The sequence below is a fragment of the Rhodococcus sp. IEGM 27 genome, from assembly GCF_033142305.1.
Taxonomy (GTDB): Bacteria; Actinomycetota; Actinomycetes; order Mycobacteriales; family Mycobacteriaceae; genus Rhodococcus_F; species Rhodococcus_F oxybenzonivorans.
This window is the reverse complement of the sequence record NZ_JAWLSG010000005.1, coordinates 110,171-167,841: the sequence shown is the minus strand read 5'-3', so window position 1 is coordinate 167,841 and position 57,671 is coordinate 110,171. Positions and strand designations below refer to the sequence as shown.

49 protein-coding genes, 3 tRNA genes and 1 pseudogene (2 of these 53 running past the window's edge) are annotated in these 57,671 nt (G+C 64.8%); 27 read left to right on the top strand and 26 right to left on the bottom strand.

The genetic code is table 11. The features are described from left to right. The 5 genes from pcaB to R4P95_RS18735 form a co-directional block, all read left to right on the top strand. On the top strand, positions 1 to 1,273 hold the 3' portion of the coding sequence (pcaB, locus tag R4P95_RS18755) for a 3-carboxy-cis,cis-muconate cycloisomerase (protein WP_213572584.1). The gene continues 74 nt to the left of window position 1, outside the view; only the last 1,273 of its 1,347 coding nucleotides appear in the window; the start codon falls outside the window, past its left edge; the stop codon is at positions 1,271 to 1,273. Continuing rightward, positions 1,270 to 2,463 carry a 3-oxoadipate enol-lactonase gene (pcaD, locus tag R4P95_RS18750; protein ID WP_317746293.1) on the top strand — a complete coding sequence of 398 codons (1,194 nt, stop codon included), beginning with the start codon at positions 1,270 to 1,272 and terminating at the stop codon, positions 2,461 to 2,463. Before pcaB ends, pcaD begins: the two co-directional genes overlap by 4 nt. After that, positions 2,460 to 3,257: an IclR family transcriptional regulator gene (locus R4P95_RS18745; RefSeq protein WP_109328878.1), complete on the top strand. Its 798-nt coding sequence runs from the start codon at positions 2,460 to 2,462 to the stop codon at positions 3,255 to 3,257. Before pcaD ends, R4P95_RS18745 begins: the two co-directional genes overlap by 4 nt. A 36-nt stretch (positions 3,258 to 3,293) precedes the next feature. Then, a complete protein-coding gene (locus R4P95_RS18740; protein ID WP_213572586.1) occupies positions 3,294 to 4,505 on the top strand; it encodes an acetyl-CoA C-acetyltransferase in 1,212 nt (403 codons plus the stop codon). A gap of 982 nt (positions 4,506 to 5,487) precedes the next feature. Then, positions 5,488 to 6,813 carry an HNH endonuclease signature motif containing protein gene (locus R4P95_RS18735; protein WP_317746294.1) on the top strand — a complete coding sequence of 442 codons (1,326 nt, stop codon included), beginning with the start codon at positions 5,488 to 5,490 and terminating at the stop codon, positions 6,811 to 6,813. A gap of 298 nt (positions 6,814 to 7,111) precedes the next feature. On the opposite strand, the gene R4P95_RS18730 is transcribed toward R4P95_RS18735, so the two are convergent. Next, positions 7,112 to 8,035 (bottom strand): shikimate dehydrogenase, encoded by a 924-nt coding sequence (locus R4P95_RS18730; protein ID WP_317746296.1) that lies wholly within the window; start codon positions 8,033 to 8,035, stop codon positions 7,112 to 7,114. A gap of 116 nt (positions 8,036 to 8,151) precedes the next feature. On the opposite strand from R4P95_RS18730, the gene R4P95_RS18725 reads away from it, so the two are divergent. Both R4P95_RS18725 and R4P95_RS18720 read left to right on the top strand, forming a co-directional pair. Next, positions 8,152 to 8,829: a TetR/AcrR family transcriptional regulator gene (locus R4P95_RS18725; RefSeq protein WP_213572589.1), complete on the top strand. Its 678-nt coding sequence runs from the start codon at positions 8,152 to 8,154 to the stop codon at positions 8,827 to 8,829. 121 nt (positions 8,830 to 8,950) lie between these two features. Beyond that, positions 8,951 to 10,339, top strand: coding sequence for an MFS transporter (locus tag R4P95_RS18720; protein WP_213572590.1), 1,389 nt, complete (start codon positions 8,951 to 8,953; stop codon positions 10,337 to 10,339). 74 nt (positions 10,340 to 10,413) lie between these two features. Here R4P95_RS18720 and R4P95_RS18715 read toward each other — a convergent pair whose 3' ends face one another. Next, positions 10,414 to 11,151, bottom strand: coding sequence for a GntR family transcriptional regulator (locus R4P95_RS18715; protein WP_317746297.1), 738 nt, complete (start codon positions 11,149 to 11,151; stop codon positions 10,414 to 10,416). Between the two features lie 177 nt (positions 11,152 to 11,328). Here R4P95_RS18715 and iolC point away from each other — a divergent pair, with 177 nt between their 5' ends. The 5 genes from iolC to R4P95_RS18690 are packed head-to-tail and all read left to right on the top strand — an operon-like array spanning position 11,329 to position 17,252. After that, positions 11,329 to 12,318 carry a 5-dehydro-2-deoxygluconokinase gene (gene iolC, locus R4P95_RS18710; RefSeq protein WP_249353835.1) on the top strand — a complete coding sequence of 330 codons (990 nt, stop codon included), beginning with the start codon at positions 11,329 to 11,331 and terminating at the stop codon, positions 12,316 to 12,318. 57 nt (positions 12,319 to 12,375) lie between these two features. Next, a complete protein-coding gene (gene iolB, locus R4P95_RS18705; RefSeq protein ID WP_317746298.1) occupies positions 12,376 to 13,278 on the top strand; it encodes a 5-deoxy-glucuronate isomerase in 903 nt (300 codons plus the stop codon). Position 13,279: 1 nt separating this feature from the next. Beyond that, on the top strand, positions 13,280 to 15,232 hold the full coding sequence (gene iolD / locus R4P95_RS18700) for a 3D-(3,5/4)-trihydroxycyclohexane-1,2-dione acylhydrolase (decyclizing) (RefSeq protein WP_213572594.1): 1,953 nt from the start codon (positions 13,280 to 13,282) through the stop codon (positions 15,230 to 15,232). 35 nt (positions 15,233 to 15,267) lie between these two features. Continuing rightward, positions 15,268 to 16,173 (top strand): sugar phosphate isomerase/epimerase, encoded by a 906-nt coding sequence (locus R4P95_RS18695; protein ID WP_317746299.1) that lies wholly within the window; start codon positions 15,268 to 15,270, stop codon positions 16,171 to 16,173. A 23-nt stretch (positions 16,174 to 16,196) separates the two neighbouring features. Further along, a complete protein-coding gene (locus tag R4P95_RS18690) occupies positions 16,197 to 17,252 on the top strand; it encodes a Gfo/Idh/MocA family oxidoreductase (RefSeq protein WP_317746300.1) in 1,056 nt (351 codons plus the stop codon). 15 nt (positions 17,253 to 17,267) lie between these two features. Here R4P95_RS18690 and R4P95_RS18685 read toward each other — a convergent pair whose 3' ends face one another. The 7 genes from R4P95_RS18685 to R4P95_RS18655 all read right to left on the bottom strand — a co-directional run bounded on the left by R4P95_RS18685 (position 17,268) and on the right by R4P95_RS18655 (position 24,239). Next, complete coding sequence (locus tag R4P95_RS18685) at positions 17,268 to 19,202, bottom strand: sugar phosphate isomerase/epimerase and 4-hydroxyphenylpyruvate domain-containing protein (protein ID WP_317746301.1); 1,935 nt, start codon at positions 19,200 to 19,202, stop codon at positions 17,268 to 17,270. 7 nt (positions 19,203 to 19,209) lie between these two features. Then, on the bottom strand, positions 19,210 to 19,650 hold the full coding sequence (aroQ, locus tag R4P95_RS18680) for a type II 3-dehydroquinate dehydratase (protein WP_317746302.1): 441 nt from the start codon (positions 19,648 to 19,650) through the stop codon (positions 19,210 to 19,212). 68 nt (positions 19,651 to 19,718) lie between these two features. Continuing rightward, positions 19,719 to 20,999 (bottom strand): ATP-dependent Clp protease ATP-binding subunit ClpX, encoded by a 1,281-nt coding sequence (gene clpX / locus R4P95_RS18675; RefSeq protein WP_109328853.1) that lies wholly within the window; start codon positions 20,997 to 20,999, stop codon positions 19,719 to 19,721. A 243-nt stretch (positions 21,000 to 21,242) separates the two neighbouring features. Continuing rightward, positions 21,243 to 21,905, bottom strand: a complete 663-nt coding sequence (locus R4P95_RS18670; RefSeq protein WP_109328851.1) for an ATP-dependent Clp protease proteolytic subunit — start codon at positions 21,903 to 21,905, stop codon at positions 21,243 to 21,245. Positions 21,906 to 21,952: 47 nt separating this feature from the next. Beyond that, positions 21,953 to 22,540 (bottom strand): ATP-dependent Clp protease proteolytic subunit, encoded by a 588-nt coding sequence (locus R4P95_RS18665; RefSeq protein WP_109328849.1) that lies wholly within the window; start codon positions 22,538 to 22,540, stop codon positions 21,953 to 21,955. 184 nt (positions 22,541 to 22,724) lie between these two features. Continuing rightward, positions 22,725 to 24,101, bottom strand: coding sequence for a trigger factor (gene tig, locus R4P95_RS18660; protein ID WP_208961939.1), 1,377 nt, complete (start codon positions 24,099 to 24,101; stop codon positions 22,725 to 22,727). Positions 24,102 to 24,162: 61 nt separating this feature from the next. Then, positions 24,163 to 24,239 (bottom strand) — tRNA-Pro (locus R4P95_RS18655). A 139-nt stretch (positions 24,240 to 24,378) separates the two neighbouring features. Between R4P95_RS18655 and R4P95_RS18650 the strand changes: the two genes are divergently transcribed. Next, a tRNA-Gly gene (locus R4P95_RS18650) sits at positions 24,379 to 24,452 on the top strand. 212 nt (positions 24,453 to 24,664) lie between these two features. Continuing rightward, entirely contained in the window at positions 24,665 to 25,477 is an 813-nt protein-coding gene (locus R4P95_RS18645) for a DUF1542 domain-containing protein (protein ID WP_213572601.1), read from the top strand. Positions 25,478 to 25,522: 45 nt separating this feature from the next. Here the strand turns inward: R4P95_RS18645 and R4P95_RS18640 are convergent, their stop codons facing one another. Together R4P95_RS18640 and R4P95_RS18635 are read right to left on the bottom strand one after the other, a co-directional pair. Next, complete coding sequence (locus R4P95_RS18640) at positions 25,523 to 26,320, bottom strand: Fpg/Nei family DNA glycosylase (RefSeq protein WP_213572602.1); 798 nt, start codon at positions 26,318 to 26,320, stop codon at positions 25,523 to 25,525. 13 nt (positions 26,321 to 26,333) lie between these two features. Continuing rightward, positions 26,334 to 26,807 carry a ribose-5-phosphate isomerase gene (locus R4P95_RS18635; protein ID WP_213572603.1) on the bottom strand — a complete coding sequence of 158 codons (474 nt, stop codon included), beginning with the start codon at positions 26,805 to 26,807 and terminating at the stop codon, positions 26,334 to 26,336. Between the two features lie 68 nt (positions 26,808 to 26,875). Between R4P95_RS18635 and R4P95_RS18630 the strand changes: the two genes are divergently transcribed. After that, entirely contained in the window at positions 26,876 to 27,853 is a 978-nt protein-coding gene (locus tag R4P95_RS18630; RefSeq protein ID WP_397517735.1) for a M48 family metallopeptidase, read from the top strand. 7 nt (positions 27,854 to 27,860) lie between these two features. Here R4P95_RS18630 and R4P95_RS18625 read toward each other — a convergent pair whose 3' ends face one another. Next, a complete protein-coding gene (locus tag R4P95_RS18625) occupies positions 27,861 to 28,490 on the bottom strand; it encodes a DsbA family protein (protein WP_109335002.1) in 630 nt (209 codons plus the stop codon). Positions 28,491 to 28,637: 147 nt separating this feature from the next. On the opposite strand from R4P95_RS18625, the gene R4P95_RS18620 reads away from it, so the two are divergent. Next, positions 28,638 to 29,876 carry an NAD(P)/FAD-dependent oxidoreductase gene (locus tag R4P95_RS18620; RefSeq protein WP_213572605.1) on the top strand — a complete coding sequence of 413 codons (1,239 nt, stop codon included), beginning with the start codon at positions 28,638 to 28,640 and terminating at the stop codon, positions 29,874 to 29,876. A gap of 73 nt (positions 29,877 to 29,949) precedes the next feature. After that, on the top strand, positions 29,950 to 32,529 hold the full coding sequence (gene pepN, locus R4P95_RS18615) for an aminopeptidase N (protein WP_317746304.1): 2,580 nt from the start codon (positions 29,950 to 29,952) through the stop codon (positions 32,527 to 32,529). Between the two features lie 103 nt (positions 32,530 to 32,632). Here pepN and dinB read toward each other — a convergent pair whose 3' ends face one another. The 4 genes from dinB to R4P95_RS18595 all read right to left on the bottom strand — a co-directional run bounded on the left by dinB (position 32,633) and on the right by R4P95_RS18595 (position 35,483). Continuing rightward, on the bottom strand, positions 32,633 to 33,859 hold the full coding sequence (dinB, locus tag R4P95_RS18610; RefSeq protein WP_317746306.1) for a DNA polymerase IV: 1,227 nt from the start codon (positions 33,857 to 33,859) through the stop codon (positions 32,633 to 32,635). 149 nt (positions 33,860 to 34,008) lie between these two features. After that, positions 34,009 to 34,488, bottom strand: a complete 480-nt coding sequence (locus R4P95_RS18605) for a DUF5130 domain-containing protein (protein ID WP_109328834.1) — start codon at positions 34,486 to 34,488, stop codon at positions 34,009 to 34,011. Then, the gene (locus R4P95_RS18600; protein WP_109328832.1) at positions 34,475 to 34,735 is read right to left on the bottom strand and encodes a hypothetical protein; all 261 of its coding nucleotides are present in this window, start codon (positions 34,733 to 34,735) and stop codon (positions 34,475 to 34,477) included. Before R4P95_RS18600 ends, R4P95_RS18605 begins: the two co-directional genes overlap by 14 nt. A 76-nt stretch (positions 34,736 to 34,811) precedes the next feature. After that, complete coding sequence (locus tag R4P95_RS18595; protein ID WP_201453553.1) at positions 34,812 to 35,483, bottom strand: HNH endonuclease; 672 nt, start codon at positions 35,481 to 35,483, stop codon at positions 34,812 to 34,814. 187 nt (positions 35,484 to 35,670) lie between these two features. Between R4P95_RS18595 and R4P95_RS18590 the strand changes: the two genes are divergently transcribed. The 3 genes and pseudogenes from R4P95_RS18590 to R4P95_RS18580 all read left to right on the top strand — a co-directional run bounded on the left by R4P95_RS18590 (position 35,671) and on the right by R4P95_RS18580 (position 38,632). After that, positions 35,671 to 36,066, top strand: a complete 396-nt coding sequence (locus R4P95_RS18590) for a globin (RefSeq protein ID WP_283254015.1) — start codon at positions 35,671 to 35,673, stop codon at positions 36,064 to 36,066. A gap of 67 nt (positions 36,067 to 36,133) precedes the next feature. Beyond that, the gene (locus R4P95_RS18585; protein WP_317746307.1) at positions 36,134 to 37,732 is read left to right on the top strand and encodes a glycoside hydrolase family 13 protein; all 1,599 of its coding nucleotides are present in this window, start codon (positions 36,134 to 36,136) and stop codon (positions 37,730 to 37,732) included. After that, positions 37,720 to 38,632 (top strand): annotated as a pseudogene (locus R4P95_RS18580) (EamA family transporter). The gene R4P95_RS18585 and the pseudogene R4P95_RS18580 overlap by 13 nt, the downstream one beginning before the upstream one ends. Before the next feature lie 4 nt (positions 38,633 to 38,636). Here R4P95_RS18580 and R4P95_RS18575 read toward each other — a convergent pair. The 7 genes from R4P95_RS18575 to R4P95_RS18545 all read right to left on the bottom strand — a co-directional run bounded on the left by R4P95_RS18575 (position 38,637) and on the right by R4P95_RS18545 (position 49,627). After that, a complete protein-coding gene (locus R4P95_RS18575; RefSeq protein ID WP_213572610.1) occupies positions 38,637 to 39,323 on the bottom strand; it encodes a hypothetical protein in 687 nt (228 codons plus the stop codon). Next, positions 39,316 to 39,741 (bottom strand): acyl-CoA thioesterase, encoded by a 426-nt coding sequence (locus tag R4P95_RS18570; RefSeq protein WP_109328823.1) that lies wholly within the window; start codon positions 39,739 to 39,741, stop codon positions 39,316 to 39,318. The genes R4P95_RS18575 and R4P95_RS18570 overlap by 8 nt, the downstream gene beginning before the upstream one ends. Beyond that, positions 39,738 to 44,636 carry an NAD-glutamate dehydrogenase gene (locus tag R4P95_RS18565; RefSeq protein ID WP_317746308.1) on the bottom strand — a complete coding sequence of 1,633 codons (4,899 nt, stop codon included), beginning with the start codon at positions 44,634 to 44,636 and terminating at the stop codon, positions 39,738 to 39,740. Before R4P95_RS18565 ends, R4P95_RS18570 begins: the two co-directional genes overlap by 4 nt. Before the next feature lie 107 nt (positions 44,637 to 44,743). Continuing rightward, positions 44,744 to 45,169 (bottom strand): acyl-CoA thioesterase, encoded by a 426-nt coding sequence (locus R4P95_RS18560; RefSeq protein ID WP_109328819.1) that lies wholly within the window; start codon positions 45,167 to 45,169, stop codon positions 44,744 to 44,746. A gap of 1 nt (position 45,170) precedes the next feature. Next, positions 45,171 to 46,850 carry an energy-dependent translational throttle protein EttA gene (gene ettA / locus R4P95_RS18555; protein WP_109328817.1) on the bottom strand — a complete coding sequence of 560 codons (1,680 nt, stop codon included), beginning with the start codon at positions 46,848 to 46,850 and terminating at the stop codon, positions 45,171 to 45,173. Between the two features lie 115 nt (positions 46,851 to 46,965). Next, positions 46,966 to 47,430 (bottom strand): single-stranded DNA-binding protein, encoded by a 465-nt coding sequence (locus R4P95_RS18550; protein ID WP_317746309.1) that lies wholly within the window; start codon positions 47,428 to 47,430, stop codon positions 46,966 to 46,968. 166 nt (positions 47,431 to 47,596) lie between these two features. Continuing rightward, positions 47,597 to 49,627: a cytochrome c oxidase assembly protein gene (locus R4P95_RS18545; RefSeq protein WP_317746310.1), complete on the bottom strand. Its 2,031-nt coding sequence runs from the start codon at positions 49,625 to 49,627 to the stop codon at positions 47,597 to 47,599. 101 nt (positions 49,628 to 49,728) lie between these two features. Between R4P95_RS18545 and R4P95_RS18540 the strand changes: the two genes are divergently transcribed. Beyond that, positions 49,729 to 50,103 carry a DUF4345 family protein gene (locus R4P95_RS18540; RefSeq protein ID WP_317746311.1) on the top strand — a complete coding sequence of 125 codons (375 nt, stop codon included), beginning with the start codon at positions 49,729 to 49,731 and terminating at the stop codon, positions 50,101 to 50,103. A gap of 61 nt (positions 50,104 to 50,164) precedes the next feature. Further along, a tRNA-Arg gene (locus R4P95_RS18535) sits at positions 50,165 to 50,237 on the top strand. An 832-nt stretch (positions 50,238 to 51,069) separates the two neighbouring features. Here R4P95_RS18535 and R4P95_RS33615 read toward each other — a convergent pair. Then, complete coding sequence (locus R4P95_RS33615) at positions 51,070 to 52,413, bottom strand: DNA cytosine methyltransferase (RefSeq protein ID WP_397517781.1); 1,344 nt, start codon at positions 52,411 to 52,413, stop codon at positions 51,070 to 51,072. A 73-nt stretch (positions 52,414 to 52,486) separates the two neighbouring features. Between R4P95_RS33615 and R4P95_RS18525 the strand changes: the two genes are divergently transcribed. Together R4P95_RS18525 and R4P95_RS18520 are read left to right on the top strand one after the other, a co-directional pair. Then, positions 52,487 to 53,887, top strand: coding sequence for an ATP-binding protein (locus tag R4P95_RS18525; RefSeq protein ID WP_317746313.1), 1,401 nt, complete (start codon positions 52,487 to 52,489; stop codon positions 53,885 to 53,887). After that, a complete protein-coding gene (locus tag R4P95_RS18520) occupies positions 53,887 to 54,777 on the top strand; it encodes an O-methyltransferase (RefSeq protein ID WP_317746314.1) in 891 nt (296 codons plus the stop codon). Before R4P95_RS18525 ends, R4P95_RS18520 begins: the two co-directional genes overlap by 1 nt. A 52-nt stretch (positions 54,778 to 54,829) precedes the next feature. Here the strand turns inward: R4P95_RS18520 and R4P95_RS18515 are convergent, their stop codons facing one another. After that, positions 54,830 to 55,333 (bottom strand): very short patch repair endonuclease, encoded by a 504-nt coding sequence (locus R4P95_RS18515; RefSeq protein WP_317746315.1) that lies wholly within the window; start codon positions 55,331 to 55,333, stop codon positions 54,830 to 54,832. A gap of 12 nt (positions 55,334 to 55,345) precedes the next feature. Then, positions 55,346 to 56,062, bottom strand: a complete 717-nt coding sequence (locus R4P95_RS18510) for a hypothetical protein (protein ID WP_317746316.1) — start codon at positions 56,060 to 56,062, stop codon at positions 55,346 to 55,348. A 69-nt stretch (positions 56,063 to 56,131) separates the two neighbouring features. Here R4P95_RS18510 and R4P95_RS33610 point away from each other — a divergent pair, with 69 nt between their 5' ends. The 3 genes from R4P95_RS33610 to R4P95_RS18500 form a co-directional block, all read left to right on the top strand. After that, a complete protein-coding gene (locus R4P95_RS33610) occupies positions 56,132 to 56,980 on the top strand; it encodes a DUF2510 domain-containing protein (RefSeq protein WP_397517788.1) in 849 nt (282 codons plus the stop codon). A gap of 326 nt (positions 56,981 to 57,306) precedes the next feature. Continuing rightward, positions 57,307 to 57,480, top strand: coding sequence for a hypothetical protein (locus R4P95_RS18505; RefSeq protein ID WP_317746317.1), 174 nt, complete (start codon positions 57,307 to 57,309; stop codon positions 57,478 to 57,480). Further along, positions 57,467 to 57,671: the 5' portion of a hypothetical protein gene (locus R4P95_RS18500; RefSeq protein WP_317746318.1), read on the top strand. It continues 32 nt past the right edge of the window; only the first 205 of its 237 coding nucleotides appear in the window; the start codon lies at positions 57,467 to 57,469; its stop codon lies off the right edge, out of view. The genes R4P95_RS18505 and R4P95_RS18500 overlap by 14 nt, the downstream gene beginning before the upstream one ends.

Sequence of the window (57,671 nt, the reverse complement as noted above, 5' to 3'; positions counted from 1 at the left end):
TCAGGCATGGGTGACCGCGATGGTCGAGGTGGAAGCTGCCTTGGCCAGGGCGGAGGGAAAATGCGGGGTCATCCCCACCACGTCCGCCGACACCATCTCGTCGTTGTTCGGGCGGTTGGTTGCCGAGGGCACCATCGACGTCGGTGACCTCGGTGAGGCAGCGGCGGCGGGCGGCAATCCCGTGATACCGCTCGTGAAACTTCTGCGTACCGAACTCGCGGCCGCCGATCCTGCCGTCCCCGGAAGTCATGTCCACAAGGGGGCGACCAGTCAGGACATCCTCGATACCGCGCTCGTGCTTCTCGCCCGCCGAGCGGGCGCTCATGTGCTGGCATTGCTGGATGAGGCGCTCGTGTGCGCCGAGGCGCTGGCGCGGGCGCAACGCACCACGCCGATCGCCGGCCGCACGCTCGGACAGCAGGCACTGCCCACCACCTTCGGTGTTCTCGCCGCGGGCTGGATGACCGCACTGCACAGGGCTTCCCGCAACCTGGACGACGCGCTCACCGGTCTGCCGGTGCAGCTCGGCGGCGCGGCAGGAACGTCGGCGGCGCTCTATCCGCACGGCCTCGAGGTGGCGGACGCCCTCGCCGACGAACTCGGTCTGCCGCGTCAGGACGTCCCGTGGCACACCGACCGCACACGCATCGCGATCCTCGCCTCGGCCCTCGGAACCGCGGCCGGTGCGGTCTCCAAGATCGCCACCGACATCGTCTTCCTCTCCGCAACCGAAGTCGGAGAGGTCAGCGAGGGCACGCCCGGTGGTTCCTCCGCCATGCCGCACAAACGCAACCCGGTGGCCGCCATCGCCGCGCGTGCCGGCGCCCGACGCGTTCCCGGCCTCGTCGCCACTGTTCTCGCCTCCATGGACCATGAGCAGCAACGGGCGGCGGGAGCTTGGCACGCCGAATGGGAAACACTCACGGACCTGCTGCGCCTCACCGGCGGGGCCGTCGCCCGCATCGCCGACTGTCTCGGCGACCTCGAGGTGCATTCCGACGCGATGGCCCGCAACCTCGACCTCACCGGGGGACTTCTGCTCGCCGAACGGGTCACCGGCGCCCTGTCCACGCGCACTCACAACGCGCGCGACCTCGTGACTGCCGCCTGCCGCACGGGACGTCCCCTCGACGAGGATCCCGCGCTTCTCGAACACCTCGAGGCGCACGAGATCCGCGCGCTTCTCGACCCGGCCGGCTACCTCGGCCACGCCTACGACATCGTCGACCGCGCACTGGACACAGTGACTCGCGGACGGGAAGGAACGCGATGACAGTCGCACTCGCACATGAAGTCTCCGGCCCCAGGAACGGATCGCCCGACGCCCCCATCGTGGTACTGCTCGGCTCCCTCGGCTCCAATCGGTCGATGTGGGATCCGCAGATCGCAGCGCTGTCCGACGACTGCCGGGTGGTCGCCGTCGATCAGCGCGGCCACGGCGAGTCGCCCGCACCGGACGGGCCGTACTCCGTGCGCGAACTCTCCGAAGACGTCCTCGCGGTGCTCGATGTCCTCGATGTCGACGCCGCCCACATCGTGGGGCTCTCGATGGGCGGCGCCATCGCGCAATGGCTCGGAGCCCACGCTCCGCGCCGGGTGCTGTCCCTGTCGCTGCTGTGCACGGCCGCGAAGTTCGGCGAACCGCACGCATGGGTGGAGCGTGCTGCCGCCTCGCGCACCGACGGTCCGGAGTCACTTGCGGATGCCGTCGTGGCACGGTGGTTCAGCGAGGGGCTCGCCAAGCGTGACCCCGAATTCGTGCGGCATTACCGCGAGATGATCGCGGCGACCTCCCCCGAGGGTTACGCCGCCTGCTGCGACGCTCTGGCCGATTGGGATTTCACCGCCGATCTCTCCCGCATCGCCGCACCCACGCTTGTTCTCGCCGGCGCCGAGGATCCGTCGACACCGCCGTCCGTCATGCAGGTGCTCGCCGACGGGATCGCGGGTGCTCGATTCGAAATCCTCTCCCCCGCTGCGCACGTGGCCAACCTGGAACAGGCCGGTGCGGTCACCGCCTTGCTGCGCGAGCACATTCTCGGTGGTGGGTACACACGAGGACGCAGGGCAGCGCACGCCGAGGGCATGAAGGTACGACGCTCCGTTCTCGGTGACGCACACGTCGATCGGTCGATCGAGGGGACCACAGCGTTCACCGCACCATTCCAGGACTTCATCACCCGCACAGCCTGGGGTGACATCTGGGCACGGCCGGGACTCGACCACACGACGCGGCGCCTTCTCACCATCGCCGTCCTCACCGCCGTCGGCAACGAGCACGAACTGGACATGCACATTCGCGCGGCGCTGCGCGGCGGCGTCGATGCGGACACGATCGGCGAAGTACTGCTGCACACCGCCGTCTATGCCGGTGTTCCCAACAGCAACCGAGGTTTTGCGCTCGGAAAGAAGGCCCTCGCCGACCTGTCGCCGGGTAACAGCGAGGATGATTCGCAGACATGACCGCCACCGAACCGACGGAGAAGATTCTCCCCTCCCCTGACTACGTGCAGTCGCTGGCCCGTGGCCTCGCGGTGATCCGCTGCTTCGACCAGCAGAACCAGCGACGCACACTCAGCGATGTCGCCCGCGCGACCGATCTCACCCGGGCCACCGCGCGTCGCTTCCTGCTGACACTCGTCGAACTGGGGTACGTGGCCACCGACGGTTCGGCATTCTGGCTCACGCCGCGCGTACTCGAACTGGGCTACAGCTACCTGTCGAGCCTCTCGCTGCCCGAGGTCGCGCAGCCGCACCTCGAGAAGCTCAGCCACCAGGTGCACGAGTCGTCGTCGGTGTCGATCCTCGACGGCGACGACATCGTGTACGTCGCAAGAGTCCCGGTCAGCAGAATCATGACGGTGGGCATCACCATCGGCACGCGGTTCCCGGCCTACGCCACCTCGATGGGACGCGTCCTGTTGGCCGGACTGTCCGACGAGGAGCTCGACGCGTATCTCTCGCGGATCGAGATAGAGCCGCTCACCGAACGCACCATCAGCGCCCCCGCCGATCTGAGATCAGCAATTCTCGAGGTCCGGAAGAACGACTACTGCCTACTCGACCAGGAACTCGAGGCGGGGCTGCGCTCAATGGCTGCGCCCATTCGGTCGGCCTCCGGCGAGACGGTGGCGGCTGTCAACATCTCCACCCATGCTGCCCGGTACAGCCTCGACGACCTGTACTCCGATCTGATTCCCGCGCTGCGTCATGCCGCGCACGACATCGAACGCGACCTCGCCACCGTCAATCGCTGACGTGGTCCGTTCAGAACAGCTATGAAAGGTTTTTCCATGCGTGACGTCGTGATCTGTGAGCCCCTGCGCACCCCGGTAGGGCGTTTCGGTGGGGTGTTCAAAGACCTCACTCCCCAAAGTCTCGCTGCCACCGTCATCACCGCACTCGTCGAGCGAACCGGCATCGACGGCAGCGCGATCGACGACGTCATCCTCGGTCAAGCATCTCCGGGAGGTGAGGCTCCGGCGATCGGCCGGATCGCCGCGCTCGACGCCGGCCTCGGTATCGACGTTCCCGGGATGCAGGTGGATCGCCGATGCGGATCCGGCCTGCAGGCGGTCATCACCGCGGTACTGCAAGTCGCGTCCGGCGGCAACGACCTGGTCCTCGCCGGCGGTACCGAATCGATGAGCCAGGCCGAGTTCTACACCCACCCCAACATTCGCTGGGGAGTGAAGGGCGAGGGTGTGCAGCTCGCCGACCGTCTCGCCCGCGCTCGCGTCACCGCAGGCGGCGACAACTTCCCCGTTCCGGGCGGCATGATCGAGACTGCCGAGAATCTGCGGGCGGAGTTCCACATCAGTCGCGAAGATCAGGACGCGCTCGCGGTGCAGTCGCATCAGCGGGCGGTGGCGGCGCAGCGGGCCGGCCGGTTCGCCGAGGAAATCGTCGGTGTCACTGTGCCGCAACGAAAGTCCGACCCCGTCGTGGTGGACACCGACGAGCACCCGCGGGCCGACACCACGGTGGAGTCGCTGTCGAAGCTCCGCGCCATCCGCTCCAAGATCGACTCTGAATCCACCGTCACCGCCGGCAACGCCAGCGGGCAGAACGACGGTGCCGCCGTGTGCATCGTGACGACCGCCGAGAAGGCCAAGGAGCTCGGGCTGAAGCCGCTCGCCCGTATGGCGTCCTGGGCAGTGGCCGGAGTTCCACCGCGCACGATGGGCATCGGTCCCGTGCCGGCGACGGAGAAAGCTCTCGGACAACTCGGACTGTCGTTGTCCGACATGGGCGTAATCGAGCTGAACGAGGCCTTCGCCGCGCAGACCCTCGCGGTGCTCAGAACCTGGGACCTCGACCCCACCGACGAGCGGCTCAACCCCAACGGATCGGGCATCTCGCTAGGGCATCCCGTCGGTGCCACCGGTGGGCGGATCCTCGCCACCCTGCTGCGGGAAATGGACCGCCGCGAAACCCGCTACGGACTCGAAACGATGTGTATCGGCGGCGGCCAGGGACTCGCTGCGGTCTTCGAACGAGTCTGACTTCGTCGCCCTCGCAGACCCAGCCGTTCAACCCCTCGCGCGCACGTCGATGTGATCAGTGCACCCGAATTATCAGGGGCTCAGAAGTCGAGTTGCCCGAGGACAGTACAGCTTGTGTCCTGATCGGGTGGCTCGAGGCTGGTCTCCGTCACCTTCCAACATCCAGTGCGCGGTGGTGGTAGTGGAAGCCTGGGCCCGCGACGGTGCTGAAATGCGTCCACGCGCCACCGGGGGTGGCTCGGAATCGATGATGCCCTGCATCCTCCCGATGTCCCAGCTACGGACCACCCCGGCAGTTGCCATGCGGCCATTGTCCGCTTGGCGACGATGCGGATTGGTGGGATTGGCGGGCCACCTATTGCCTCACGTCAAGACGCCCGGTCCTCCGCGCAGACTCGGTCGTGAGCGAAGGCACGGTGACAGGGGTAGTCGCTGTGCTGTATTTGTTGATCACCTTCGCGCCGTCCCGCTTCTTGGACATCGGTTTCGGCTGCGGGTATGAGTAGTTCGTCAACTGCGAGCTCCAATACCCAGATTGTATTGAGCTACAACAGCTCTCCCGATGTTTGCATCGGGAGAAAGCCGGCGATCATGCGCACGACCGCCCAAACCCCTTTGCTTTACCTGCACCGCCCAGCAGAAAATCAACGCGCAACGACGTTCGGCCCGTACGTCGGTGGCGCCCGGTTCGGGGACGGAGCACCTTCGGGATCAACCCTGCCCCAATGCCTTCCGGATATGATTCCGGTGCCAGACGGTCGTGTTGCACAGCTCACCCCAGGTTTTTCGCTTTCCCCGGCTTATCGGCGCGATCGTAGCGATCGCGATCTCGTCGTGACTGCTCTGCGTTCAGCCATGGTCAGTCCCATCCTCCGGGCCTATCCTCGACCACCACATCGACGTGATCGACACGCCGCTACGCCGGCTGTATATGCCAACTCGGGCTATTGACTCGAACACTCGTTCGAAGTAGGGTTTCGACATGGGGATCGGGGAGGATATCCAGGGGGCGTTGCCGGACGAGATTCTGGCGACTGCGGTCGGTGATGCGTGGCGTCTGGCCGAGGCCGAGTTGCTCGCATCGGTGGTTGCTGTCTCGGAGGAGATTCAGCGACTCGAGGCTTTGCGGGTCAGGCTGGTCGGTGCCGTCGACCACCGCTGCAAGGTCGATGTGCTGGGATTTCCGAACACCAAGATGTGGCTGGCCTCCAAGACGTTGCTCGAGGTCGGTGCGGCGGGACGAATCGTAATGTTGGGACGAGGTTTACGTTCCCAACCGGAAATCGCGGACGCATACTTCGACACCACGATGTCGGCGGAGCACGCCGCACTGATCATGAAATTCTGCGAGAGGCCGCCCAAAGGCATGCCACTCGAAGCGATGGGCGACTGCCGAAACGCGTTGCTGTACGCGGCGAGCGGTCCTACCGCCAACACCGACGCCGTGCGTGCCGTCATCGCTCGACTCGAACGCGCCTTCGAATCCGACGACCCGCCGCCCGCCGAAGACACCGAACTCAACGAATTCCACGCCTCCAGAACACTCAACGGACGCGTCGCCGTCAAAGGCGACCTCGACGCCGTCACCGGCGAAATGCTGCTCTCCGCGCTCTCCGGACTCTCCAAGCCGCGACCCGCGCAGGACGGAACCACCGACAACCGCACCCCCGGACAGCGCAGGGCCGAGGGGTTCACCGAACTGCTGCGCCGGTACCTCAACGCCGGAATCGCCGGCGAAGAAGGCGGAGAACGACCCCACATCTCCCTCCACATCAACGTCAAGGACCTCACCGACCACGCCAACCACGCCGGCTCCAGCGCAGAAGATCAGCGCGGCGCCTGCGCGACCGACGCGTCGCTGTTCGCGGTCGACGGGGTCGCGTGGACCGAGTGGATGGGACCGCTGAGCCTGCGAGCGGCTCGGCTCCTCAGCTGCGACTCGATCTACACGCCGATCGTCCTCGACGACCACGGCGCGCCACTCGACCTCGGCACCACCACCCGGACAGTGACCAAACGACAACGAAAAGCGCTGGTCGCGAGAGACCGAGGATGCGCATTTCCCGGATGCGGTGCACCACCCTCATGGTGCGAAGGCCACCACATCGTCCACTGGTCCAAAGGTGGGCCCTCCGACATGGACAACCTCGTACTGCTCTGCGGGTTCCATCACCGACTGCTCCACCACAGCGACTGGGAAATCGAAATGGGGGCAGACCGGCACCCCGCCTTCATTCCACCCCGGCAAGTCGACTGGGAACGCACACCCATACCCGCGCACAACCAGGCCCGACCCCGGGCGGCGTGACCCCGAGGCACGACACACTTTGCCGACTCTGCAACAGGACCACTCCTGTTGCAGAGCCGGCATGCCGTCGTGCCAAGCGTCAAGTGCCGAGCGTCAAGTGCCGAGCGTCAAGTGCCAAGCGTCAAGTGCCAAGCGTCAAGTGCCAAGTGACCAAACCAGACGGCATCGACCTTGGCCCTCACCAACCCGGCAAGCCCGTTGCGATCAGCAACCCGGAGACAAGGACGTCCCGAAGACAAGGACCTCGCTGGCCGAGGTTGCCGCCGAATCCCTCTGCCTGCGAAGGCCCCGCCGCGGTTCACGACGGTGATGCGGCGAGGGTGGCGCTGTCCTCTTCGGCGAGCAGGCGCCGCATGTGCTGCTGCATCCGTAGGGCGTCGGGCTCGAGTCCGGTGAAGATGCGGAACGAATCGACCGCCTGTCCGACGGCCATTCCGATGCCGCTGAGGGTGCGCGCCCCGATGTCGCGGGCACGTCGCAGAAGCTCGGTTTCCGCTGGCCGGTAGACGACGTCGGCAACCCAAAGATCGGGCCGGAGCAGTTCGGCATCCAGCGCCATACCGGGATGCTGCGCCATTCCGAGCGGGGTTGCATTGATGAGACCTTGCGCTTGCCCGACAGCGGCGGGCACGGCCGAGAGGTCACCGGAGACGATGACACGGTCCGGGAACATGGCGGCGAGTGAATCCCGCAGCAGCTGTGCGCGGGTGGCGTCGGCATCGATGATCGTGAAGTGCAGGACCCCACGGGTCAGCGCCGCGTATGCGACGGCCGCGCCCGCGCCGCCTGCGCCTAGCTGGACCACACGGTCGGTCGGCGCACCGCCGAGGCCCTCGTCCATGTTCCGCGCGAATCCGGACCAGTCGGTGTTGTGGCCGATTAGCCGTCCATTAGCGATGTGCACCGTGTTGACCGCGCCGAGCGTGCGCGCATCGCCCGACAGGTCGTCGAGCAACGGGATGACGGCCTGCTTGCAGGGATGCGTGATGTTGAGACCATCGAATCCGAGCAGCTTCGCCGAGGCGAGGAGCCGCGGCAACGCATCCTCACCCAGCGCGAGTGTGTCGAGATCGAGAATGCGGTAGACGTACCCGACTCCCTGCGCCCGGCCCTCCGCCTCGTGCAGAGGAGGCGTCAGGGACTTCGAGATTCCAGAGCCGATGAGCCCGCACAGGTACGACGGGCGGGATACGGCAACGGTGTCGAGGTCGGGAGAAATCATGGTGCTCACTTCCGGGAGAGGACTTGCGGGAGCTAATTAACTATCTAGTGAGTTATGTCACGGTAGCATACCTCCATACCGCGCGAAAGCAACAGCGATGAACAGGAGTTCTCGGGATGACACGAAGTGACGCTACGGAGAAGACACCCCGGCACGAGGGCGCCAAACGCACTCGAAATCCCGAGAAGACCAAGGAGGACATCCTGCGCGTGGCGATGAAGGAGTTCGCCGACAAAGGTTTGTCCGGTGCCCGCATCGACGAGATCGCAGCCAAGACCGCCACCACGAAGCGGATGCTCTACTACTACTTCGGCGACAAGGACGGCCTGTATCGAGCGGTGCTCCAACGCGCGTACGAGGAGATTCGCTACGAAGAGTCGCAACTCGACATCGACCACCTCGATCCGTCGGAGGCGATCAGAGCGCTCGCCGAGTTGACCTTCGATCACCACGAGGCGCACCCCGACTTCATCCGGCTGGTCGCCATCGAGAACACGAATCGGGGCGCGAATCTCAGCCAGGCCGAGGGCCTACAGGAAACGCAGACCCCTGCCATCCGTACACTCGAGAAAATTCTTCAGCGCGGGCAGGATGCCGGAATCTTCCGTGCCGATACCACCGCCCTCGACATTCACATGCTCATCAGCGCGTATTGCGTCTTTCGCGTAGCCAACCGGTACACCTTCAAGGCGCTGTTCGACTGGGATCTCACGGGCGCCGAGAACCGCCCTCACCTGCGCACGATGCTCGGTGATGTCGTCCTCGCCTACCTCCAGCAGCCCGGGAAATTATGAACTAACCATTTCGACCATTATTGACGAGAGCGTGTGACGGGGGTTACCTTGCTTGCACGACCTTCGAACAGCCGCTCGCAGAGCGCAGCGTGTTCGCCCTCCTCGCTCCCCAGGAGTATCGATGACCATCGACTATGGCACCGGCGTCGCCGGTCGAGGCGGTGACGGCAACGGCCGTTCCGCCGTCGACCCCAACGCCGATCCCACCAACGCGAAGAAGGCCGCGAAAGCCGCCTTCTTCGGCAGCCTGCTCGAGTACTACGACTTCTATATTTTCGCCTCGGCTGCTGCGCTGGTGTTCCCCCACGTGTTCTTCGAAGGTTCGAAGAACCCGCTGTTGCTGTCGCTGGCCACCTTCGGCATCTCCTATGTCGCCCGTCCGGTCGGGGCGGTGTTCGTCGGACACTTCGGCGACCGGGCCGGGCGCAAGAAGGTGATGATGTTCTGCCTGGTGCTCATGGGTGTCGTGACCTTCCTGATCGGTTGTCTGCCTTCTTCGGAAACCGCGGGCATGGTGGGACCGGCACTCCTGGTTCTCCTGCGTATCTGTCAGGGCATCTCCGCTGCCGGCGAGCAGTCGGGAGCCGGTTCCCTCACCCTCGAGCACTCCCCCGCCCACCGTCGCGGATTCTTCTGCAGCTGGACGTTGACGGGCACCCAGGCCGGCTTCATCGTCGCCAGCCTCGCGTTCATCCCGGTCGCCGCGATGCCGGACGAGACCCTCTACAGCTGGGGCTGGCGTGTCCCGTTCTGGTGCAGCCTCCTCGTCCTCGTCGTCGCCTACATCGTGCGTCGCAAGCTCGAGGAGCCCGAGATCTTCATTGCCAACAAGGAGGCATTGGACGAGACCCCCGCGCCGCTTCCCGTCGTCGACCTGTTCCGCACGCACTGGCGTGACGTACTGCGGGTCGTGTTCTGCGCATTCATCGCCGTCGTCAGCACCGTCTTCTCCGTGTTCGGCCTCGCGTACGCCACCACTCCGGAAATCGGGATGAGCCGGACCACCATGCTGTGGGTCGCGATCGCCGCCAACTGCGTCGCACTCATCTCACAGCCGCTGCTCGGCATCCTGTCCGACCGGATCGGCCGCAAACCCGTCTTCATCGGCGGCGCGATCGGCTCCGCCGCCGGAATCTTCCTGTACTTCGCCGCGATCGGCACCGGCAACGTCACACTGATCTTCCTCGCCGGAATCCTGCTCATGGGTGGCGTGTACGCCGGGACCAACGCCATCTGGCCCGCCTTCTATGCCGAAATGTTCTCGTCGCGAGTTCGCTACTCCGGCATGGCGATCGGCACGCAGCTCGGGTTCGCGCTCGCCGGATTCGCCCCGACCATCGCCCAGGCTCTCCGCGGTGCCGACCCCAAGAACTGGGTGCCCGTCGCGGTCTTCACAGCAGTGTGCGCACTCGTCGCCGGAGCCTCCGCCGCCACCGCGAAGGAGAACTCGCGCACCCCGCTCCTCGAACTCGACAAGGAAGACGTCGCGCTCGCGAAGCTGAAGGTCTGATCTCGTCGCGACGACCGAACGCGCCCGGCACCTTGCCGGGCGCGTTCTTCGTGTCGAGGCATCGGACTCGAGGCCTATCTGTCGACGACGGTCGTGTCGAAGCTGTAGCGAGACGCCCGGTAGCAGTGGCTACCGCATTCGACAGCGCGGCCGGAATCGTCGAAGGCAGTCCGGTTCACGGTAAGCAGCGGTGCACCGGCCTTCTCCTCGAGCAGCAGCGCCTCGGCGTCGGTCGCCAGTGATGCGCCGATCCGCTGCCGAGCCAACCGAATGTGCACTCCGCGTGCTCGCAGTGCGGCATACAACCCGGACTCTTCCAGTTCCTCCGGGTCCGGCGCGAGGACGATCGGGAGAAAGTTCGTCAACAGCGCGAGAGGCTCCCCGTTGGCGCTGCGGAGTCGCCGGATGCACGCCACTTCCGCGCCGTGCTCCAGTCCGAGTTCGGCCGCGACGTTCGCTCTGGGCGCCGTCACGCGAAATTCGAGCAGCGTGGTGGTGGGGCTCTGCCCCGTCCGGGTGAGGTCGTCGAACAGACTCGTCAGCTCCACCGGTCGGTGCATCGTACTGCGCACCACCTGCGTCCCTACACCGCGCTTTCGGACGAGCAACCCCTTGTCGACGACTTCCTGGATCGCCCGCCGAGTTGTGGGGCGCGAGAGATTGAGACGCTTGGCCAGTGAGAGTTCGTTCTCGAATCGATCTCCCGGCGCGAGTTCGCCTGCGATGATCGCTTTCTCGATCCTTTGTGCCAGCTGAAAGTAGAGCGGGATGGGGCTGGATCTGTCGAGCTCGACTGCGAGCTGTGCACTCACACGGATCACCCCGATCCTCGTTCCCGCCCAGAGCGGCGCTGAAAAGACTAACACCCGGTGAACGGTATGTCTTAATGTCAGGACAAAGCGTTGACAGTGCGCGCGATGTGGAGAACAGTCTCCATCAGATCTCACCGCCTGCGCAGAGCGCCGCAACGACCTCCCCGGGAGTCAGCATTGACCACGGACAGCACGCACCGCAGCCGCCCCGGCTGGGATGTCCTCGCTATCGGTCGTTGTGGGGTCGACCTTTACCCACTCCAGACCGGAGTCGGGCTCGAGCAGGTAGAGACGTTCGGCAAATTCCTCGGCGGTAGCGCAGCCAATGTCTCCGTCGCCGCCGCGCGCCTGGGTTGCCGCAGTGCCCTCATCTCCGGCGTCGGCGATGATCCGTTCGGACGGTTCGTGCGCTCGGCGCTCACCGACCTCGGAGTAGACAACCGTTACGTGCGCATCGACTCCGCGTACCCGACACCGGTCACGTTCTGTGAGATCTTTCCCCCGGACCACTTTCCGCTGTATTTCTACCGCAAGCCCGCGGCCCCCGACTTGCAGATCTCCCCCGAGCACATCGACACCGCCGCAGTGCGAGAGGCGAAGCTGTACTGGTCCACGGCGACCGGACTGTCCGAGGAACCGAGTCGCAGTGCTCATTTCGCAGCCTGGCAATCCCGCGGCCGTCAGCAGCACACCGTTCTCGATCTCGACTACCGGCCGATGTTCTGGGCCTGCGCGGCCGACGCCACCGTGCAGATTCAGCGCGCTCTCCGACACGTCACCGTTGCGGTGGGCAACCGGGAAGAATGTGAGATCGCGGTCGGTGAGACCGACGCGGACAACGCCGCCGACGCCCTCCTCGACTTCGGTGTCGAACTCGCGATAGTGAAACAGGGCCCGCATGGTGTGCTCGGAAAGACTCGCAGCCAGCGCGTCACCGTACCCGCGATCGACGTGCAGGTGGTCAACGGACTCGGCGCGGGTGACAGCTTCGGCGGATCCCTGTGCCACGGACTTCTGTCGGGATGGCCGCTCGAGAAAGTACTGCGTTACGCCAATGCCGCAGGAGCGATTGTGGCGTCCCGCCTCGAATGCTCGACGGCGATGCCGACGGCCGAAGAGGTACGCGCACGTGCCGAAGTCGACACTTCGGAGGTCATCGATGTCTGAAACGTTCGTCCCCCGTGCGCATCGCGCCTCGCCACTGACCGCGCCGGAGAGGATGCGATGAGCAGCAAGTACTACCTGCCCGTCGGCTCGGCCGCCACCGGTCCCTTCGACCTCGAGGTGACGCCCGAATCCGCGGGCTGGACCGAGTCGAGCCTGCGCGTCCTGACGCTTCCTCTCGACGGCTCCGCGGAATTCGACACCGGCGCAGAAGAAATTCTCGTCGTTCCCCTCTCGGGATCGGTGACGGTGTCCTGCGCGACCGAGAAGTTCGTCCTCGCCGGGCGACGATCGGTGTTCGACGGCCCCACCGACTTCGCGTATGTCGGCATCGACTCCGCCTACCGGGTGACGGCCTCGAATGGTGGACGCTTCGCGCTCTGCGGCGCCCGGGCCCGGCAGAAGTTCCCATCCCGATATGTACCCGCCGCAGACGTGTCCGTCGAACTGCGCGGCGCGGGCAGCTGCAGTCGGCAGGTGCACAACTTCGCGACCGCCGACCGGTTCGAGGCAGATTCGATCATCGCGTGCGAGGTGATCACGCCCGGCGGCAACTGGTCGTCGTATCCGAGCCACAAGCACGACGAAAACAGCGCTGTCGAATCCCGGCTGGAGGAAATCTACTATTTCGAGATCGCCCAGGCACATTCGCGGACAACAGATTTCAGTGGCACCGGATTCGGCTACCACCGCGTGTACGGCACACCCGCGCGGCCGATCGAGGTGCTCGAGGAAGTACGAACCGGCGACGTCGTCCTCGTTCCGCACGGGTATCACGGCCCGTCGATTGCCGCACCCGGCCACCACATGTACTACCTGAACGTCATGGCCGGTCCCGGCGACGAGCGGTCCTGGAAGATCTGCGACGACCCGGCGCACGCCTGGGTCCGCACCAGTTGGGAGCACCAGACCGTGGATCCACGACTGCCCCTGCACAGATCCACTTTTCCGAAAGGAGCATGACGTGGTACCCCCCGCGCCTCGATCGGCGAACGAAGATCCCGACGCCGAGGGCACCGTGCACCTCACGGTGGCCCAGGCGGCCCTCAGGTTCCTCGAAAACCAGTATGTGGAGCGGGACGGCGTACGGAACCGGTTCTTCGCCGGTTGCCTCGGCATCTTCGGCCACGGCAACGTTGCCGGTGTGGGACAGGCGCTGCTGCAGGCGGAGATCGACGCGGCCGAAGCCGGGACCATACCCGAGTTGCCCTACGTGCCCGGCCGCAACGAGCAGGCGATGGTGCACACGGCCGTCGCGTACGCACGGCAGAAGAACCGCCTGCAGACGTGGGCGGTTTCCAGCAGTGTCGGGCCGGGCTCGACCAACATGCTTACCGGTGCGGCACTCGCCACGATCAACCGGTTGCCGGTGCTACTGCTGCCTGCCGACACGTTCGCGACCCGTGCGAGTGCCCCGGTTCTCCAGGAACTCGAATTGCCGTCCAGTGGTGATGTCACCGTCAACGACGCCTTCAAGCCGTTGTCGCGATACTTCGACCGGGTGTGGCGCCCTGAGCAGCTGCCGGCGGCGCTGCTCGGAGCGATGCGCGTGCTGACCGACCCGGCCGAGACCGGCGCCGCCACGGTCGCCATTCCGCAGGACGTTCAAGCACAGGCATTCGACTGGCCGCGCTCGCTCTTCGCCCCGCGCACCTGGCACGTCGCGCGGCCCCTGCCCGAACGGTCCGTGCTCACCCGCGTTGCCGATATCATTCGCTCGGCACGGAACCCGCTCATCATCGCCGGTGGGGGTGTCATCTACTCCGGTGCGACCGACGCCCTCGTAGCGTTCGTCGAGCAGACCGGCGTCGCTGTCGGTATGACGCAGGCAGGCAAGGGATCGCTCGCTTTCGATCACCCACAGTCGCTGGGAGCCATCGGCTCGACCGGAACCACGGCGGCCAACACGTTGGCCGCCGACGCCGATCTGGTCATCGGCATCGGTACCAGGTACAGCGATTTCACGACGGCGTCGCGGACCGCGTTCGCACACCCGAACGTGCAGTTCGTCAATATCAATGTGGCATCGCTCGATTCGGTGAAACAGGGCGGAGTCAGCGTCGTCGCGGATGCGCTCGAGGCGCTCGAGGCGCTCGGCCCCTTGCTCCGCGACTATCGCGTGTCCCAGGAATACCGCACGCGGACACGCGAGCTCGTATCCCGCTGGGAAGCGAAAGTCGAGTCGGTGTACCGCATCACCGACGACACTCGGCAGGTGAACCAGAGCCAGGTGATCGGCTTGGCGAACACCCTGTCGGACCCACGTGACGTCGTGGTCGGCGCCGCCGGTTCCCTGCCCGGCGACCTTCACAAGTTGTGGCGGACGCGCGATGCGAAGGGCTACCACGTCGAATACGGCTTCTCCTGCATGGGATACGAGATCGCCGGCGGAGTCGGCGTCAAAATGGCCTGTCCCGACCGCGACGTCTTCGTCATGGTCGGTGACGGTTCGTACCTCATGATGGCCACCGAGCTGGTGACTGCAGTGCAGGAGAATCTCAAGCTCATCGTCGTCCTGGTGCAGAATCACGGTTTCGCGTCGATCGGATCGCTCTCCGAGTCGGTGGGATCCCAGAGATTCGGCACAGAGTACCGTCGCCGCGGCACATCGGGCCGGCTCGACGGCGAGGTGCTCCCGGTCGACTTGGCAGCCAACGCAGCCAGTCTCGGCGTAGACGTCATTCGCGTGAAGACAGCTGCGGAGTTCGCCGACGCCGTCAAGGTCGCGAAGGCCGGCGAGACGACTACGGTCATTCACGTGGAAACCGATCCGCGTTCCCCGGGCCTGGACAGTGAATCCTGGTGGGACGTTCCGGTGTCTTCCACATCCACGCTCGACTCGACCCGAACCGCCTACGAGACGTACGCACAGTGGAAGAAGATCCAACGCCCCTTCCTGCGTCCCTCCGGAAACTAGGTCGACTTACCCAAGAACCTGAAAGGAGCCCCGAGATGAGCGCGATCCGCGTCGGATCAGCCCCTGATTCCTGGGGTGTCTGGTTCGCCGACGACCCGCGGCAGATTTCCTACGACCGCTTCCTCGACGAGGTGTCCGCGGCCGGTTACGAATGGATCGAGCTGGGCCCGTACGGCTACCTGCCCACCCAGCCGGAGAAGTTGCGTGACGAACTCGACGCCCGCGGCCTGAAACTGTCCGCCGGGACGGTGTTCGAGCACTTGCATCGACCCGATTCCCGGGAAGCCGTCTGGTCCCGGATCGAGGACGTCGCCGCCCTCACTGCGGCCGTCGGTGGCCGGCACGTCGTCGTGATCCCCGAGATGTGGCGCGATCCGGGCAGCGGCAAGGTCCTCGAAGATCGCAGCCTCACCGCGGAACAATGGAAGAGGAAGACCGCAGGAATGAACGAGCTGGGAAAGAGAATGTTCGAGCAGTACGGCGTCGAAGCCCAGTACCACCCGCACGCCGACAGCCATATCGACACGGAGGAGCGGGTGTATCGTTTTCTCGATGCCACCGACGAAAAATTCGTCAACCTGTGCCTCGACACCGGGCACATCAGCTACTGCGGTGGTGACAATCTCGCGATCATCGAGCGCGCGGCCGAGCGTATCGGCTACTTGCACCTCAAGCAGGTCGATCCCGAGGTCCGGGCCACGGTCGAAGCCGGCGACCTGCCGTTCGGTGAAGCCGTGCAGCTTGCAGTCATGATCGAGCCTCCGCTGGGAATCCCCGACATGCCGTCTGTCCTCGCGGCGATCGACACGCTGGATAGAGACGTCTTCGCCATTGTCGAGCAAGACCTCTATCCCTGCGCCCCCCACGTCCCCTTGCCGATCGCGCAACGCACTCGAAAGTATTTGGAGGGCTGCGGGATAGGTTCCGTTCGCTTCCACTGACAACGTCAGGAGTTCGTTCCCCCATGACCGCAAGCCGGAGCCTCCGCATCGCCGTACTGGGCGTCGGTATGATGGGCGCCGATCACGTCACACGCATCACCTCCACAATCTCCGGTGCCCGGGTCGCGGTGGTCAACGACTACGTCGTCGAGAAGGCTGCGCGACTCGCCGCGACCATCCCGAATTGCCGCGTCGTCGAAGATCCGTTCGATGCGATCGCGGATCCGGACGTCGACGCCGTACTGCTGGCCAGTCCCGGCCCGGCCCATGAGAAACAACTGCTTGCGTGCCTCGAACACGGCAAGCCGGTGATGTGCGAGAAGCCCCTCACTACCGACGTCGCCACATCACTCGAAGTGGTCACGCGTGAAGCGGAACTGGGCACGAAGCTCATACAAGTGGGTTTCATGCGCCGATTCGATCCCGAGTACCGGCAACTGGCGGCCCTCCTCCACTCGGGGCAGTTGGGTCGCCCCCTGCTCCTGCACTGCATCCACCGAAACCGCAGCGTGCCACCTCATTTCGACAGCGCGATGATCGTCAAGGATTCGCTGGTGCACGAGGTCGATGTGACCCGCTTCCTGCTGAACGAGGAGATCTCCTCCGTTCAGATCATCACGCCCCGACCCAACCCGCAAGCACCGGAGGGCCTGCGGGATCCGCAGATCGCTCTGTTCACCACCACGTCCGGCATGCACGTCGACGTGGAGGTGTTCGTCACCACCGGGGTCGCCTACGAGGTCCGGACAGAAGTTGTCGGGGAATCGGGTAGCGCAATGATCGGTCTCGACGTAGGACTGATTCGTACGAGCACGCCCGGCATTCGAAGCGGTCGGATCACGCGGACCTTCACGGAGCGGTTCGGGCAGGCCTACGACATCGAGATTCAGCGGTGGGTCGATGCTGTCCGCTCGGGATCGAGGACGGGCAACTACATCGACGGGCCGGACGCATGGGACGGATACGCGGCCGCCGCAGTGTGCGCGGCGGGAGTCGAGTCACTCGAGACGGGTGAGCGCGTCACAGTGGAGATGGTCCAGCGATCCTCGATCCGGAGTCCGCGGACCACCGGTAACTGACGCCGTGCCCGCCCCTCAGCCGGCCGCCCGCAGCTGGGCGGCCAAGCGCATCGCCGAGTTGGCGTCGCCATAGCCCTCGTACTCACCGATCCGCTGCACCACCTCGAAGAACAGGTCGGCGCCCACCGTCCTGGTGAACACGTGGAAGAACTCCCCGTGCGGATCGGCGTCGTACATGATGCCCGAACTGCTCATCCGGTCCAGCAACTCGCGGGACAGCCCGAACCGGGCCTCGAGGTCGTCGTAGTAGTTCGGTGAGATCGACAACGGCTCGAACCCGTTGGACTGCATCGCGGCCGCAGCGGTGAAAATGTCGCTGCACGAGAACGCCACATGGCTGATCCCACCACGCCTGGTCGCGGCGATGTGCGAATTGCCGGGCGCTGCGCCCGGAACCATGTTCAGCGAGATGCGCAGCGGCCGGTCGACGCCGTCGGCACCCGTCTGGTCCATCGTCAGTGCCTGACTGCGCATCATTCCGACCGCGTCGGTAACATCGAGGCCCTCGTGCGGCGCCATCGCGAACACCGACCGCAGCAGGAGCATGATGCCGTCCCAGTTGTCGGACGGCACAGCCAGGGCCACATGGTCGACGCCCGTGAAGACGGGAACGTCGTCCTGCCACCGCGACTCGGTGGGATACAGGTCGAACGCCGACTGCCACGCAGCCGCACTCCCGGGCCCTCGCAGGTCCAGCGAGGTGGCATCGGTGATTTTCAGCCGCACTACATCTGACTCGGGAGCCGTGTCCACGCCCGGCAACTGAACCTCGTGCACCGGCACCTCGAGCGCTGCTGCCCGCTCGCCCCACGCGTCCGGATCGCTCGACCGGATACCGATCTGGGTGAGCACCGGCAAATGCGCAGGCAGACCCGGGGCAGTCCACACGGTACCGGCCGTGGCGTCGACGATGACGGTCAACGGCCCGTGCCGCCACAACTGGAGGTCGTGGTTGCGATGCCGCCCGGCTAGCTGAAAACCGATGTGCTGCAATGCCTGCCGCAGGTCCGCTTCTTTTCCAGGACCCGCCGCGAGGCGCAAGGACACGATTCCCTCGAGCGGCGCGCGGGGAGGTGGCCGGAAGAGGACGGGCCCGCCGTCGACCTCTTCGCCGCGTTCCGCCAGAACCCGGCCGACTTCCTCCTGCAGATACAACAACGAACGGTGAGCGTCGGCCGCCGTGCGGCCGGTGGACGACTGCCGGAACGTGTCGTTGAATATTTCGAGTGACCACGGGCCCTTGTAGCCCGCCGCCTGCACGTGCGCACCGAACGACGCGAGGTCGAAGTTGCCCTGCCCCGGGAAGTTTCGGTGATGCCGACTCCACTGCAGGACATCCATCGACAGGCGTGGTGCGTCCGCGAGTTGCAGGAAGAAGATCTTCTCGCCCGGGATGTCGCGGATACCCGACGGGTCGTCGCCGCGCGAGAGGATGTGGAAGCTGTCGAGACAGGTTCCGAGGGCGGGATGGTCCGCGTCCGCCACTATCTTCCACGCATGACGATAGGTGTTGACGTGCGTTCCCCAAGCCAGCGCCTCATACGCGATCCGCAGTCCACGCGCGTGCGCACGTTCGGCAAGAGTGTGGAGTTGAGCGGTGAGAAGACCGTCGTCGCGTACCGCCTCCGGCAGCGGAGACGAGCAGACCAGCATGGTGTCGCAGCCGAGCTGCTCCATGATGTCGAATTTGCGTTCGGCCCGGACCAGGTTGCGGGCGAAGGTGGCATCGTCCGTCGAATCGAGGTCACGGAACGGCTGATAGAGATCCAGCGTGAGCCCGAGATCGGTTGCGCGGGTTGCGAGTTCACGAGGAGACCACGGCGAGCTCACGAAGTCGGGTTCGAACACCTCGAACCCGTCGAAACCCGCGGCGGCGATCGCGGCGACCTTCTCCTCCAACGACCCGCTGAGGGAGACGGTGGCGACACTTGTCCGGATCCGCTCTGCCACGACGTACTCAGCCCTTGTTGCAGATGAAGTCGACGGCCAGCCCGTACCCGAGAATTCCCAGCCCGGCGATCACGCCGGTGGCAACGCCGGAGACGTACGAGTGTCGCCGGAATTCCTCGCGCGCGTGAACATTGCTGATGTGGACCTCCACCAACGGCACCTCGAGCGTGACGAGTGCATCGCGTAGCGCCACCGAGGTGTGGGTGTATCCACCGGGGTTGATCACCACGCCCGACGCAGTGGTCCGCGCTTCGTGCACCCAGTCGATCAGTTGGCCCTCGTGATTGGACTGACGAGCCACGATCTCCCGACCGGCCCGCCCAGCCGAGGTGCGACAGAGTTCGACGACGTCATCGAGCGTCTCGGATCCGTACACCTCGGGCTGGCGCTGCCCGAGCAGGTTCAGGTTGGGGCCGTTCAGAACGAAGATCGGTCCTGGAGCTGTCATCGCGCGCGTTACCTCCGTATGTACGAACTAGTGAGTTAGTCCGCAATCAGGATACAGCGCGCCTCCGCCTACGCGGACTTGTCCCGGCGTTCCCCGCGGTCGGGCTTACGCGGAACGATGGTCGGCAGAACGTTGTCGTTGACCGTTTCGGCGCTGACCACGACCTTTTCGACATCGTCGCGACTCGGGATGTCGTACATGACCGGGAGAAGAACTTCTTCCATGATCGCGCGGAGACCGCGGGCACCGGTGCCACGAAGAATCGCTTGGTCGGCGATGGCCTCGAGCGCGTCCGTGGTGAACTCCAACTCCACGCCATCCATGTCGAAGAGCCGGTTGTATTGCTTGACCAGCGCGTTCTTCGGCTCGGACAGGATCTGGACGAGCGATTCCTTGTCGAGGTTGGTGACCGACGCAACCACCGGCAAGCGACCGATGAATTCGGGAATCAGACCGAACTTGATCAGGTCTTCGGGCATGACCTCGGCGAAGTGGTCCTGCGTATCGATCTCCGCCTTGGAACGCACCTCGGCGCCGAAGCCGATTCCGCGCTTGCCGACCCGGTCGGAGACGATCCGCTCGAGTCCGGCGAAGGCGCCGGCCACGATGAAGAGCACGTTGGTGGTGTCGATCTGGATGAATTCCTGATGGGGGTGCTTGCGCCCGCCCTGCGGAGGCACGCTCGCCTGCGTTCCCTCCAAGATCTTCAAAAGTGCCTGCTGCACGCCTTCACCGGACACATCGCGCGTGATCGACGGGTTCTCGCTCTTGCGGGCGATCTTGTCGACCTCGTCGATGTAGATGATGCCGGTCTCGGCGCGCTTGACGTCGTAATCGGCGGCCTGGATCAGCTTGAGCAGAATGTTCTCGACGTCTTCACCCACGTAACCGGCCTCGGTGAGTGCCGTGGCGTCGGCGATCGCGAACGGGACGTTGAGCATCTTCGCCAACGTCTGAGCAAGGTAGGTCTTGCCACAGCCGGTGGGGCCGAGCATGAGGATGTTCGACTTGGCCAGCTCGACCGTCTCACCACGCGCGTCGCGACCCTTGTCACCGGCCTGGATGCGCTTGTAATGGTTGTATACGGCGACAGCGAGGGTCCGCTTGGCGGCGTCCTGGCCGATCACGTAATTCTCGAGAAAGTCCCGGATCTCGGCAGGCTTCGGCAGCTCGTCGAGCTTCACCTCGCTGGACTCGGCCAGCTCCTCTTCGATGATCTCGTTGCAGAGGTCGATGCACTCGTCGCAGATGTACACCCCAGGCCCCGCAATGAGCTTTTTGACCTGCTTCTGGCTCTTACCGCAGAAAGAGCACTTGAGCAGATCCCCGCCGTCACCGATGCGTGCCATCTCGTCAGGTCCCTACTTCCTTCGTTTACGTGCAACCACCGAATCCCGATGACACGCGTGCTGCGCACCCACCGAAAAACGAAAGCCCGTTATGTGACCGTACCCGCAGATCGCGAGCGAGGTCGACTGGTTGTCGGTGATTCGCTCGCCGATCTTCGGGGAACGCCAGCCTTACCGACGCCGCACCCGGCCCGTCGCAACTCCACCCTCACGGCGTGTCGCCCGAGCCGGGGCGGCAATACATCACTTCTGGGCGCTGAGTTTGCGGTACTCGAGCACGTCGTCGATGATCCCGTACTCCTTCGCCTCTTCGGCGGTGAGGATCTTGTCGCGATCGGTGTCCTTGCGAATCACATCCGGCGTCTTGCCGGTGTGCTTCGACAGCGTCGTCTCCATCAGGCGGCGCATGCGCTCGATCTCGGCTGCCTGAATCTCGAGGTCCGACACCTGGCCCTGGATGCCACCAGAGGCCGGCTGGTGGATGAGGACGCGAGCGTTCGGCAGTGCCAGGCGCTTACCTGGCGACCCGGCGGCCAGCAGGACGGCCGCAGCCGACGCCGCCTGACCCAGGCACACCGTGGTGATGTCGGCGCGCACGTACTGCATGGTGTCGTAGATCGCCATCAACGAGGTGAACGAACCACCCGGGGAGTTGATGTACATCGTGATGTCGCGATCGGGGTCGAGCGACTCCAGGACGAGCAACTGAGCCATCACGTCGTTGGCCGAGGCATCGTCGACCTGGACGCCGAGGAAGATGATGCGCTCCTCGAACAGCTTGTTGTACGGGTTGGACTCTTTGACGCCATAGCTCGAGTGCTCGATGAACGACGGCAGAATGTAGCGCGACTGCGGGGCGGCGGGCGCCTGGCCTCCCAGGTTGCGGGGATCGAACAGGTTGGTCATCAGTTCTCCAAGGATGTGTGGGACGCGGGGAGGGTCAGGGGCCGGATTCAGCTACCGGTTCCACCCGCCTGGCGTGCGCGGGAGACGACGTGGTCGACGAAGCCGTATTCGAGAGCCTCATTGGCGGTGAACCAGCGGTCGCGGTCGGAGTCGGCGGTGATCTGCTCGACGGTCTGACCGGTGTGCTCGGCGATCAGCTCGGCCATCTCACGCTTGGTGTGGGCGAACTGCTCGGCCATGATCGCGATGTCACTGGCGGTGCCCCCGATACCGGCGGACGGCTGGTGCATCATGATCCGGGCGTGCGGGAGAGCGTAACGCTTGCCCTTCGCACCGGCGGAGAGCAGGAACTGACCCATCGAGGCGGCAAGACCCATTCCGAACGTGGCAACGTCGCACTCCGCGAACTGCATCGTGTCGTAGATCGCCATTCCGGCGCTGACCGAGCCGCCGGGCGAGTTGATGTAGAGGGAGATGTCCCGATTGGGATCCTCTGCCGACAGCAGCAGGATCTGAGCGCACAGCTTGTTCGCGATGTCGTCGTCGACCTGGGTACCGAGGAAGATGATGCGCTCGCGCAGCAGGCGCTCGTACACCGAATCGCTGAGGTTCAACCCAGCGGTGGCTGAAGTCATGGCGGGACTCTGCAAAGTCTCCAGGTGATTGGAAGTCACGGTACCTGCCTTCTACGTAAATCGTTGATTGCTGACACAGACACTAACGAAGGAGGGCGGCACCGGAGTCCCGGTGCCGCCCTACTTCGCTCAAAGCGGAAAACAACTCACCGCCGAACATGCGGGAAACACCCCGCGACCAGCGTTAGCTCTGGTCTTCGCCCTCGGCGGAATCCGCGGCGGGCTCATCGGTTTCGGTCTCGCCGTTGCCGAACAGTTCCGCAGTGTCCACGGTGGCACCCGTGGTGTCGGTGACGGTGGCCTGCTCGACGACACCGGCGAGAGCCTTGCCGCGGCGCACGTCGGCGAAGACGGCACCGAGCTGGCCGGCCTGCTGGATCTGCTGAATGAACTGCTCCGGAGCCATGCCGTAGCGCTGGGCCTGGAACAGGATGCGCTCGGTGAGTTCGTCCTGGCCCACGGTGACGTCGGACGCGTCGGCGATGGCGTCCAGCAGCAGCTGGGTCTTCACCGAGCGCTCGGCGCTCTCCTTGGCGTCCTTGTCGAACTCTTCGCGGCTGGTGCCCTGCTCCTCGAGCGCCTTGTTCAGGGCGTCCTCGTCGTGGTCGAGGCTGTGCACGGCGTCGTGCAGTGCCGCGTCGACCTCGGCCTTGACGACTGCCTCGGGCAGCGGAACCTCGACGGTCTCCAGCAGGGTCTCGAGGACCTTGTCGCGGATCTGCCCCGCCTGCTCGACCTTGCGAACCCGTCCGACGCGCTCGCGCAGGTCGGCCTTCAGCTCATCGAGGGTGTCGAACTCGCTTGCCAGCTGAGCGAACTCGTCGTCCTCGGCCGGGAGCTCGCGCTCCTTGACGGTGCCGACGGTGACGGTGACGACGGCTTCCTTGCCCGCATGATCACCGGCGACGAGTGTCGAGGTGAACTCCTTGGACTCGCCGGCGGAGAGACCGATGACGGCCTCGTCGAGGCCCTCGATCAGCTGACCGGAGCCGACCTCGTGCGACAGTCCGCTCGCGGTGGCCTCGGGAACGGCCTCACCGTCGACGGTGGCCGACAGATCGATGGAGATGAAGTCGCCGTCCTGAACCGGACGATCGACACCGGTGAGGGTGCCGAAGCGCTGACGCAGCGACAGCAGCTGCTCCTCGACGGCCTCGTCGGTGATCTCGATGGGATCGACGGTGACGCTGAGTTCGCTGTAGTCGGGCAGCGTGATCTCGGGACGCACGTCGACCTCGGCGGTGAACTCGAGGAGCTCGCCGTCCTCGATCTTCGTGATCTCGATCTCGGGCTGACCGATCGCCTTCACCGCAGCCGTGGTGACGGCCTCGGAGTAGCGGGACGGGAGCGCATCGTTGACGACCTGCTCCAGGACGGCTCCACGTCCGACACGAGCTTCGAGCAACTTGGCCGGTGCCTTGCCCGGACGGAAGCCGGGGAGACGGATCTGTTGCGCGAGGGCCTTGTAGGCCTTGTCGAAATCAGGCTTGAGCTCCTCGAAGGGCACCTCAACGTTGATACGGACTCGCGTCGGGCTGAGCTGCTCGACGGTGCTCTTCACGGACTGGCTCCTTCGTGTGGTCGTGCTCTTTACTGTGCGGCAGTTGCCTGCCCTGTGGTTCTGGTCGGGGTGACAGGATTTGAACCTGCGACCCTCCGCTCCCAAAGCGGATGCGCTACCAAGCTGCGCTACACCCCGGTCCGAGCAGGCTCTCGCCAACCTCGCGAGGACCCGAGGAAGAATCCTACGGCCCCCCGATTATGAAATCCAAAGCGGGATTGGGTACAGTCTGACATCGCAGACGACATGCATGGCGATCCCAGGTTGTCGTATGCACGGGGATGTAGCTCAATGGTAGAGCCTCAGTCTTCCAAACTGATTACGCGGGTTCGATTCCCGTCATCCCCTCCACACAGGAGCGTTTCCCCTCGCGGAAGCGCTCCTTTTTCGTGTCCCGGTGGCCGGGCGGACAACGCACGGTCCTATGACATGCGTCACAAACCTGGAGATTCCGCTCCCCGACCGTCTCGACGTTCGCTCAGCGCTTAATCCCCGGTTTCGTCGGTACGCTGAGAGTTGTCCGATTCGTCCTGGCGACGGCCGCTCAGCCCTTGGAGGCTCTCGTGGAACTCCTACTCATCCTCGTGATCGTCGCCGCGGTCGGGTTCCTGGTCGTGCGAGGCCGCAACACGCGGGCGGAGCAGACAGCACACCAACTCGAGGATGCCAAAGCGGACGCCCGGCAGGCCATCGAGCGTCTCGGCGGGCAGGTCTACAACCTCGTCGGTTCGGACGACGCGTCCAAGCAGGCCCTGGCCGACGCGTCCGAGCGCTACATCGCCGCTGGGTCGCAGATCGATCAGGCCGGCACCCCGATGCAGGCGCGTCTCGCCAAGCAGACCGCTCTCGAAGGTCTGTATTACATCCGCGCCGCGCGCATCGCGATGGGGATGGACCCCGGGCCCGAGATTCCCACCCTCGAAGGTCAGAAGGTGGCCGGTCAGGTCACCGAGGACCGGGAGGTCGACTTCGAGGGGCGTCAGGTAGCCGCGTCACCGAATCCCTCGCCGAGAACCCCCAACTATTACCCCGGCGGTCGAGTCGCGGGCCGCCCCGTCCCCGCCGGCTGGTACTCCGAGCCGTGGTGGAAACCGGCGCTCATTGCCGGCGCCTGGGGCGTCGGCTCGATGTTCCTGTTCTCCGCGATGTTCTCCGGAATGTCGGGGGTGGCGTACGGCGCCCAGGACTGGGAAAGCGGTCAGGGCGACGCCGCTGCCGACGCCGGAGACTCGGGCGGAGACGGTGGAGATGGCGGGGACACGATCGGCGACACCGGCGGCGACATGAGCGGCGACGCCGGCGGCGACATGAGCGGCGGCGGCGATGGGTTCATGGGCTTCGGCGGCGACGGCGGTTTCGGCGGTTTCGACATCTGAGTCGCCGTCTCGTGACCGGCAGTTGGTGTGCGCGACGCCGCCGGGTCAGGACGGCTGGCAGGTGGGACACCAGAAGAGGTTGCGCCCCTTCATGACCGAATGGGCAATCGCTGTTCCACAGATCCGGCACGGCTCCCCTGCCCGACGATAGACATAGGTTCGGGGACGCCCCTTCGCGTAGGGCGGTTCGCCGTGGTCGTCTTCAGGCCGGACCACATGAATCTGACCGCGGCGCACCGACAGCTTCATGAGGTCGACGAGATCGGCCCACGCTGCGTCCCACTCGTCGTGGGACAGCTCGCGGCCGGGCCGCTCGGGGTGGATCGAATGCCGGAAGAGCACCTCCGCCCGGTAGACGTTGCCGATTCCTGCGACGACGGCTTGGTCCATGAGCAGGGCCCCGATTGCCGTCTTCGACGAGGAGATCCGCTTCCACGCCTTCTCTGGATCGGCGTCCTTGCGGAGTGGATCAGGTCCGAGCCTGGCCTCCACAGCGGCGACCTGAAGTTCGTCGTGCAATTCACACGCGGTGGGACCGCGAAGGTCGGTGCCGAAATCGGCACCGACCATCCGCATCCGGACCTGGCCCACCGGCGGGTCCATCGGAACGTGCGACTCCGTGAAGGTGCCGTAGAGACCGAGGTGAACGTGGACGGCGAACCCGCCCTCGTAGTGGTGCCACAGATGCTTGCCCCACGCCTCCGCCTTCAGGAGGACGCGCCCGTCGAGAATCGCCGCCTCTTCCGCGAACCTGCCCTGCGGGCTGGATACCCGCACCGGAGCACGGCCGAATCGGCGCTGATGCAAGCGCGCCAGCCGGTGAAGTGTGGGGCCCTCGGGCATGGAAGTTCTCTCGTCAGGCCTCGGGCAGTGCCGGGGCGACGCCGGTCTTCTCGTACTCGGCGAGGATGTCGATCCGGCGCTGGTGCCGCTCCTCGTTCGACCACTCCGTGCTGAGGAAGGCGTCGACCATCGCCAGGGTCTCCTCGAGTGAGTGCATGCGTCCGCCGATCCCGATCAGCTGGGCGTTGTTGTGCTGACGCGCCAACTGAGCCGTCTCCACGCTCCACGCGAGCGCGCAGCGGGCGCCGGGCACCTTGTTCGCTGCGATCTGCTCGCCGTTGCCGCTGCCGCCCAGAACGATGCCGAGACTGCCCTCGTCCTCGACCACCCGGCGAGCCGCCTCGATGCAGAAGGCCGGGTAGTCGTCGACGGCGTCGTAGACGTGAGCACCGCAGTCGACGGCCTCGTGACCGGTGGCGGTGAGGTGTTCGATGATCTCGTTCTTACGTTCGAATCCGGCATGGTCGGCACCCAGGTATACGCGCATGACTGGAGATTCTGTCAGGCGACGGGAGCGAATCGTGCCACGACCCCGGTGCGCCTATCGTGATCAGCATGTATCCCGATAACGGACAGAACTGGGGACACGTGCATCCGGGACACCTGCCGGCATCCGGGCAGCCGCAGTGGAACAGCGGAATGGGATGGACACCTCCCCCGCTGCCCGCCCCGGGGCTGATGCCGAACGACCGCCCGGCGCGGCATTCGTGGGAGATTCCGCTTCTGGTGTGCGCCGTCGCCCTCACGGTCGTGGCCTACGCGGCGGCGATCGTGTCGCTCGTACTCGGTGTGGTCTCCACCTGGGTTGTGGTCGTGCTCGTCGCCCCGATCCTCATCGTCATCGCTCGCGGGCAGTTGTACGGCTCGCAACAGGTGAACGGCATCAAGATGACGCCCACCCAGTTCCCGGACGGTTACCGCATGGTGGCCGAGGCGGCGGCACGGTTCGGTATGGCCGAGCCGCCCGACGCCTATGTGGTGCTCGGGAACGGCCGGATCAACGCGTTCGCGTCCGGGCACGGATTCCGACGTTTCGTCGTGGTGTACAGCGACCTCTTCGAGATCGGTGGGGAGGCACGCGAACCGGACGCCCTCGCCTTCATCATCGGCCACGAGGTGGGACACATCGCGGCGGGTCACGCCTCCTACTGGCGGCAGCTGGGACAGTTCGCGGCCAACTACATTCCCGTCGTCGGATCGGCGCTGTTCCGGTCCATGGAGTACACCGCGGACAATCACGGCTTCTGCGTGCGGCCCCAGGGCGCTCGCGGCGCGATGGGCGTCCTCGGCGCGGGCAAGTACCTCGTCAGCGTCGTCGGCTTCGACGAACTCGCCGATAGGGCCACCACCGAACGCGGATTCTTTCCGTGGTTCGTCAATCTGCTGTCCGGACATCCGGTTCTCACCTGGCGTGCGGCGGCGCTGCGTAACCGCACCCGACACGGGCATCTCTTCGTCAAGCCCGGCCAGATCTACCGCGATCCGCAGCAGCTGCAGTACGCGATCGACCCGGCCGGGCCCGCCCGGATGTGAACGAGCCTCAGTCGAACTGAGGGTCTTCGGTGCGCGTGCGCTTGAGCTCGAAGAAGTGCGGGTAGCCGGCCAACGCGACAGCGCCGTCCCACACCTTGCCGGCGTCCTCACCGCGCGGAATGCGTGAGAGCACTGGGCCGAAGAACGCGACACCGTTGACGTGGATGGTCGGTGTTCCGACATCGGGTCCGACGGCGTCCATCCCCGCAGCGTGGCTCTCACGCAACGCGGTGTCGTACCGGTCGGACTCGGCTGCGCCCGCGAGCTCGGCGGGCAGTCCCACCTCGGCGAGAGACTTGACCACGACGTCGGCGAAATCCTTGTTGCCTTCGTTGTGGATCTTCGTGCCCATCGCCGTGTAAAGGGGCAGCAAAATGTCGTCGCCATGCTGCTGCGCAGCCGCGATCAGCACCCGCACCGGCCCCCACGCCTTCTCCATCAATTCCTGATACTGCTCGGGCAGGTCCCGACCTTCGTTGAGAACCGCCAGGCTCATCACGTGAAAGTTGGCCTCGATGTCACGGACCTGCGCGACCTCGAGGATCCATCGGGACGTGATCCAGCACCAGGGGCACAGCGGATCGAACCAGAAATCCGCGGTGTCCTTCGTGGTTCCAGCGTTCGTACCAGCACTCACGTGTTACTCCTTCTCGGTGGTGTCGTCGGCCCATTCCAGGTCTACGGGTGTCAACACGGAGTCGCGGCCAATCCTTCCCGCCGGTCCCCTGCGCCGCAGTAGGGTCGAGATGATCAGCCAGTGGCACCGGCTGGAAGGGAGTTCACCATGTCTTCCACTCGTACGTTCATCGTCGTCGGCGGCGGTCTCGCAGGCGCGAAAACCGCGGAGGCGTTGCGCGCCAGAGACTTCGACGGTTCAATCATCCTCTTGTCCGAGGAGGACCACCTCCCCTACGAGCGGCCTCCACTGTCGAAGGAACACTTCGCAGGCAAGAAGGCACTCGCCGATTTCATCGTGCACCGCGGCGACTGGTACCGCGACCACCACGTGGATCTGCGGCTCGGCACCGCTGCCACCGCCCTCGATCTCGCCGCCCACACCGTGACGCTCCCGGACGGTTCGACCCTCTCGTACGACAAGCTGGCACTCGCCACCGGCTCCCGGTCTCGCCGGCCACCCATCTCGGGGTCGGACGCTGCACGGGTTCACTACCTTCGCACTGTCGACGAGTCCGACGCCCTCATCGAAGCAGTCGGCGAGCACGGCCGTCTGGTCGTGATCGGTGCCGGCTGGATCGGGCTCGAAGTCGGCGCGTCGGCCCGGGAACGAGGCGCCGACGTGACACTGGTGGAGGCTGCGGAGGTCCCACTGAGCGGCTCGATCGGCCCGGAGATCGGGACGGTCTTCGCGGAGCTGCACCGAGAGCACGGCGTCCACCTGCATCTGGCCGCCAAGGTCGAGGAAATTCTGGTCGAGGACGGCCGGGCAACCGGCGTGCGACTCGGCGACGGCACCGTGCTGCCCGCGGACGCGGTCCTGGTAGCGGTCGGCGCCGCCCCCAACATCGAACTCGCCGAGCAGGCGGGACTCGACGTCGACGGCGGCGGCGTCCTCGTCGACGCGGGACTGCAGAGCAGTGATCCCGACGTCGTCGCCGTGGGCGACATCGCCGCGCATCTGCATCCACGGCTCGGAACGCGAATCCGGGTCGAGCACTGGGCGAACGCGCTGAACCAGCCCGCAGTCGCCGCAGCGACGATGCTCGGCCACACGGCGCACTACGACAACCTGCCGTACTTCTTCACCGACCAGTTCGACCTCGGCATGGAGTACGTGGGATACGCACCGCACGATTCCTACGACCGGGTCATCGTGCGCGGCGACTACGCCACCCGCGAGTTCATCGCTTTCTGGCTCGATTCCGGTAACCGGGTGCTCGCCGGAATGAACGTCAACATCTGGGACGTCACAGATCAGATCAAGCACCTGGTGTCCTCGTCGGCTCCGGTCGACCCCGACCGTCTGGCCGATCCGGCAGTCCCGCTGGTCGACGTCTCCGGTTAACGGCCCCGGTCCACTCGTGATGGGATGGCAGCATCGAGTACGAGCACCGCCGCCCATCCCCGAGGAGACCTCTGTGGCCCCACCGAACCTGACCCGCGAACAGGCAGCCGAACGCGCCCGGTTGCTGACCGTCGACAACTACCTCATCGAACTCGACCTCACCGACGGGGCCGGGAAGCCCGGTGTGGAGACGTTCAGCTCACGCACCACCGTCACCTTCGGCGCCGTCGCCGGCACGTCCACCTTCATCGACATCGTTGCGGCCCGGGTGCATTCGGCCACCTTGAACGGTTCCCCTGTCGACGTGGCGGACTATGACGAGGCGACCGGTATCGCGCTCACCGACCTGTCCGAGCAGAACGAACTGGTCGTGGAGGCCGACTGCGTCTACTCCCATACCGGTGAGGGACTGCACCGATTCGTCGATCCCACCGATCAGGCCGTCTACCTGTACTCGCAGTTCGAAACTGCCGACGCCAAGCGAATGTTCGCCTGCTTCGATCAGCCGGATCTGAAGGCGACGTTCGACGTGCACGTCACCGCCCCCGCCGACTGGAAGGTGATCTCGAACTCTGCCACCGTCGAATCCGTCAAGGCCGAGGCCGGCCGCCACCTCTTCCGCACCACCCCGAAGATGAGCACCTACCTGGTGGCGCTCATCGCCGGACCCTACGCCGAGTGGACCGACACGTACTCCGACGAGCACGGTGCCATTCCCCTCGGAATCTTCTGCCGCGCCTCGCTTGCCGAGCACATGGACGCCGAGCGCCTCTTCACGGAAACGAAGCAGGGCTTCGACTTCTATCACCGCAACTTCGGCACGCCCTATGCCTTCGGCAAATACGATCAGCTCTTCGTGCCCGAGTTCAATGCCGGGGCAATGGAGAACGCCGGCGCCGTCACCTTCCTCGAGGACTACGTGTTCCGGTCCAAGGTGACCCGGGCGTCGTACGAACGCCGGGCCGAGACCGTACTGCACGAGATGGCGCACATGTGGTTCGGCGACCTCGTCACCATGCGCTGGTGGGATGACCTGTGGCTCAACGAGTCGTTCGCCACCTTCGCATCGGTGCTGTGCCAGAGCGAGGCGACCGAGTACACCAGCGCCTGGACGACCTTCGCCAATGTCGAGAAGTCGTGGGCCTACCGCCAGGACCAACTGCCGTCCACGCACCCGATCGCCGCCGACATCCCCGATCTCGCCGCCGTAGAGGTGAACTTCGACGGCATCACCTACGCCAAGGGCGCGTCCGTCCTCAAGCAGCTCGTCGCCTACGTCGGGCTGGAGCCGTTCCTGGCGGGGCTTCGGGACTACTTCCGCGAGCATGCGTTCGGCAACGCGACGTTCGACGACCTGCTGGGCGCGCTCGAAAAGTCCTCGGGCCGCGACCTGTCGGACTGGGGTGCGCAGTGGCTCAAGACCACCGGCCTCAACATCGTGCGCCCCGACTTCGAGGTGGACGCCGACGGTAAGTTCACTCGCTTCAGCGTCATTCAAGAAGGTGCCGCACCGGGGGCCGGCGAGCGCCGCGTGCACCGCATCGCCGTCGGCGTCTACGGCGATCGAGACGGCAAGCTGGTGCGTACCCATCGGGCCGAACTCGACCTCGAGGCCACGGAACGCACCGACGTCGCCGAACTGGTCGGTGTGGAGCGGGGCCCACTGATCCTGGTCAACGACGACGACCTCACCTATTGCTCGGTCCGCCTCGATCCGGACTCCCTCGCCACGGTCATCGAGCGTATCGGGGACATCGCCGAATCCCTCCCCCGCACCCTCGTCTGGTCCGCTGCGTGGGAGATGACACGTCAGGCCGAGCTGAAGGCACGGGACTTCGTCGCTCTGGTGCAGCGCGGCATCAGCGCCGAAACCGAAGTCGGTGTGGTACAGCGGCTCCTGATGCAGGCGCACACCGCGCTGGGAAGCTACGCCGACCCCGAGTGGGCGAAGGAGCACGGTTGGCCAGACTTCGCGAACCGGCTCCTCGAACTGGCCCGGGAGGCCGAGGCAGGATCGGACCACCAGTTGGCGTTCGTGAACGCGCTGACCGGTGCGGAGCTGTCGGCGTGGCACACCGAGGTCCTGCGGGAGCTGCTCGACGCGGAACCCGACACGGTCGGGCTGCCCGGCCTCGTGGTCGACACCGATCTCCGTTGGCGGATCGTGGGGGCACTGGCCGGAGCCGGTGAGATCGATGCGGACGGCGTCGAATCGCCGTTCATCGACGCCGAAGCCAAGCGCGATCCCACGGCCGCAGGGGCCCGCCAGGCTGCGGCTGTGGCCACGCTCCGGCCGCAGACGGCCGTCAAAGAGCAGGCCTGGACCAAGGTGATCGGCGACGACTCGCTGCCGAACATCACCGCCCGCGCCATCATCGGCGGGTTCTCCGGACCGGGTCAGTCGGAACTGCTCGAGCCGTACGTGGCCCGCTATTTCGCGGACATTCCCGCGGTGTGGGAGCGGCGGTCGAGCGAGGTGGCACAGACCGTCGTGGTCGGCCTGTACCCGTCCTGGTCGATCAGCGAGAAGTCGGTGGCAGCGGCCGACGAGTTCCTGGCCGGTGACCACCCGCCCGCTCTACGCCGGCTGGTGGTGGAAGGCCGCGCGGGCATCGTCCGCTCCCTGGCAGCACGCAAGTTCGACGCGAGCTGACGGCGTAGCGGGGCGAAGGGATCTTTCGACGCGTCAGGTGCGCCGAAAGGTTCCTTCGCCCCGCAGCGTCCGCTGAGGATTTACGAGCCTGTCAGAGGACGTGTCAGTCCGGCAGGATCGGCACCGAAATGCCGGGGTCCCGGCCGAGGAGCACGGCACGCGTGACGGCCGAAGACCCGAAGCGGTCGCGGACGCTGTCGAGTGTGGTGTCGAGGGAACTGCTGGAATAAGGGTCGAACGGCAGCGCCAGCTGCTGCGGGCAATCGTCCTCGAGATTCGCGACGGCGACACCGACGAGGGTGATTCCCTTCGACTCGATCATCGGCATCGCCTTGTCCAGCAAGCCCCGCGCCGAGAGAAGAATGGCCTGCGTCTGCGCCGACGGCTGCACGAGGGTATGCGAACGGGTGACCCGCGTGAAGTCGTCGAAACGCAGTCGGAGTACCACCGTTCGCCCGACCCGTCGACCGCGGCGAAGCCTGCGCGTCACCCGATCGACCAAGGTGACGAGGGCAGCGTCGACGTCCTCCCGCGACTTCGGCCGTCTACCGAGGGCGTGCTGGGCGCCCACCGATCTCCGCCTGCGGCCGACCTCCACCGGACGGGGATCACGGGCCCACGCGAGCGCGTGTAGGTGGTGCCCCGCAGCGGGGCCGACGATGGTGACCAACACCTCTTCCGGGTAGTGGGCCAACTGACCCACTGTCCCGATCCCCGCGTCGCGGAGCTTTCCGGACGTGATCGCACCGACGCCCCACAGCCGTTCGACCGGCAACGGATGGAGGAACTCCAGTTCCCGATCGGGCGGCACGTGCAACAGGCCGTCGGGCTTTCCCACCGCACTCGCCACCTTCGCGAGAAATTTGGTGCGGGCAACGCCGACGGTGATGGGCAAGCCCACCTGTTCGCGCACCTCGCGGCGCAGTCGGGCGGCGATCTCGACCGGGGTCCCCGCGATCTTGCGTAGACCGGCGACGTCGAGGAAAGCCTCGTCGATCGACAGGCCTTCCACGAGCGAGGTGGTGTGCGCGAACACGTCGAACACTGCCTTGCTCGCGGCCGCGTACGCCGACATACGCGGAGGCACCACGACTGCATGCGGGCACAGGTGAAGCGCCCGAGACGCGCTGCTGGCCGTGCGGACCCCGTAGGCCTTTGCCTCGTAACTGGCTGCCAGCACGACACCGCCGCCCACGATCACCGGCAGGCCACGCAGGCTGGGATCGTCTCGCTGCTCCACCGAGGCGTAGAACGCATCGAGGTCGGCATGCAGGATGGTCGCGTCGGGACCGCTCGAGATCCGGGGGCGCAAAGACGACGACACGAACATATGTTCGCATCGACCACCGACAGAAGTCGAGTGTCCTCGTCGCGAAGGCGCTCGACCCCCTCCTCGGCACCCGTTCGACAGCCGACGGCCCGGCGGGGTTCAGTGGACTGAATCTCGCCGGGCCGTCTGAAAGGCCGGTACTGCGGGAGTTACGGGGAAGAGATCGCCGCACTCATCACGCGGATCGCGCTGACGAGTCCGTCGATCAGATCGCCGTCGCCGAACGAGGCGACGGCGGCGGTGGCGCCGAGCTGGGCGACACGGTCGGTCACTCGATCTGCCACTGCGACGCCGCTGCGGATCTCGACCGTCCGCTGGTTCGGCGAGACTGCGATCAGAACTGAACGCTCCGCCTCCGGCGTGCTCGGGAACAGTGCATCCGCTCCGACAGCGGTGTCGACGCCGAGATCGCCGATGTAGGCGTTGAACCGCACCTTCGTCTTCCGGGTGCCTTCGGTGAGAGCATCGTCGAGGCGGACGAGTTCGTCCGTCGTGAACGGCAGGTCGTCCTCGAAAGGCTCACCCGCGCGGTGCACGCCCGAGATCCGGCCACTGGCCGTCACCACGTGGCCCACGGGCAGATCTTCCTCGGATACCCGGGACGCGGGAATCAGATCACCACTTGCCACTTGCCCTGCCTCCAATCAGATCTGCCGAGCCGGCCACAGCGGAATGGTGCCCCCCGTGGTGACCATGTGTGGTCACCTCGTCGACGGCACTCCACAACACGGGTGCGTGCGTCCATTCCTCACCGAGGTGGAATGCAGGCGGCACGGGACCGGGCGTCTTCTTGCCGACGAACGACATCGCCGCGAAGAAAGCGGTGATCAACGCCGGGATTCCTACGAATATCAGCACTGTCTCGAGAATGCTCACACGGCAAACGGTAGCCGAGAACCGTGTGCGACGAAGCGTCAGGGCCGAAGTTCTCCGCGAGCGAGCGGCCGGAGTGTCAGGCTGCGCCTTCGCCCAGGTAGGGCATCCACGAGGGATGGAGATCTTTGGTGGATGCCAGCAGACGCCAGTGCGGCCCCGAGGGCGGTACCAGGGCGGCCCGCAGCGTCCATCCGAGTTCGCTGAGGAGTTTGTCCGCCTTGCGATGGTTGCACGGCGCGCAGCAGGCCACGCAGTTCTCCCACGAGTGCTCCCCACCGCGGCTGCGGGGAACGACGTGATCGACGGTCTCTGCTTTGGCCCCGCAGTACGCGCAGCGGAACCGGTCGCGGTGCATGAGTGCCGCACGGGTCATCGGGATGCGGGCGCGATAGGGGACGCGGACATAGTTCCGGAGACGGATCACGGACGGTACCTGCACCGACCACTGCTCGGAGTGCACGACCGGCGCCTGCGGATCTTCGTGGACCGTGTCGGCTTTTCCGCAGGTCATGAGGACGACTGCGCGTCGGGCCGGGAGGGCGGTGAGGGGCTCGTAGGTGACATTGAGCAGCAGCACCCGGCGCTTGACCCAGAGGGGTACCGCGTTCTCGACCGGGAAAGAAGGCCCTGCGCGCTGCGCGGAGCCTTCGGTAATCACTTGTAGTGCAAACGCCCCTGACACCTCGGCACTCCGGGCATCAGTGGGCACACGTTGTCGGTGCGCGCGGGCGCTGTGTCGATTCTTCATGCGACCTCCGAGAGATTGCCACCAAGTGCATCATGAAATGCCTGCCCGTGCACGCCCATTTTTCGACAAACTTGCAGGGACGGCGGATGAACGGACGGTGACGCCGCCGTGGATCCGCCCTGCCGGGAACGGCCGGGGTATCCGGCGCAACGAGTTCCCCGAAGGCACGTGCACAATGGGAGATGCCATGACTGACGTGCAGCAGACCTTCTACGAGGCGGTGGGCGGAGCGGAGACGTTCCGCAAGCTCACCGCGCGGTTCTACGAGGAAGTCGCCAAGGACGACATCGTCCGGCCCCTGTACCCGGAGGAAGATCTCGGTCCGGCCGAGCGCCGGATGCGGATGTTTCTCGAGCAGTACTGGGGTGGACCGCACACCTATTCCGACGAACGGGGACACCCGCGCCTGCGGATGCGCCACCACCCTTTCAAGATCGGCCCCCTCGAGCGCGACGCCTGGCTGCGATGCATGCACACGGCCATTGCCTCCATCGATTCGGAGACCCTGGACGACGCACATCGGCGGGCCCTGACCGACTACATGGAGATGGCTGCGGCGTCGATGGTGAACTCCGCGTTCTGAACGGGCGCCGCGTCGATTCCACCGGTCGACTCGTGGTGCACGCGAACCTTTGGCACGATGGGCGTTTGTGAGTACTCCCGCCGAAACGTCCGCCGACGACATGCAGCCGGCACCCTGGTGGTCCGAAGCGGTCTTCTACCAGATTTACCCGCGCTCGTTCGCCGACGCGAACGGTGACGGTGTCGGCGACCTCCGAGGTGTGCAAGAGAAACTGGGATACCTGGAACTGCTGGGCGTCGACGCCCTCTGGTTGAGCCCGGTGATGCGGTCACCCATGGCCGATCACGGTTACGACGTGTCCGATCCTCGCGACATCGATCCGCTGTTCGGCGACGTCGATGCCATGGACGACTTGATCGAAGCCGCGCACGCTCGCCAGATCAAAGTCACGATGGACCTGGTCCCCAATCACACCAGCATCGAGCACGAGTGGTTTCGAGCGGCCCTCCAGGCGTCGCCGGACAGCCCCGAACGGGACCGCTACATTTTCCGGGACGGCCGGGGACCGGATGGCTCCGAACCGCCGAACAACTGGCCGAGCATCTTCGGTGGTCCCGCATGGACGAGGATCACCGAGCCCGACGGCCGGCCCGGGCAGTGGTATCTGCACCTGTTCGCCGCGGAACAACCCGACCTGAACTGGAACAACCCCGAGGTGTTCGAGGACCTCGAGAAGACGCTCCGGTTCTGGCTGGATCGGGGCGTCGACGGTTTCCGCATCGACGTCGCCCACGGAATGGCCAAACCCGAGGGCTTACCGGACCACGACTGGGACACCAACGCACTTCTACAGAACGCCGATGACGACCCGCGGTTCAACCACCCGTCCGTCCATGACATCCACCGCGGGATACGCAAGATCTTGAATGAATACCCCGGCGCCATGGCGGTCGGAGAGATCTGGGTGCGCGACAACGTGCGCTTCGGTGAGTACATCCGCCCCGACGAGCTGAATCTCGGCTTCAATTTCCGCCTTGCCGAGGCCGAATTCTCGGCGGAGTCCGTGCGCGAGGCCATAGAGAATTCCCTGGCAGCGGTCGAACAGGTGGGTGCCACGCCCACCTGGACGCTGTCCAATCATGACGTCGACCGGGAGGTCACCCGTTACGGCGGTGGTGTGATCGGCCTCGCCCGCGCCCGCGCCATGGCTCTGGTCGAACTGGCGCTGCCCGGCACCACGTTCATTTACAACGGTGCCGAGCTGGGGTTGCCCAACGTGGACCTTCCCGACGACGCCCTGCAGGACCCGGTCTGGGAGCGTTCCGGACACACCGAACGGGGTCGTGACGGGTGCCGAGTCCCGCTCCCCTGGGAAGGCACCGAACCGCCGTTCGGCTTCACGACCGGCGCGTCCACGTGGCTTCCGATGCCCGAGGAGTGGTCGTCGCTCACGGCGGAGGCGCAACTCGAGGATGTCACCTCCACTCTCTCCCTCTACCGCGCTGCGCTCGAACTGCGCGAACTCCGCCCGGAATTCTCCGGTCCGGGTGTCGACTGGTACGGGAGTCCCCCCGGCTGCTTCGCGTTCCGTCGTGGCGGTGGTCTCATCTGCGCGCTGAACGCCACCGATGCACCCATCTCACTGCCGCCGGGCGAAGTACTTCTGAGCAGCGCTCCCCTCGTCGACGGGCAGCTGCCCCCTAACGCTGCTGCGTGGCTCATCTGACGCGCACCCCCGCCGTCGCGGCCGTCGTCGCCGCTTCGATCCTGTTCGGAACCACAGGGACCGCTCAGGCACTCGCCTCCCGTTCACTCGGGTTCGACCTCGACCCGCTGGCAGTCGGCTCTGCCCGGGTAGCCGCAGCCGGGGCTCTTCTCGCCGCCTTCGCGGCGCTACGGGGAGGCCTCGGATTCGAATGCGCACCCGGAGCCCGTCGCTACCTGCCGGCTGTCTGCGGCGGACTGGGTGTGGCCGCCTACCAACTCGGGTTCTTCAGTGGTGTGCAAAGCGCGGGGGTCGCGGCCGGGACGATGATCGCGCTCGGCTCCGGCCCCGCATTCACCGGCGCACTCCAATGGGCGGTCCATCGACACCGGCCCGGCCCGTTATGGGCGGTGTCCACGGTGATCGCGGTGGCCGGAATGGCGTTGATCGTGACGGGGACCGGCGCAAACACCGACTCGTCCGACATGCTCGCCGGCGCAGTCCCCGCGCTGATCGCGGGCCTCGGCTACGCCACCTACACGGTGGCGGGCTCGTCCCTGATGGAAGCTTGGGGCGGGTCCCGAGGCCGCCATGGGACAGATGTTCGGTCTCGGCGGCCTGTTCTTGCTGCCCGTTCTGATCGCGACCTGGCCCGGCGGTCTCAACACGGCAGCGGGGGCCGCCGCGGCCGGCTATCTGGTGCTCGTTCCGACGGTGCTGGCCTACTTACTGTTCGCGGCCGGGCTGCGCCGTCTCCCGCCCGCCACGGTTGCCACCCTCACGCTCACCGAGCCCGTCGTCGCGGCGCTCCTGGGTACCGCGATACTCGGCGAGGAACTGACCGTCGTCGCGGGCATCGGGATGGCCGCAGTGGTCGCGTCACTTACCGTCCTCGCGGTGAGCACGCTCCGAACACCGTGAGGTGTTACCGGGTGACCGACAGCGGGATCATCCCGCCGCGGTGACGGTAGACGGACCCGAACCGGGCATCCACCCGCAGCCACGACGCGGTGGCGCGGACCCGGACCAGCTCCGAGGCGTCGATGCGCTCGAGGTCGATGTCGGCAGTCAAGCGATCCGAGCCCGCGTGCGGAATGAATCCGAGTGCTGTGAGGGCGAACACCACCCGCATGGCCACACCCACCGTCTGCCCGGCACCGTGCACCTGCAGCACCTCTTGATCGAGCAGCGACGCGGGAGGACCCTGACTGCTTCCGTGCTCCTGCGCCAGGGCGGCTCCGCGTTGGGCGAGGTCGACCAGCACCCGCGCCGGGACGTCGTCGATATGCACGAAACCCTCCGCGGGCGGCAGTGCGCCCCGCCACGCCGAGTCCATCGAGTATCCGGGGTCGATCTCACCCGCGTTCACCGATTTCAGTGCCGTGAGCAGCTGGTCACCGGCGGCGGACGTATCGTCCGGAGAGACGGACCCACCGACTGTGCGCACTGCGAGGACATCGAATCCTGTTGCCGCCCAGACGGTCAGCCGATTCGCGCCCCGTTGGCGCAGGCGGACCACCGCGGATTCGTCCAAACGGACGACGCGTGCGACGAACGTGGCGAGGTCACCCCGCTCCGTGGAATCCGGAATGGACAGGGTCCGCTCATGCACGTTGCCAGCTCTCCAGATACTCGCGCTCTACGGCGGTGAGCCTGCGCAGCCGCTGCGTGTCGATGTCGAAGGCCGCGATCTGCGTCGACGCCACGATCGACGCCGGCACCGATATGTCGACCCCCTTGGGGCGCACTTCGTACGCGATCGTGAAGTCGACCGCCCGCACCTTCTGCACCCACATCAGGACGTCGAGTGGAGAGTCGCTGTGCCGCAGCTGCCCGCGATAACGAACGTGGAGGTCGGCGACGACGGCGCCGTCGCGCAGCGTGACAGTCGGACGATCATTCTCGAACAGCCAGGGAATCCGCGCTTCCTCCAGCAAGGTGACCATGCGAGCGTGGTTGATGTGCTGAAAGACGTCCATGTCCGACCACCGAACTTCGACCTCCGCGTGAAAACCCTCGCTCAACGTCATACCTCCGATCGGGTGCCCACACCTCGCACCATGCTGCGTACCTGACGCGCCGCCACCGAGAGCGTCGCGAGGTCAAGGGTCCCAGACTCGAAAATTTCGGTGAGAGCGGACCTCGCCCGACCCAGTCGGGAGGCATTGGTCGATTCCCAGTCGTCGATCTTCTCGCGCGGACTCTCGTCCGGCTCGCCGCCGAGGAGCACCTCCATCGTGAGCTGCCGCAGCGAACTGTAGAGGTCGTCCCGCAACGCCAGCCGTGCCAGTGAATGCCACCGGTCACCGCGAGCCAGCGTGGAGACAGCGCTGAGCAGCCAGTCGATCCCGAGGTGGGCGTCGAGTTCGTAGTACAGCTCGGCCACCTCGTCGATGTCCCGTTCGGCGATGTCCGACACATCGCTGATGTCGAGGAGGCAGTACAGGTCGAGCAGGCGGAATACCTCGAAGGCGATGTCCTCGGGCGCCCCGCGGAGAATCAGCGGCCGTACCCGGGTTTCGAGGTCCTCGACCTGATGACCTTTGAGCAGGTGTGGGACTTTTGGGGACATCTTCCGGACATCGGTGGAGTAACGCGCGATCTCGGCTCCCACGGCCAGCGGCTGCGGTCGGTTGGTGAGGAACCACCGCGACGCACGATCGAGGACCCGCCCCGATTCGAGAATCAGATCGTCCTCGAGTGCGGCCGGCAGGTGCTCGGACCGGATGCGCGCCCACACATCGGGGAGGGCGAAGATTTCGGTGACTGCGGCGTAGGCACGAATGGCGTCGGTGCTGCTCGCTCCGGCCTCGTCCGCCAACCGGTACGCGAAGGTGATGCCGCCGTTGTCGATGGTTTCGTTCGCGAGCATGGTCGCCACGATCTGCCGGCGCAGGGGGTGCGCCTTGATCGCTGTCCGGAAGCGCTCCCGCAGTATTTTCGGGAAGTAGCGCGGGAGGCGCGGCGCGAACGTGTCGCTGTCGGGCAGGTCGGTGGCGAGGAGATCATCCTTCAGCGCCAGCTTCACATGGGCGACGAGCGTGGCGAGTTCCGGCGACGTCAGGCCCTGACCGGCCTGACGTCGGCGCGTGATCTCGGCGTCGGTGGGCAGCACCTCGATTTTCCGATCGAGTCCGCGCCGCTTCACCAGGTCGGCGATCTGCCGCCGGTGCACGGTGAGCATCGGTACCGCACTCGTCCGTGAGACACCGAGCAGGTTGTTCTGTGCGACGTTGTCGGCGAGGACGAGGTCGGCGACCTCGTCGGTCATCGAGGCCAGGAGCGGGTTGCGCTCCTCGGACGGCAACGCGCCACTGTTCACGAGGGAATCGAGGAGGATCTTGATGTTCACTTCGTGGTCGGAGCAGTCGACCCCTGCCGAGTTGTCGATGGCGTCGGTGTTGATTCGTCCACCGTTCTGGCTGTATTCAATTCTCCCCAGAGCGGTCACTCCGAGGTTGCCACCCTCCCCCACGACTCGGGCACGCACCTCGTTGCCGTCGATCCGGACGGCGTCGTTGCTCTTGTCGCCGACCATCGCATTGGTTTCGCCCGAGGCCTTGATGTATGTGCCGATGCCGCCGTTCCACAACAGGTCGACCGGTGCCCGCAGGATGGCACGGACAAGTTCCGGCGGGGACAGTTCGGTGATCGTGTCGTCCAGCCCGAGAGCTGCGCGTGCCGGAGCGCTGATCGGAACCGATTTGCGAGTCCGGTCCCACACGCCCCCGCCGTCGCTGATCAGGCTGGTGTCGTAGTCGGCCCACGACGAACGAGGCAGAGCGAACAGGCGGGATCGCTCCGCAAAGGACCGCGCTGCATCAGGATCGGGGTCGAGGAAAACGTGGCGATGGTCGAATGCCGCGACCAGACGAATGTGCCGGCTCAGCAGCATTCCATTTCCGAAGACGTCACCGCTCATGTCCCCGACACCGACGACGGTGAAGTCCTCGCGCGCCGTGTCCAGCCCCACTTCCCGGAAATGCCGCTTCACGCTCTCCCACGCGCCCCGCGCGGTGATGCCCATTTCCTTGTGGTCGTATCCCGCCGACCCACCGGATGCGAAGGCGTCACCCAACCAGAATCCGTACTGCTGGGCAACGGAATTGGCGAGGTCCGAGAACTTGGCGGTGCCCTTGTCGGCGGCGACGACCAGATACCGGTCGTCACCGTCCCGGCGCACGACCCCGGGGGGCGGCACCACCTTGCCCGACACCTGGTCGACATTGTCGGTGAGGTCCAACAGCCCGGAGATGAAGGTGCGGTACCTGTTCTGACCGGCCTCGAGCGCCTGCATCCGGTCGAGCGCCGCATCGCCCGTGGGAACCGGCGAGTTCTTGACGACGAATCCGCCTTTTGCACCGACGGGCACGATGACGGCATTCTTCACGGCCTGCGCCTTGGCTAGGCCCAGGATCTCGGTGCGGAAATCCTCGCGTCGGTCCGACCAGCGAAGACCACCGCGGGCTACCGACCCGAATCGTAGGTGGACGCCCTCGACGTCCGGTGAGTAGACGAAGATTTCGAACTTCGGGCGCGGCTTCGGCAGCTCCAGAATCTTCGACGGATCGAGCTTGACGGACAGATACTCGCGTCGATTGCCGGCCTCGTCCGTGACGAAGTAATTGGTACGCAAGGTGGCTTGGATCAGCCCGAAGAGACCCCGCAGGATGCGGTCCGCGTCGAGGCTGACGACTCTGTCGATGAAGTGCCTCAGTCGCGTCTCGAGCTCGGACACCCGTTCGACGGACGGAGTTTCGGGATCGAACATGGCCTCGAACAGTTCGACCAGGGTGCACGCCGAACGCGGATTGGCCAGTGCCACGCCCTCGATGTGAAACTGGCTGTAAGGAAACCCGGCCTGCCGAAGGTATTTCGCGTACGCGCGCAAAATTGCCGCCTGCCGCCACGCCAACCCGGCCCGGAGGACCAGTTCGTTGAACCGGTCCGCCTCGGCACGTCCGAACCACACAGCGGTGAAAGCTTCGGTGAACCGTTCCTGCAGTTTCGGCGCCGAGCTCTCACCCTCGTCCGCCAACTCGGCGTCCAGGTCGTCCTCCACCGAATCGCGCAGCAACTCAGCCGGAACCGACAGCCCGAAATCATAAATCCAGCAACTGAAGCCGTCCGGCCGCGGAACCGCATAGGGCCGTTCATCGAGTACCTCGACTCCCAGACTCTGCAGGACGGGAAGCACCTTGCTCAGCGAGATTCCCTCACCCCCGACGTACAGCGTGAGACGCCAGTGCCCGACCACGGAGTCGGGGTCACGGTAGAGATGAAGATCGATCGTGCCCTCGTCCAGAGCTTCGAGTCGAACCAGGTCGTCCAGAGCACGCGCGGGGTCGAAGTCTTCCTTGTACCCCTCCGGAAGAGCGTCCGCATAACGTTGCACCAGAACCGAATCCGCGCCAGGTGTGACCGCGACGAGATCACTGAGATGATCGTCCCAGCTGCGGCTCGCCTCGGACAGCATCGCCTGGATGCGCTCACGATCGGCGTCCGACGGAGCCAGTCTGGTGCCCATCTCCTCAGCAGTCCTGCGGATGGTGACGTGCAACAGCGCAAGGTCGAGTTCCGTGACCCGGGCGGTGTACTCGAGCGTGCCCCCGCCCAATTCCCGTAGGAGAATGTTCTGCATCGCGATCCGCACGCGCGTCGTGTATCGGTCCCGGGGAAGGTAGATCAGGCAGGAGACGAACCTGCCCAGAAAGTCTTCCCGCACGAACAGACGGAGCTGCCGGCGCAACCCGATGCTGTGCACGGCCGTGACGGTGTCGAACAACGTGTCGGCGTCGCTGGAGAACAGTTCCGCCCGCGGGAACGATTGGATGACCTCGAGCATGGCCTGCCCGGAGTACGAGTTCAGCTGAAAGCCTGCCCGATCGATCACTGCACGCACGCGGCGTGCGATGACCGGGATGTCGAGGACGTTCTCGTGCAGTGCGGTGACCGTGAAAACGCCGAGGAACCGGTGCTCGCCCACGATGGTGCCGTTCGAGTCGAGAATGCTCACCCCGACATAGAACGGGTACACCGAGCGGTGCACGGTGGCCGGAAACGACCCCTGGGTCAGAACCAGCAGCGGGCGGTCTGGAATCTCCGCCGCCGAGGGCAGGCCGAACTGTCCGTCGGTGACGGTGTCGGACCGCAGCAGTCCGAGTCCGCTCCCCGGAACGACCTCCAGTTTCCGCTGTCCTGACGAGTCAGGCTCGCCCAGCTCGAATCGGCGGTATCCCAGAGCTGCGTAATTGCCCTGCGACATCCACCGAAGGAGGTCGGCGCAGTCTTCCAGGTCTTCTTTCGTGGCGCCCGGCCTCGGCGCCGACGCCTCGAGTTGGTCGGCCAGGTTCCGCTGGAGAGTCCGCATGGCGTCGGTGTCCCGGACCACCTGGCGAACATCCGACAGGACGTTCCCGACTTCCGTCTCCAGCCTGTCCAGGACGGTGGCTTCTGCGCGGGGGTCGAGTTGGACGTGAATCCAGGACTCGGTGAGGCGATGCTCGGTGGTGTCAGCGTGCTTGTCGCCGAGCAGAATTCCGCGCAGTGCGCCGATGGGATCGCGGTGTACCGAGATGATGGGGTGGACGAATTCGCTGATGCCGATACCGAGTCGGTTGAGCAACCCGGTGATCGATTCGACCAGCAACGGCATGTCGTCGTTGACGATCTGCAGGGATGCGCCGAGGTGGTGGCCGTCTCCGGGGCGATACACCCGGGTCACGGCTCGCTCCGGCGGGCGTTGCAGCGCGAGTGTCAGGTGGGCGGCGAGCACGGCGTCGGAGGCACCGTTGACCGCGCTTTCACTGTCGCCACGATCGACATGGCGAAAGTACGTGGCAGCGAGGGCCGGCACCTGAGATCTCAGCGCCTCGGGCAGGTTCCGGGCCCACTCCGCATCCCTCAGCGCTGCCGATTCCGTCATCGGTGATCACATCCTCTTCGTCCGATCGCCGCGGGAAGTACTCCTCGAGACTATCCCGCGGCGGTCGGAACGGAGGGTGAACTTCAGGCCGCCGCGTACCCCGCTGGTCAGCCGGTACTGACCGGTGCGAGGTAACGCCCCAGCCCGGCACGTTCGGCGTCGGACAGCGGGCGTGAGCGTTCGGTCTTGACGTCGAAGGCCACCAGCAGGGCGTCACCCGTCCCGCACACTGCCCCGGATCGGTCGGTGACGACATGCCGAATCGTGTACGACGAGGTGCCCACGTGCTGCACTGTCACATCGACCTTCAACGGACCGGAGTCGTCGGTGATGATGCGCAGGAACTCGACGTCCATCTTGCGCACCACCATCGCACCGGGACGCGCACCGGCAGCGGCCAATTCCGTCGTGAGGAAATGGATCCGCGCTTCCTGCATGTACTCGACGAATCGGGTGTTGTTGACGTGCCCGAGTCTGTCGGAGTCGCCCCAACGCACCTGCACTTCGTAGGTGAAGACTGCCGGCTCCCCCACGTCAGTCCCGGGTGAGCTTGCGGTGCGTGACACGGTGCGGACGTGCCGCGTCCGGTCCGAGGCGTTCGACCTTGTTCTCCTCGTAGCCCTCGAAGTTGCCCTCGTACCAGTACCAGGCAGCCTCGTTGTCACCGAAGCCGCCTTCCCACGCGAGGATGTGCGTGCAGGTCCGGTCGAGGAACCACCGGTCGTGGGAGATCACGACGGCGCAGCCGGGGAACTGTTCGAGCGCGTTCTCCAGCGAGCCGAGCGTCTCGACGTCGAGGTCGTTGGTCGGCTCGTCGAGAAGGATCAAGTTGCCGCCCTGCTTGAGGGTCATTGCCAGGTTCAACCGGTTCCGCTCACCACCGGAGAGCACACCGGCAGGCTTCTGCTGGTCATGTCCCTTGAAGCCGAATGAGCTGATGTACGCGCGGGACGGCATTTCGGTCTGGCCGACGACGATGTGATCGAGGCCGTCCGACACGACCTCCCACACCGTCTTGTCGGGGTCGATCCCGGTGCGGTTCTGGTCAACGTAGCTGAGCTTGACGGTCTGACCGATCTTCACCTCACCCGCATCCGGTTCCTCGAGACCGACGATGGTCTTGAACAGTGTGGTCTTACCGACACCGTTGGGACCGATGACGCCGACGATTCCGTTCCGCGGAAGTGTGAAGGACAGATCTTTGATCAGCACACGGCCGTCGAAACCCTTGTCGAGGTTCGATACCTCGACAACCACGTCACCGAGGCGCGGCGGCGCCGGAATCTGGATTTCATCGAAGTCCAGCTTGCGGGTCTTCTCCGCCTCGTTCGCCATCTCCTCGTACCGGTCGAGGCGAGCCTTGTTCTTGGCCTGGCGGGCCTTCGCTCCGGAGCGAACCCAGGCCAGCTCCTCCTTCAGGCGCTTCTGCAGCTTTTGGTCCTTCTTACCCTGGACCTCGAGCCGGGCGGCCTTCTGCTCCAGGTAGGTGGAGTAGTTGCCCTCGTACGGGTACAGGCGGCCGCGGTCGACCTCACAGATCCACTGCGCGACATGGTCGAGGAAGTACCGGTCGTGGGTGACGGCCAGGATGGCGCCGGGGTAGGCCGCCAAGTGCTGTTCCAGCCACAGGACGCTCTCCGCGTCGAGGTGGTTGGTGGGCTCGTCGAGCAGCAGCAGGTCGGGCTTGCTGAGCAGCAGCTTGCAGAGCGCGACGCGGCGCTTCTCACCACCGGAGAGGTGCGTGACCATCTCCTCCGGCGGCGGACAGCGCAGAGCGTCCATGGCCTGCTCGAGCTGGGAGTCGATCTCCCAGGCATCGGCGTGGTCGAGCTTTTCCTGAAGGTTGCCCATCTCCTCCATCAGCTCGTCGGAGTAGTCGGTGGCCATCAGCTCGGCGATCTCGTTGTACCGCTTGAGCTGGACCATGGTCTCGCCCATACCCTCCTCGACGTTCTCGCGAACAGTCTTGGATTCGTCGAGCTTGGGCTCCTGCATCAGGATTCCGACGGAGGCACCGGGAGCCAGGAATGCTTCACCGTTGCCCGGCTGATCCAGCCCCGCCATGATCTTGAGGATGCTGGACTTACCCGCGCCGTTCGGGCCGACCACACCGATCTTGGCGCCGGGGTAAAAGCTCATCGTGACGTCATCGAGGATGACCTTGTCACCGTGCGCCTTGCGCACCTTCTTCATCGTGTAAATGAACTCAGCCATGTGGCCAGCCTAATGGTGTAGGGCGTCGAACCCACATTTGCGGATCGTGGGAAGAGGGGAACGGATGCTTTCCGGCTCGCCCGGGCACCCGGCTGCGCGGGTGCCCGGCGCCGCATCAGGCGACGAGCGTCTCCGCGGCGGCCTGTTCCGTAGAGGCAGATTCGCTGGAGACAGATTCCGTGGAAGAAGTTTCCGTTGCTTCCACGGGTGCAACGGTCCGGGGTTCCCGGTCGAGGACGACCGTGCACCGCGCAAGATCGGGTCCGACCGCGGTGGCGCTCAACTCGAGGTCGGTCCGTGCGACGCCGTCTCGCGTCGTGTATTCGTTGGTCCGCAGTTCACCGGTGACGATCACCGGATCCCCTTTCGCCAGCGACTGCACCACTCCGGACATCAGCCGGCGCCGGCAGGTGACCGTGAGGTACAGCGTGCTGCCGTCGCGCCACTCCCCCGTCGTGTAGTCGCGGCGGCGTACCGTGCTTGCCATCCGGAAGGCGAGAAAGTCCTCGCCGGCGGATCCGGATCGTGTGACCGGTGTAGTGATGACCGTGCCGACCACCGTGCCGTGTGTCTCGTACATCGCGCTCCCCCTGTGTCGTTCTGCGATTGCCGTTGGACACAGCCTGCCTCCGTGGAACCGCGCAATCGTCGCCCGCGGCGAATCTGTGGAGAAACGGGGCAGGTGTGGACAACCGACCGAAAACCGGAAATGACCAGCCCGTCGTGTCGGGGATGCGTGCTAGCGGTCAGAGTCCCGCCTCGCGGTCGCGTTTCGCGAGCTCGGCGAACATGGCGTTGTGGGCGGCGAGGTCCGCGTCGTCGTCCCGGTCGGCCGCCCGGTCAACGCGTCGCGCGGTGCGGTCGTCGCTGCGCGACCACTGGATGAGGAGCGCCATCATGACGAGCACCAGAGGAATTTCGCCCGTGGCCCAAGCAATGCTGCCGCCCAGTTTCTGGTCCCCCACCAGGTCCGAGTTCCAGCCGAGGCCCAGCGAACGGTAGTACCACTCGCCCATGACGGCGCCCATGCTCATCAGCGCGACCCCGAAGAAGGCGTGGAACGGCAGCGACCCGAACACCATCGCAAGCTTCGTCACGGGCTGCAGCTGGCGTGGGGAGGGGTCGACGCCGATCGCCACCCAGTAGAAGAGGTACCCGCTGAGCAGGAAGTGCAGATTCATCAAGAGGTGGGCGGAGTGCGAGTCGACGGTGGCGCCGAAGATTCCGCCGAGGTACAGCGCATAGAAACCGCCGACGAACAGAGCCGCCGCGACGAGGGGGTGAGTGATGAATTGCGAGAACCGGCTGTGCAGCGCGGCCAGGATCCATTCCCGTAACCCCGGCACACCGTCCTTGCCCGCCGGATCGAGTGCTCGCAGCGCGAGAGTGATCGGAGCCCCGAGAACGAGGAGAACCGGGGCCAGCATGGACAGCGCCATGTGCGCACCCATGTGCACGCTGAACACCGCGGGTGCGTAGCGCCCCACCCCGGACGACGTGGCCAGGAGGAGCACCGCGCATCCGCACATCCAGGCGAGCGTCCGGCCGACCGGCCAGCTGTCGCCGCGACGGTGGAGCTTGCGCAGACCGAGTACATAGACGAGGGCGAGCACCAGTGCAGCGGTGCCGTAGAGCAGATCGAACCGCCAGTCCAACATCAGTCGGGCGAACGTCGGCGGTCCGGAGAGGTTGTAACCGAGTTCGACCTCGGTGAGAGTCGGTGCTCTAGTCGGTGCAGGCGGGGGCGTCCGACCCAATCCGACAGCGAGACCGATCGTCGCGGCGAAGACAATGGCTTCCGCGCCCGCGAACCTGATGAGGTTGCCGCGGTTCGAGGGGTCTTTGTGCAGTGCGGGCAGAGCCCGGCGGCGTTGCGCCCAGCCGAACCCGCCGAGGAGGACGAGCGCGACCATCTTGGCCACCACCAGGCGCCCGTAGGTGGTGTCGACGAGGTCGCCGATGGGCACACGCACCAGGGCATTGATCACGCCGCTGGCTGCCATCACGGCGAAACACACGGTTGCCACCGAGGAGAAACGCCTCGCCGCGACATCGGTGTGGGCGCCTCGCCGACGGGCGTGCGCGAGCAGAGCGAACAGCCCGCCGGCCCACAGCGATGCCGCAACCAAGTGCAGGATCAGGCTGTTGGTAGCCAGGTCGTGCGAGCCGCCGGACGACGAGTGCCCGGTCAGTGCCAGCGGCATCAGCCCCAGAATGCCTGCGACGAGCAGGATCGGTGTCCACCACCATCGCAGCACCAACCGGGACACGATCGCGAGGACGATCGCGATGATCGCCGTCCAGCGCCACGCCCCGGCCAGCTCCACCTGGTCGAGCGCGGCGAACATGTTGCTCGGCTTCACCGCTTCCGTGAACGGTTGCCCGGAGGTGTCCGACAGCGTCAGTGGAACGAGGACCAGCGCGGACGCCGCCCACACGATGGCGCCATAGGACGCCGCCCGGACCGCACGGTAGCCGTCCACGTCCAGTACCCCCGACTTCTGCGGCGGTACGAAGAAGGCGGCGAGCAGGAGTGATCCGATGGTGACGACGGCCGCGATCTCCGACACCGCCCGCAACGCAGGCAGCCCATAGGTGGTGAGCGGTCCCGGATCCGGGATACCGAGCAGCACGAGGGCCTGAGCGGCAGACAAGCCGACGACGAGTGCAGCGACCAGCCCGGCAATGAGTCCCGCCACAACGAACAGGGCCGTGGAATCGACCCGAGCCGGACTGTTGGACGTCGAGTCGGAGGCCGTGAGCTGGGGTGTAGCCATACCTCCAGGGTAGGACCTACGACGCCGTGTCGGAGACCGAGGGTCCACGGATGCTCCGCTACCGTCGGCGGAAGCCCGTTCCGCGGAGTCGAGGAGACAGTATGGCCGCGCTTCTGATCATTCTGGTGGCGTTGTTCTTCGCAGGGATGGGCCTCTACGGCCTGGTCATGCCTGCCCGGCTGGTGGCGCCGTTCGGGTTGACCGCCGACTCGCCGACCGCCCGCGCCGAGGTTCGTGCGGTGTACGGGGGATTCGGCGTCGCGGTGGCTGTGTTGCTCGGATTCGCCGCATTCGACGTCGAGGGCATCAGATCGGTGGCCGCCGTCGTGGTGGCTGTGGCACTCGTCGGCATGGCCGTGGGGCGCATCGTCGCCGGGCTCGTCGATCGTCCCCAGCGTTTCTACCCCGTCTGGTTCTACTTCGTCGTGGAGCTCGTTCTGGCCGGGCTACTGCTATGGGCTGCTGCCATCAGCTGACGACACGAGCTGTGCAGCCGTGCTCGAGCGGCGTCCGGGCAACAGGTAATATTTCGACCGCGCCTCCGTAGCTCAGGGGATAGAGCAAGAGCCTTCTAATCTCTTGGTCGCAGGTTCGAATCCTGCCGGGGGCACATACGACACAAGTGGGAATAAGTCAACGAAGGTGATGACCAGCGGAGATCGGGTTTCCACCGAAGTTTCAATCGAACGTTTGTTCCCGTTCGTTCCCACTTGTGTCAACCAAAGTGGAGAGTAAGTGGAGAGTCAGACGCGGTGTCCGAATTGAAGATGCCCCAACTTCTGACCGTCAAAGAGGTCCAGGCGTTGTCACGTCGTGGCGACGGCCGCGTGTACGCGGCCGCGAACTCAGGCGCATTGGTTTCACTCCCTCGGACAGTCGGACAACGCCACCTCTTCACCGCGGAAGCTGTCACGCACTGGATCCTTTTGGCCTCGCCGGAGATGCCGCCAAAGCGGAGGCGGTGACGTTTTCACGGCATCGAATGCCGTCCCGGTCAATGCGCCCACCGGTCCGTCTACGGAGCGGCACCCGTGCACGGCGGCGCCCACACCATCGCCCCGCACTCGCGGCAGTAGTGCGTTCGATGGCCACCATTGCTGGCGGAGTCGCAGGCGCATAACTCCCAACCGATGATGTATGCGGTCAGCCCGAGTGGTGCCCGTTCGGACAACGAAGGCTCGACTGACTTCACTACGAAGTTTCGCTCACACGTTCGATCGCCGGGACCCCAACATGCCCCGGCGCGGGGGGAACCCGCCCGAGGCGCCTACCTGACGGCGAGGCTGGCGAAAAGGAGTGAACTCAAAGAAGACCAAGTCCGACCTTCGACCTGCTTATCGTGACCCGTGGAACAAGGTCGCTCCGCTCCGTCGCGGGAGACGTGGATGCTTTTGCGGCGTTCACGCTGATTGCTGACCGCGGAACGCTTGCCAGACGAACACCTATTCCGCCTGCTTGAGCGTCCGCGTCCTAGTTGCAGGCAGCTCATCATCGACTGCGTTGACAACGAGCTTCGCGGTTGCCATATTCATCCGGAGCAGGGAGGGATCCCCCAACTTCCGTGCCGAGCGCAAAAGACCCGGGCGGTTCCCGAGCAGCTGCATTAGAACCTGCGCCGCCGCCCTTGCCAACGGGGGTGGAACACTATTTCCCACTTGCCGATGTCCATGCCAGTTGGTCGTATGAAATCGAAACCAATCTGGATACCCGTGAAGACGAGCCGCCTCCCGCACAGTAATCACCCTGTTTACTGAGGGGTGAATCGGCCGCGGCGATGTATGTGAACCCCGCTCCGAACCCGTCCCTGCACGAAGTGTTCGAGAGGGCCCCTCATTCGGAAGTCGATACAGACGACTTTTTGGCTCCACTGAACCCGGCCTAGTCATTTCAAATCGACGAACTGTTGCCTCCCCATGGATGGTCCGCCGCGAGTTGGTTAACAAGATCGGGTCCCACACACGAGGACGAGAACGGTCGCCCGGAATACTGTCGAACCCCGCAAGCTGCCGTGCGTACGGCGCCGTGATTCCACCGCGATACTCCTGGTCGACTGATCTGAGCTCAACTTCGTCCGAATCCAAAAGTTCTGGATAATCCAGGAGCGGCGGAAGGCCTTGCAACGCTTCAGCGACAGAGAGCTTGCCCTGGATAGGTATGGGCCGCGGAGGGATCACACCCTCACGGGAGCCAAGAATGATCGCGCGCTTTCGCCTCTGCGGAACTCCGAAGTCGATGCTGTTTACCGGCGTGTCTGTACCCGACACCTCGTACCCTGCCGCTCGAAGTTCCGCCAGCGCAGTCTTCAGTACCGGTTCAAACTTCACCTCCAACAATCCCGCCACATTCTCAAGGCAGAAGACCCGCGGTTGAACTTCGGTGACCAGCCGAACAAACTGCAGCAAAAGATCGTTACGTTCGTCATTCGCCAGCCTTTTCCCGCCTGCAGAGAAACCCTGACATGGAGGGCCGCCGACGATCGCGTCGACACGCCCATGCCACCGCGCCCTCGGATTAGCCCGCCGGAAACCCCTCTCGGCGGCTTGAAGCAGGTCGTCGGCCGACAGTCTCGACGCGTCACGGCAAAGGATCTCACACTCGGGGAAGTTATACAGATGGGTAGCGGCATGAACTGCGTCGTACTCAACGGCCGCTACCACGTCGAATCCGGCCTGCTCGAACCCAAGACTCAGACCGCCGGCACCCGAGAAGAGATCGATCGCAATTGGTCGGCGGGTTGAGTGAGTCTGGGACTGGGGAGTGATCGGCACTTGAAGACGATCGCACATTTCGCGCTCCTATGCACATCGCTTCGGGTATGCCGCGCGCGCCCGTGCGTGTGTGTGGTGCATGATGATGCGCATGGTGACAACTACCCCCGACAACAGGATCGATGCGGACGCTGAGAAGCGGTTCTTCATCGAGATGCTGGTGAAGGATATCGAACTCCTTCCCGCAATCGTCGACCTTGTCGACAACTGTGTCGACGGTGCGCGAAACCTTCACGGCGATGGGAACCTGGAGAACCAGTGGGTGAAGATTGAGGTAACCCCGGAGGCCTTCGAGATCTCGGATAACTCTGGAGGCATCTCTGTCGACATCGCCCGACACTATGCCTTTCGATTCGGTCGTTCGAAGAACTTTAGCGGTGTCAAACGGTCAGTCGGCCAGTTCGGGGTCGGAATGAAACGGGCGATCTTCAAGCTCGGCCGCTACTTCACCGTCGATTCCCAACACCGAAGTGAACATGCTGGCAATGATTCAACTTTTTCATTGACTGTCGATGTCGATGAATGGGCCATGCAAGATGAATGGACATTTCATTTCGGCACCGTACAAGAGAACGTTCAGCTTGAACCTGACGAAATTGCAGGTACAAAGATTCGCGTGGAGAAACTTCACACCAGCGTGGCAGACGATTTGCAGGATGCCGACGTCCTGAGACAACTGAAGGCGGAACTCAAGATACGCCACCAGGAGTCGATTCAATCAGGCCTCGCCCTTTATCTGAATGGCGAGAGACTGACAGCTTCACGTCCTTCATTGCAGTCCTCAGAGCTGATCCAGCCAATATTCAAAGAATTCGAGATCGATCACAATTCCGGGGTAGTTGAAGTTAAGCTGTTCGCTGGAACAATTGCACCGATTAACAAGGGCGCAGACAATCCAGATGACGGTCAAGCAGAGAACTTTCAGGATCCAGGAGACGCAGGCTGGTACCTTTTCTGCAACGATCGACTCTTGCTTGTAGCTGATCGGTCGCCAATTACCGGCTGGGGATCGCCAGCTGCTGCGTACCATCCGCAGTATCGACTGTTTCGCGGGTTCGTGTACCTCGCTGCAGATGATGCATCACTCCTCCCATGGAATACGACGAAGACGGCCGTGGACCGAGACTCTCCCGTATTTCGAAAAGTCCAGAACGAAATGAAATTGGCGCTGGTCGCTGTTCAGGGCGCAATCAATCGCGCGAAGAACGAGCGCGCCAAGATTGAAGAAAACGACGAGAAGCCAGAGATGCTCGTCGCTTTCGATGAGTCCCCGGACGTACCCCTCTCCCAGTTGCCCAAGTCAAAGACGATGGTCTACCCCGCACCACCCGCGAGGCCACGCCCGACCGCACCAGCCCGCCGAACCCAACGGGTGCAGTATGCGGTCGAGGTCGATCGCTTTAAAGAGGTTGCCGCTTCGCTCAATGCGACAACTGGGTCGGAAGTTGGGCGCCTCACCTTCGACTACTTCTACGACGCGGAAATCGGCTGATGGCACGCCAGTATGAATTTAGGCCAGCAAAGGCTGCGCAACGACGAATGATCGTCGACTCATGCAGACGACTCACCGCGATCGCGCCTCTGGAGAAATTTCAGTACGTCGGTTTCGGCGCGTTAGAGTTCATCGATTTCGTCGAGTTCCACAAGGGACTCGGAGTAACGCGGATGACAAGCATCGAGAAGGATACAAGCAACCAGCACCGATATGAGTTCAACCGCCCCTATAGCAGTATAAAACTGCTTATGGGAGACGCGAGAGATGTACTGCCCGAAATCGATTGGTCGCAGCTGGCGATAGTCTGGCTGGATTACACAGATGTTCTCAACACCGATGTTCTACGCGACGTCGACTTCGTCTTACGGAGCTGCCTGGCAGGCAGCGTTGTAATCGTGACCGTTAATGGCGCGACGACAGGAGTTCCCCTTCCGAACCGATTGCAGAACTTGAAGGACTCGCTCGGTGACCGTGTGTCCGACTCCCTCACTGACGCGGACATGACCAAATCGGGCCCCACCAGAGAGCAACGGCGTATTCTTCACGATCTCGCGAATAGTGTGGTTCGACAAGCACATTCAGGCACCTTTCGGCAACTGTACAACTTCGAGTACGCAGACGATGCGAAGATGCTTACATGGGGCGGGATCGTCTGCAGTCCAGGCTTCGAGAGAATCGTTGATATGTGTCGATTTGAAGACCTGCCCTTTGTTCGCTCAGCCGACGAGGCCTTTGAAATCCGTGTACCAATGCTGACCGAACGCGAGATGAGCTACCTCGAAGCAGAAATCGGTGGGAGCGCAGGGCTACCCGCGATCAAAGGGATTGAAAAGAAGGATATCAAGGATTTTGCCGACGTTTACCGTTGGCGAGTAGGCGTCAAATAGGCGGCTGCAGGGCCGAATACCTAGGAGAGCGCCCGGAAATACTCGTGGGAATTCACTTAGACTGTAAGCGCTGGTCATCCTTTCGACGATCAGCAACGGTTCTTAGAATGCGTTGCGCGACGAGTAGTGGGTCCTCATGCTCCCACACGCGAATAACAATCCAGCCTTCCTTAGCGAGTCGCTCGTCCGTGTCTCGGTCCCGCGCTTGATTTCGAACAATCTTTTCTTTCCAGTACTGCCTGTTCGACTTCGTCGGGCGAACCCCGTGAATAGGACAACCGTGCCAAAAGCATCCATCTATGAATATGGCGACCCTCGTCGGCCTGAACACAACGTCGGCGCGCCGGCGCAGATTGGGCAGGGGCGAAACGTCCACTCTGTACCGTAGACCGGCGGCGTGCACGAGTTTTCGGATCGCAATTTCCGGGGAGGTGTCGCGAGTACGCTGGCGCTGCATCCGCCTGCGCACTGCAGGCGTGCTCGCCCAAGAAGCACCTTCAGTGTCGCACTGCGGGTTACGGGCGGCACTAGAAGGACGGCCGCGTTGATATGCCATGGCAAATCCGCTTCACGTCTGTGCCCTCAGGTAGGCCAGCCACGAAGTCACGATCATCCCGATGAACTGGCGGCTTGATTCGACCGTCATCGTCCGCCGCGGCGGCGCGCTTGGCCATCGGGCGTGTCGCGCGTTTTCTCCGCTGACATCGGGATGGTTAGCCGAGGCTGTAAAAGACGAAATTTCGACCTTGCTGGCCCAACCCAAGCTCTCGATCGTTCGCGGTAACACGCTCACCCGGACTATCTCGTAGACCTTATACATCTCGGCCCAACCGAGAGGATATTGATGTCCCATTAACCCCAACGCTTCGCCGACTTCTGGATGCGCAACGATGAGGGCGCCAAGTTGAGAGTGCGCGGACGGCCTCACTGAAGACGGCGGAACCGCGTCATCGGGTGCGGACGCCACGATCGGACTCGCGTAATCTCGCGCGTCGATCGAATCCTCCACAACCAATATTGTCTCACTCGCGTCCCCTCGGTCGTACCGCCCCGCCAGCGCCACTGGACGAAAGTCGGCGTTCGCGGCACGAGCGAGACCATTGACACGAAGGAGCAGACGGGCGGCGGCTTGACTGAAGGGCACTTTATCGAGCGGGTGGTCGATATCCTCAGAAGTCAGGTAGTAATCACCATCGTCCATCACCACGCGTGTATCGCCCGCGGACAGGAGTTCAGCGAGTTCCTGCAGGTCGCGCCGGTCACCCGACAGCCACGCTCGCATCATAAGAAAAGCCTAGGCTGCGAGCGGCTTTCCCACGCAGTTTCAGCGGCACAAGCCGCCTTTTGGCGGCGAGTGCTGCACCAGTCCTTGCCACGTCGCGATACGGTCAAACGATCTATACCGCCTGTCCAGGTCGTCTGGTTTGATGCGCAGGTGACGACACCGACACCCCCAGCAGGCTGGCACCCCGACCCGGAGGGCGGATCTCAGCTTCGCTGGTGGGACGGCAAGCAGTGGACCTCAGCAACCAAGCCGCGAGCGATCCAAGAGGGCCCAAAGGATCCGCCGCCGCCAATCGATCCGAAGGTGCGGAAGCGGAATAACCTGATCGCGGTCGGTGTCATAGCCGCGGCTGTTGCCGTGTGGGGCGGAGTCAGCGCCGTCGGTTCGGATGAAGAGGAATCGACGGCGTCCAGCACGATCGACACCACGACGGAAACGACGACCGCCTCCGCTACCCCCACGACGACCACCCGGGCGCCGGCCCCGACGCCTGCATCCACGCGGCCAACCCCGCCACCGATCACCCCGACAACTCGGGCGACTCCAGGTGCGGCACTACTTCCGCCAGCGCAGACCGCCACCGAGGCGGGTTGTGAAGAGCCCGACCCAAATATTGTCTCCGCGATCGAGGCGTCACTCACTGAAAGCCGCAGCCTCAACCACATCGCAGCAGTGTCGACGATCGTGGACGGAATCGAGTACACCTATACGGCTGCGAATGTGTTTCGTGCGGATGGTTCACGGTCCGTATCAGGGGCCGTTTGGGTCACGCCAGACTTCGGGGTCATGGGACTGTCCGGAAACACTCGAGAGGTATCCACACTGCCGTTCGGGCGTGGCGTCCTCGACGTGTCTGCCGGAGACAAGTACGGGCAACAAGTTCAGGAATGCGTTTCAGCCCTGGCACGGGGACGCTGATCAAAAAGCAAACGCCATCACTGTCACCATGAGAGCGGGGGGTTGCTTCAATTCCTCAGCGAACATATCCGTCTCGAACGGTTTTACTTATCCGTTCAATACGGTATAGTTCTTTTTGTCGGGCCAACCGGCCAGGCAACAACTACAGAGAGGAATCGGATGAAAACCGATGTGGCACTCATCCTCGCGGGTGTCAGCGTTCTACTCCAAGCCATCCAGGTTTGGCAGAACCGCAGGAACCGCGGAGAGTAAGTGAAGGGGACCGGCCCGAAGGCACCGGGCCGGTCCCACCACATCGTCTCACCGATCCGATCAGGGAGGCAACGATGAACACCTACATCGCAGACCGGGGAATTCAGGCCACCGCGGCGAGCGCGGTCGCCCTGGGCGTCCTCACCGTCACGAACTACAGCACGCCCATGTTGGCCATGTGGGCGATCTGGGCAGGAATTGGGGCGTGGGCGATCAGCAACGCGAGGCGGCGCAATGCGGCAGCGTAAGACCATTCATTACCTGTCGAAGCGGCAGTTCGCCGAGAGGATCGGTGCAGCTGACCCCACGCTGAGCGGGTACAAGCTGCCACCACCCGATGTGACGATCGGGCCAGTGAAGGACGACGGGACCCTCGAGCGCGGGTCGGTCGGTGGCTGGTCCGAGAAGACGATCGACGAATGGCAGGCCAACCGTCCGG

Excerpts from the sequence above, each read along its gene's own strand:
- pcaD (WP_317746293.1), top strand. The coding sequence starts at position 1,270 with ATGACAGTCGCACTCGCACATGAAGTCTCCGGCCCCAGGAACGGATCG.
- R4P95_RS18745 (WP_109328878.1), top strand. The coding sequence starts at position 2,460 with ATGACCGCCACCGAACCGACGGAGAAGATTCTCCCCTCCCCTGACTAC.
- R4P95_RS18740 (WP_213572586.1), top strand. The coding sequence starts at position 3,294 with ATGCGTGACGTCGTGATCTGTGAGCCCCTGCGCACCCCGGTAGGGCGT.
- R4P95_RS18735 (WP_317746294.1), top strand. The coding sequence starts at position 5,488 with ATGGGGATCGGGGAGGATATCCAGGGGGCGTTGCCGGACGAGATTCTG.
- R4P95_RS18730 (WP_317746296.1), bottom strand. The coding sequence starts at position 8,035 with ATGATTTCTCCCGACCTCGACACCGTTGCCGTATCCCGCCCGTCGTAC.
- R4P95_RS18725 (WP_213572589.1), top strand. The coding sequence starts at position 8,152 with ATGACACGAAGTGACGCTACGGAGAAGACACCCCGGCACGAGGGCGCC.
- R4P95_RS18720 (WP_213572590.1), top strand. The coding sequence starts at position 8,951 with ATGACCATCGACTATGGCACCGGCGTCGCCGGTCGAGGCGGTGACGGC.
- iolB (WP_317746298.1), top strand. The coding sequence starts at position 12,376 with ATGAGCAGCAAGTACTACCTGCCCGTCGGCTCGGCCGCCACCGGTCCC.
- R4P95_RS18695 (WP_317746299.1), top strand. The coding sequence starts at position 15,268 with ATGAGCGCGATCCGCGTCGGATCAGCCCCTGATTCCTGGGGTGTCTGG.
- R4P95_RS18690 (WP_317746300.1), top strand. The coding sequence starts at position 16,197 with ATGACCGCAAGCCGGAGCCTCCGCATCGCCGTACTGGGCGTCGGTATG.
- aroQ (WP_317746302.1), bottom strand. The coding sequence starts at position 19,650 with ATGACAGCTCCAGGACCGATCTTCGTTCTGAACGGCCCCAACCTGAAC.
- clpX (WP_109328853.1), bottom strand. The coding sequence starts at position 20,999 with ATGGCACGCATCGGTGACGGCGGGGATCTGCTCAAGTGCTCTTTCTGC.
- R4P95_RS18670 (WP_109328851.1), bottom strand. The coding sequence starts at position 21,905 with ATGACCAACCTGTTCGATCCCCGCAACCTGGGAGGCCAGGCGCCCGCC.
- R4P95_RS18665 (WP_109328849.1), bottom strand. The coding sequence starts at position 22,540 with ATGACTTCAGCCACCGCTGGGTTGAACCTCAGCGATTCGGTGTACGAG.
- R4P95_RS18640 (WP_213572602.1), bottom strand. The coding sequence starts at position 26,320 with ATGCCCGAGGGCCCCACACTTCACCGGCTGGCGCGCTTGCATCAGCGC.
- R4P95_RS18635 (WP_213572603.1), bottom strand. The coding sequence starts at position 26,807 with ATGCGCGTATACCTGGGTGCCGACCATGCCGGATTCGAACGTAAGAAC.
- R4P95_RS18630 (WP_397517735.1), top strand. The coding sequence starts at position 26,876 with ATGTATCCCGATAACGGACAGAACTGGGGACACGTGCATCCGGGACAC.
- R4P95_RS18620 (WP_213572605.1), top strand. The coding sequence starts at position 28,638 with ATGTCTTCCACTCGTACGTTCATCGTCGTCGGCGGCGGTCTCGCAGGC.
- dinB (WP_317746306.1), bottom strand. The coding sequence starts at position 33,859 with ATGTTCGTGTCGTCGTCTTTGCGCCCCCGGATCTCGAGCGGTCCCGAC.
- R4P95_RS18595 (WP_201453553.1), bottom strand. The coding sequence starts at position 35,483 with ATGAAGAATCGACACAGCGCCCGCGCGCACCGACAACGTGTGCCCACT.
- R4P95_RS18590 (WP_283254015.1), top strand. The coding sequence starts at position 35,671 with ATGACTGACGTGCAGCAGACCTTCTACGAGGCGGTGGGCGGAGCGGAG.
- R4P95_RS18570 (WP_109328823.1), bottom strand. The coding sequence starts at position 39,741 with ATGACGTTGAGCGAGGGTTTTCACGCGGAGGTCGAAGTTCGGTGGTCG.
- R4P95_RS18565 (WP_317746308.1), bottom strand. The coding sequence starts at position 44,636 with ATGACGGAATCGGCAGCGCTGAGGGATGCGGAGTGGGCCCGGAACCTG.
- ettA (WP_109328817.1), bottom strand. The coding sequence starts at position 46,850 with ATGGCTGAGTTCATTTACACGATGAAGAAGGTGCGCAAGGCGCACGGT.
- R4P95_RS18550 (WP_317746309.1), bottom strand. The coding sequence starts at position 47,430 with ATGTACGAGACACACGGCACGGTGGTCGGCACGGTCATCACTACACCG.
- R4P95_RS18545 (WP_317746310.1), bottom strand. The coding sequence starts at position 49,627 with ATGGCTACACCCCAGCTCACGGCCTCCGACTCGACGTCCAACAGTCCG.
- R4P95_RS18540 (WP_317746311.1), top strand. The coding sequence starts at position 49,729 with ATGGCCGCGCTTCTGATCATTCTGGTGGCGTTGTTCTTCGCAGGGATG.
- R4P95_RS33615 (WP_397517781.1), bottom strand. The coding sequence starts at position 52,413 with ATGTGCGATCGTCTTCAAGTGCCGATCACTCCCCAGTCCCAGACTCAC.
- R4P95_RS18525 (WP_317746313.1), top strand. The coding sequence starts at position 52,487 with ATGGTGACAACTACCCCCGACAACAGGATCGATGCGGACGCTGAGAAG.
- R4P95_RS18520 (WP_317746314.1), top strand. The coding sequence starts at position 53,887 with ATGGCACGCCAGTATGAATTTAGGCCAGCAAAGGCTGCGCAACGACGA.
- R4P95_RS18515 (WP_317746315.1), bottom strand. The coding sequence starts at position 55,333 with ATGGCATATCAACGCGGCCGTCCTTCTAGTGCCGCCCGTAACCCGCAG.
- R4P95_RS18510 (WP_317746316.1), bottom strand. The coding sequence starts at position 56,062 with ATGATGCGAGCGTGGCTGTCGGGTGACCGGCGCGACCTGCAGGAACTC.
- R4P95_RS18505 (WP_317746317.1), top strand. The coding sequence starts at position 57,307 with ATGAACACCTACATCGCAGACCGGGGAATTCAGGCCACCGCGGCGAGC.